This is a genomic window from Bacillus silvicola (genome assembly GCF_050524305.1).
Lineage (GTDB): Bacteria > Bacillota > Bacilli > Bacillales > Bacillaceae_G > Bacillus_A > Bacillus_A cereus_AT.
On sequence record NZ_JBNGVC010000010.1, the window covers coordinates 1 to 57,671 of the forward strand.

The following is a 57,671-nucleotide window of genomic DNA, read 5'->3' on the forward strand; positions in this document are numbered from 1 at the left end:
AGGATTTGAACTCGTACAAGTACGTGAATATGATGTTACTGATTATTACAGTACTCCTGAGGATCTCATTTTCTTATTAAAACATACGCCTATTATTCCTAGATTTGGAGAAAAAGAAGAGGACTTTAATATTTTACAAAAGTTCATTGACACTAATAGTTCTGAAAAAGGTATTCGTACGAATTCAAAAAGGTTTATGATTATTGCTGTTAAATCATAGTATATTTTAACGTAAAAGCTGATTTTCTTTAAAAGAAAATCAGCTTTTTTTGTGGAAAAGAATGCAGAGAAAACTGACAGTATAGTAAAAGTAATTCCTGATACTACACATTTGTTACGCTGGGATAAACCAGAAGTTGTTATAGAGGAAATTAAAAGTAATTGGATTTAGACGATTCATACTAAAGTTGTAGTTTTTATATAAAAAATCAATCCTTCCGTTTGATTTTATCTATTTATAATTGTAATACAATACGAATAGATAATAAGAAACAAGGGGGAATGTAACGTGATTACACATATATCAAATATAAAACTACAAACGGTTTCTATTGAAGGGGTAAAACAAGTTTATAAAGACATATTATCTTTTTCGATAAAAAAAGAAACCGCATCATTTATTCAATTTGAAGTAACACCGTATACAACAATTAGTTTTCAAGAAGTATATGAACCAATTGCCCCTGCGCATTTCGCCTTTGAGATCCCATATTCAAAGTTTCATGAAACGGCAAAATGGCTTAAAAAGTCTGGATTACTCATTGTGAAATGGAAAGATGGTCATACAATTGGTGAGGAGAATGGTCTATTCAATTTATACTTTAAAGATGGTGATGGAAATCTTCTCGAAATTATCGCACATAGTTATATAAAAGAAGACGTATTAGTTCCCCATTCACCGTTAAACATTTTATACGTAAGGGAAATCGGTCTTCCCGTTAAAAGTGTACCTGTATTTACGGAATGGTTGAAATCAAATCTAAATATGAAAACGATGGAAGATGGAGAGATTTTCAACTTTGTTATAGGTGGCACTACATATATCGTTGCAACTTGGTGGCAGCGTCCTTGGATTCCAATTGCGATGAGAGCTTTACCACCAAAAGTACACGTATCTTTCGGAACACCTGATTACGCATTTTTAAAACGAATCCAAAATAATTTTAAGAAAAACAGTGTTCCATTTGAAAATAAACATAATGAAGTATTATTTATTCAACAGGGGTATACATTTTCTATTTTGCATACACCTGAGTTTCATTCCGATATTCCTAGAAAATTAAACTTGCCACTTTCTATATAATTATAGGAAGTGGTGAGTTTTTTGCATTTTCATGAAGAAGGGTTTCAGCATAATTAAATAAAAAAGCCGACTTTCAATCCATAATTCTGGAAGGAATAGTCGGCTTTTCTTAATTTCCACACTGTTTTTCGCTTATCTTAACCCAAAAGTTTTACGATTCTTTTTAAATTAACGGTGAATATGGCCATTGCTCCTTGTAATTCCATACCAATTAGCCCCGAGGATGAAGCCACATCGTACCCGTGTTACCCTCAAAACTCATTATTTTTATTAACTCCTTTGATAGCACTCGCTTCCCCAATAGCAATGAGATTAATGCAATTACAGTTGAAGAGGCTGAATGTTTCTTCAGTAAATTTTTATTTTAGTTTACTGAATTAATTGATTTATTCGCTGGATTTTTTCGCTCTTTATATCGTAATGAAAAATAAGTGAATGTTAATAGTTATTAAAATCTTCGGACCCTTGAATCTCAATATGGGTGAATAGTGGTGAAAAATTAAATTGAAAATTATGAAAATTAATATTGCGTTCGTTTTTCACCTCTGATATATTATATTTAAGTGAAAATTCACTAAATTATTACTTTTATTTACTAAAAATAGAAAAAGAGGTAATCATATTGGTAACATTAAATGAAATTGCCAAAAAGGCACAGATATCAAAAACGACTGTATCAAGAGTGTTAAATGAGGATCAAACTTTATCCGTTACAGAAGAGACTCGGAAAAAAATCCTTAAGGCTGCAGAAGAGTTAGATTACATTCCTAAAAAGCAACGAAATATAGAAAAAAAAATTACCAATCCTAAGCAGTATGGAAAAATTGGGCTTTTGATGTATCTTTCTCAGGAATCGGAATTTGATGATCCATATTTTTTGGCCATTCGTAATGGAATTGAAAAGAGGATGATTGAATTGGGAATTGAACTATCGAAAATGTTGAGACCTCCTTTCAATAAAAAGGATCTAGAAGGATTGGATGGATTAATAGTAGTAGGAGTCATAGGTCAAGAAGAGGTGGAAAATCAAGTAAAGCAAGTACAACATTTAGTGTTTGTCGATGTATCTCCTGACGAACAACTATATGATTCAGTGGTGATAGATTCTGAAAAAGCTACTGAAAAGGTTATTCAATACTTATTGGATTTAGGACACAAAAAAATAGGCTATATTGGTGGTCAATCATATACCATTGGTGGATTATCCGGAAAATTAGAGATTCATGATGTACGAAAAAGAACATATGAAAAAATGCTAACGGAACGGGGATTATATAACCCGGAATATACTTATATTGGAAAATGGACAACGAAAGATGGCTTAACGCTAATGGAGGAAGCGATCCATTCAGGGAATCTCCCTACCGCCTTTTTCATTGGAAGTGACCCTATGGCCATTGGTGCTTTGAAAGCTTTAACGGATTCAGGATTAAAAGTTCCTGATGATATCGCAATCTTTGGATTTGATGGGATTGAATTATGCGAATTTGTTACTCCTCCATTATCCACTGTAAAAGTTCATACCGAGGAGATGGGGAAAGTAGCAGTAAATCTTCTAGTTGAACGCATTGGTGGGAGAACACTGCCATTAAAAGTGGTGGTTCCGACTAGTTTGATTATTAGAAAAAGTTGTGGAGGTGAGGAAATTTAAAAAATTTTTAAGAAGAATGAAAGCGTATTCTTAAAGTTAGGTCTAAAGATTGTTTTACAAAAGACAAAATTGATCTTCAAAAAATGATAGGGGGATTTATGTTGAAAAAAAGAATATCGTTATTATTAATTTTAGCTATTTCTTTTGCAATGCTGCTTTCTGCTTGCGGGAACAGTGAGAAATCTTCTAGTCAAGGTAAAAGTGGGGAGAAGGTATTACGCTTTGCTACATGGGATACTGGAGAGAGTCTCAAATACCAACAAGATATTGCGAAAAAGTTTGAAAAGGCGAATCCAGGAGTGAAAGTGCAAGTTGAAGCATATGCTGACGGGTTTGAGGATAAGCTGGCTGCTTCTTTCGGAGCAAAAAATCCCCCTGATGTCATGTATATGTGGAATTATCCAGATTACTATAAATCTCTGGAGCCACTTGATGATTACGTAAATAAAGACAGTAGTTTTAAAACAACTTTTGATGATTTTTATACGAATATTCTAAACTATCATAAATTTAAAAATACTACCTATGGATTTCCAATTGGTTTTACTACTCGCGTCATTTATTACAATAAAAAACTTTTCCAAGAAACAGGGGTACCTCTTCCGACTTCTGGTTGGACTTGGGAGCAGTTCAGTGATGCAGCGAAAAAGTTATCCAATCCTGAAAAGAAACAATATGGGTTTGTTCTCTCTTCCAAAAAAAATTCATATGCATTCCAAGAATATGTATGGAGTAATGGGAGTAGTTTCATTAGTCCTGATGGCAAAAAGGTAGATGGATATATGAATAGTTCAAAAACACAAGAAATCCTTAATGACTTTCAACATATGATTGATGAAAATAGTGCTATTGTGTCTGATAAAGTCACTGAAAGTTTCAAATCAGGGAAAATTGCTATGATCGAGAACGGCATTTGGCCTTTAGAAGATTTTAAAAAGGCTGGCATGGATTTTGGAACTGCAGAAATTCCATCCTTTCATGGGCAACCTTCAAAGGGTGTTATCCATTCTGCAGGAATTGCAATGGCCAAAGACTCTAAAGAAAAAGATCTAGCCTGGAAATTTATCAAATACTTTGTATCAGCAGAAGCAGCAGAAATGAGAAAGACTGATATGCCAGTACTTAAGAGTGTGGTTTCCGAACAAAGCCATAAAAATGATCAGTTATTAAGTACATTCTATACTATGCTTGAAAGATCATCAGATACTCCAGGCTTTTTACTTACAAACAAATGGACAGAAGTTGACAAAAAACTTGATTATGCAATTAGCAGTGTATTATTAGGGCAAAATTCAGCAGATAAAGCCTTGAATGAAGCGGTTAAATTAACAGAGCCTGCACTAAAAAAATAATTTAAGAGAAAGAAGGGGATCATTCCATGATTATAAAAACTGAAAATAAAATAACTCAAACGGTTCCCGAACGCCCCATATCCATTCTATCAAAGATTAGATGGGGAGACCTTACTCCCTATCTATTCATTTCTCCTTGGATCATTGGTTTCATCTGTTTTACGTTCGGACCCTTGATTTTTTCTCTTATCATAAGCTTTTTTGATTGGCCTACTGTTGGAACCCCAACGTTTATTGGTTTCAAAAATTATGTTGATATGTTTACAAATGATCCAGTGTTTTGGCAATCTTTAGGAGTTACCTTTAAGTTTGCTGCTATTTTAGTACCGTTAAACATCGGTATTGCTCTCTTGCTAGCTATATTATTAAATCAAAAAGTAAAATGGCTTTCAGGCTATAGAACGATATTCTATCTTCCTACGGTTGTTTCGGGAGTAGCCCTTTCAATGATTTGGTCATGGATGTACGACGGAGAATACGGTTTACTAAACTATCTACTATCATTAATTGGCATTAATGGACCAAACTGGCTAAATGATCCAACCTGGTCACTTTTTGCCATCGTGTTTGCAGGTATTTGGGGGCAAGGGACTATGATGCTGATATTCTTAGCCGGTTTAAAAAATATACCGAAAGACCTATATGAAGCTGCAGATATAGATGGTGCAAGTAAATGGCACAAGTTCAGTAAAATAACACTTCCGATGCTGAGTCCAACCATTCTGTTTAATGTCATTACTGCTATCATTTCAGCATTTCAACAGTTAACACTCGCGCTTGTTCTAACAGGTGGAGGGCCTTTAAGAAAGACGTATTTCTATGCGATGTATGTTTATGAAAATGCTTTCAAGTATTTTAAAATGGGTTATGCATCCGCAAATGCTTGGTTTATGTTCTTAATTATTTTGGCTCTGACATTACTGGTTTTCAAATCATCTAATACTTGGGTTTACTATGAAAATGAGATGAAAAAGAAACAAAAATAGGAAAGGAGGAATATGATGATTACGAGAAGTATAACAACGAAGGTTATTGTACATACAATACTGATTATTTTTTGTTTATTTTTTATCGCACCATTTCTTTGGATGTTCATTACAGCTGTAAAAACCCCTGCTGAGACATTTGTTTTTCCTCCGAAACTAATTCCGTCTCAGTTTGAATTTAGTAATTTTTATAAAGCCTGGACTGTTTTACCTTTTACAACATTTCTGGAAAATTCTTTGATTGTTACAGGATTAGGCATCATCGGACAACTATTATCATCTTCTTTAGTAGCTTATGGATTTGCCAGATTCAATTTTAAAGGAAGGGACATTCTTTTTCTAATTTTACTAGCAGGAATGATGATTCCCTGGGATGTAACTGCAATTCCCTTATATATGGAATTTAATCAGTTGGGCTGGATTAATACTTTAAAACCACTGATTGTTCCTAACTTTTTTGGATCACCCTATTTCATTTTTTTACTTCGCCAATTTTTATTAGGAGTTCCGAAAGAAATGGAAGAAGCAGCGCTCATAGACGGGGCGAACCATTTTCAAATTTTTTATCGGATATTCATTCCGTTAATGGCTCCAGTATTGGTGGTTGTCGGTGTGTTTCAAATGTTAGGCTCATGGAATGATTATTTAGGACCATTAATTTTTCTGAACGATCAAAGTAAATACACTTTAACGTTGGGACTCATGCAATTCAAAGGGATGTTTGGAGTTGATATGACTTCTATCATGGCTTCGACTCTATTAATTTGTATTCCTCCCATTATAGTATTTTTTATAGCACAGCGCTTTATCCTGGATGGCGTTCAAAATACAGGTATCAAATAATGTTTATTTCCTACCTGATCAAGGAAGACAGAAAGGAGGAAGTGGGCCGTGATCGCAAGGATTTATCATTTATTAGAATGGATTATGAAATTGTTATGTCTTAATTTATTGTGGATTGGATTTACATTGATTGGTTTTGGGGTGTTTGGATTATTCCCATCGACTGTTGCTATGTTCCAATTAATAATGGATTTGATCAACAAAAAGGATACAAAAATGGTAGCAACTTTTTGGGATTCCTATCAATCTAATTTTAAAAAATCGAACAAAATGGGTTTTGTCATCGTTTTAATAGGATCGATACTTATGACGGATCTTTATTTTTTTCAAATGTATGACACCTTGGTAAGTAGGGTTCTTTCCCTTATGAGTTTGTCAATGCTTTTATTTTATGTAGTGAATTTACTCTATATTATTCAGACATTTAATCATTTTGAAGTAACAACATTTCATTATTTTAAATATGCCACATTAATAGGCATAGCAAATCCGATAAAAACGATCATGATCATCATCACTCTCATTCTGATGTCACTTCTTTTTTTAATATATCCAGGTCTATTATTCATGTTTGGTGGTAGTGGTATTGCACTAGTCATCGTATTGTTTACAAAAAATATTTTTGCTCGCTTAAAAGGTGTAGCTCTATAATTCAATATTCTAAAAAAGAAAAAGAGGAGGAGAGGCTATGATCACACAAAAGGTAAACATTGAGGCCATTCATGAAGAGAGTGTCAAAGTCAAAATTGACCAAAGAGAAGAAAATGGAGTTTTATTTGTTCATATTCATATAGGATCAGAACAACCCATTCAATTCCCAAAAGTTAATTTAGTTTGGCATCACCCAATTGTTGATATTCAATCATATTGGCATCCAGGATCCTCCCGTAGTAAAAGTTTCGGTGTGGATTGGGATGGAGGTTTTTCTTCTAAAGCAACAGTATTAGCCCCGGTTGGCTGTTTCTATAATCAAGAAGGACAAAACAGGCTGGCTGTAGCATATTCCAATGCGATGGATACTGTTAATTTTAATTTGGGCGTCCACGAAGAAACTGGAACGATGAAAGCGCAAATCACATTATTTACAGAGCCATCCAAAGTTCAATCATCCTATGATGGAGTGATTCGAGTCGATATGAGGGATATTCCTTATTATCAAGCAATCCAAGATATTTCCGTGTGGTATGAGGAAATGGATGGATATGGGCCATCCTTTGTTCCAGAAATTGCGAAGCTTCCTATGTATTCGACATGGTATAGCTTCCATCAGGACATATCTGATGATGAAATCGAGAAACAATGTGAGATTGCGAAACAGTTAGGTTGTGGGGCTGTTATCGTTGACGATGGCTGGCAGACAGAAGATGATCATCGTGGTTATGCTTATTGTGGAGATTGGGAAGTGTCTCCTAAAAGAATCGTGGGCATGAGGGAACATGTTGAGAGAGTACATGATTTGGGGATGAAATATTTATTGTGGTATAGTGTACCATTTGTGGGAATCTATTCAAAGACATGGGAGCGATTCCGAAGTAAAATTTTATATTTCAGTGATAATCTCCAGGCAGGAGTTTTGGATCCACGTTACCCAGAAGTCAGGGAATATTTGATATCTACTTACGAAAAAGCTCTGAAAAAGTGGAATCTGGACGGATTTAAATTTGATTTTATTGATTTATTTGATTTAAATCGAGCGAAGGGACAAGCAATTCAATTTGATCCAGAACGGGATTATGAATCCGTACAGGAAGCGGTGGATCGTCTATTTACTGATATTATGGAAAGTTTAAAATTAATTAAGCCATCCATTATGGTTGAATTCAGACAAAGATATATCGGACCTTATATGAGGAAATATGGAAATATTTTCAGGGTAGGAGATTGCCCGAATGATGCAATTACAAACCGTGTTGGTATTATGGATCTACGCTTGCTATCAGGAAACACTGCTGTTCATTCCGATATGATTATGTGGAGTCCAGAAGATACGACCGAAAATGCGGCACTGCAATTAATCAATGTTATTTTTGGTGTACCGCAATTTTCCATGCGTTTTGAAAGATTAAATAAAGATCATTTTGAAATGGCAAAGTTTTGGCTAGGGTTTTCGAAAAAATACCAAGACGTATTATTAAATGGTGATTTAAAGCCTACTGCACCGGAATTACTTTATCCGATAGTAGAAACTGTGAATGACTCAACCAGACTAATCGCCATTTACGCAGATGTTTGTATTAAGACTGGTACCAATATTCCCGAGGAATTTATTATTGTAAATGGCACTTTAAACGAGGAGTTCATCCTAGATTTAGAAACAGATCTTTTCAATATAACAATTGAGACATACAGCTGCACTGGCAAATTAATCCGAAAACATAAAACCGATCTATCCAAAGGGTTACATAGGATGGAGACAGAGAAATCTGGAGTTCTAATTTTTAGAAAAGCCTAAATCGGATTATGGCTTCATGTTAATGAATGCTGGTATTCAACTAGAACAAACTGTTTTTAGGAACACTGCAATGGGAGGATTTTTTTCACGGATTTTTATTCTAAAAAGCCGATCCTAGTTGCTATAAATAATAAATAAAAATGGCTCATGAGGAGGATAAAAATGTCAAAAATTACTTTTATAGGTGCAGGTAGCACGGTGTTTGCGAAAAATGTTCTTGGTGATTGTATGCTTGTACCAGCGTTAGAGGGATTTGAATTCGCACTATATGACATTGATTTGCAAAGGTTAAAAGATTCCGAGAATATGTTGACCAACTTGAAAGAAAGCTTGAATAAAAATATTCAAATTAAAGCCTATTTAGATCGAAAGGAAGCGCTTAAGGACGCAAAATACGTCATTAATGCCATTCAAGTGGGTGGTTATAAGCCAAGCACAGTGATTGATTTTGAAATTCCTAAGAAATATGGTTTACGGCAGACGATTGCTGACACGGTAGGGATAGGCGGTATCTTTCGTAATCTCCGAACCATTCCTGTGCTGCTAGATTTTGCAAAGGACATGGAAGAGGTTTGTCCTAATGCCCTCTTTCTAAATTACACCAATCCTATGGCGGTATTAACAGGCGTGATGAATCGTTTTACATCAATTAAAACAGTGGGCCTATGTCACAGCGTTCAAAGTTGTACAAGCGAACTATTCAAATCATTGGGCATGGATTCTGAAGGTGTTCAGGAAAAGATTGCAGGAATTAACCATATGGCATGGCTATTGGAAGTAACAAGAAATGGTGAGAATCTCTATCCAGAAATTAAAAGAAGGGCAAGAGAAAAGCAAAAAACAAAACATCATGACATGGTGAGATTTGAATTGATGGATAAGTTTGGATATTATGTGACCGAATCATCTGAGCATAACGCCGAGTATCATCCGTATTTTATCAAGTCTAGATATCCGGAGTTAATCGAAAAATACAATATTCCCCTTGATGAATATCCGCGCCGTTGTGAACAGCAAATCAAGAGGTGGGAAACCATGCGGGAGGAATTAGTCAATAATAAGGCATTAGACCATGTACGCTCAAAAGAATATGGTTCAGGTATCATTGAAGCCATTGAAACGAATATCCCATTTAAATTTAATGGAAATATACTAAATACCGGAAGATTGATTAGCAACTTACCTGAAAAAGCCTGTGTGGAAGTTACGTGTATAGCGGATCGAAGTGGCATAACTCCAACGTATGTTGGAGATCTCCCTGAGCAGCTTGCTGCATTAAACCGTACCAATATTAATACGCAGCTGCTAACCATTGAAGCCGCCATTACACGTAAACGAGAATATATTTACCAGGCGGCGATGCTAGATCCCCACACGGCCGCAGAATTGTCATTGGATGATATTGTTTCCCTTTGTGATGATTTAATAGAGGCACATGGAGAGTGGCTTCCAGAATTTAAGAAAAAAGAGGAGATTGCCTTCAACTTGTAGGATTTTATTTTAATCAAGTAAAACAACGTACACAGCTATATCAATCATAAATGATTTTTCCTGCTATCAGCAGTTACGATCTCGAAACTACTAAAAGTAGTTTCTATTTGGGGGAATCATTAAGTCTTATGCATTTATGCCGCGAAAGTCCCTTGACGATGAGGGTGTAGAGGCTCGTGGTCAAGGGAACCGTGGAATAAAAAGCGTAGGACAAAAAGAAAATTAAAATTAGAGATTCTGTAACTCAATTCGATCTAATTCTTTTTGTCTATTTCTTTTAAAACGTTCTCTGTCTGAATTCCATATACTTAAAAGCCCGCATAAACCGGCTATTATCATTAGCCATGTAGAGAAATAATCACCATTAGCTATTAGTTTATTAAAAAAGAAGCTAATAAAGCCTATGTATGCTACAGGAAGAATTCCACTTAAATAAGGGGTTTTTCGAGATGATAAAAAGCTTTGAGTAACTATAATAAGAACAACTATTATTCAAACTACAGGACTCATAATTAAACATTCCTTTCTTTTTTATATTTTTCTATGATGATTTTAGCGACGTCTAGACTAATTCGTTCATCAATAACAAAGCTCTTAATCATATTTACAAACTCTACATCATCTTCCTTACTATGTACTTCAATCTTTTGTATTAACCTATCTAATTTGGTACGTACTGTTGGATAAGAAACATCATACAGGTTAGACATGTTTTTTTAAAGAGCCATAATTCAATATAAACTTTCGAATAAATTTTAAGGATTCCTTAAAGGACTATAAAAAAGAGAAAACTTCCGTATCGTAATTGTTGCCGAGACAAGCCACGAGAGGAGTTTTCGCTTTTTACTCTAAGGTTATCAAAATGATTTTACCATATGATTACGGACTTCGGTTAATTCGTTCTTTCACGGCTTCGTTTCGCTTTGAAATTGTGCGTCATTGTCACGGTCGTGCCTTGTCAGATGTGGTACGGGAATACGACATTCTTTATACCACGTTAGAAACATGTATAGAAAAAATTAGATACTGCTATTAGAACTTACTGAAAATACGATGTTGCGTCTAGAAATAATGATGAACTATTACAAGTGAGCCTGTGAATACTGAGCTGATTTTCTTATTTAAAATGAATGCAAGAGAGAGGTTTATAGTTATGGAAAAGAAACGTGAACTAGCTTTAAAATTTGCTGAGGTATTTGGACCTCAAGAAACAACTCAATATTTTTCTCCAGGACGTATCAACTTAATCGGAGAACATACAGACTATAATGGTGGCTATGTATTCCCCGCTTCGATTACTTATGGAACATACGGAGTAGCTAGACGTCGTGAGGATGATAGAGTATTAGTTTACTCAATGAATTTTAAAGAAATTGGAGTAATTAGCTTCACGTTGAATGAACTGGGTTACGATAAAAATGCGAATTGGGGAAATTATGTAAAAGGAGTTATCTTAACACTGAAAGAATCAGGTCATAAAATAGACTGTGGTTTTGAGTTGTTAGTTGAAGGGACGATTCCAAACGGAGCGGGACTTTCAAGTAGTGCTTCACTTGAATTACTGGTAGGGGTAGTATTAGAAGACTTGTACAACTTAGACGTAACGCGACTTGAATTAGTGAAAATGGGTAAAAAAGTTGAAAATGAATTCATTGGTGTAAATTCTGGTATCATGGATCAATTTTCCATTGGATTTGGCGAGAAAGACAAAGCGATTCTCCTTGATACCAATACGTTAGAGTATGAAATGGTTCCATTGGTTTTGGACGACTATGCTATTGTAATTATGAATACTAATAAACGTCGTGAACTAGCAGATTCAAAATATAATGAGCGACGTGCTGAATGTGAAGAAGCACTCGCACGTCTCCAAACGAAGTTAGAGATTAATGCACTTGGAGAACTAAGCGAAGCAGAATTTGATGCAAATCAAAATCTTATTGGAGATGAAGTCCTAATTAAACGCGCGAAGCATGCAGTTTATGAAAATGAACGCACAAAAAAAGCCAAAGCAGCTCTTACTGCAGGTGATTTAGAAGAATTCGGAAAGCTATTGAATGCTTCTCATACATCTTTAAGAGATGATTATGAAGTAACCGGGATTGAATTAGATACATTGGTGACCACTGCGCAAAAACAAGAGGGTGTGCTTGGAGCACGTATGACTGGAGCAGGATTTGGGGGATGCGCCATCGCATTAGTAAAAGAAAGTGAAACCCACACTTTTAAAAACAATGTTTATGATGAATATATCAAAGTTGTAGGATATGCGCCTGTCTTTTATGTGGCACACATTGGTAGTGGAACTACAGTGATTGGATGATGAATGAGGTGGAAACGATGAACACATGTCAAGCAATTTATGATTTTACTACACTTGCAATTGAGAATGGAGCCATTGAGGAAAATGACCGAATTTATACGCACAATCAACTATTACGTTTAATTGGCGAATCGGAAATGGGAGAGATTACTAGTGTAGTCGAAACGGACCTATATGTGCTGTTAGATACGCTTTTGGATAAAGCGAGGGGAAATCTTACTATTTCTAAAAACCAGGCCAATCGTGATATGTTCGAAGCACTTTTAATGAATGTGATTACACCACTTCCATCCAAGGTCAATGCGAATTTTCAGGAGAGATATCGCAAAAGTCCTGAACAAGCAACGGATTATTTCTTTGAACTAAGTAAACGCAATGATTATATAAAGACCCGTGCGATTGCAAAAAATATTCATTATTTAGCAGAATCAAAATATGGTGAACTTGAGATTACTATTAATTTATCCAAACCAGAGAAAAATCCAAAAGAGATCTTAGCGGCAAGAAATACACCGAAGGGTAATTATCCAAAATGTTTACTTTGTATTGAAAATGAAGGGTATTTCGGTCGCTGGAACCATCCAGGTAGAAGCAGTCACCGAATCATTAACATCGAGCTAGATGGAGAAGAATGGGGTTTTCAATATTCACCATATGCATACTTTAATGAACACTCCATCGTATTATCTAAGAAGCATCGACCAATGAAAATTTCTCGTGAGGCATTCTCTCGTTTATTCAGTTTTGTAGAAATCATGCCACACTATTTTATTGGTTCAAATGCGGATTTACCTATTGTAGGAGGATCTATCTTAAGTCATGATCATTATCAAGCTGGACGCCATAACTTTCCGATGGCTAAGGCTAAAGTTCTTAAAACATTTGAACTATGTGACTATCCAAATATTTCTTGCGGTATTGTCAACTGGCCAATGAGTGTGATTCGCCTCTCTTCTTCAAACAAAGAGGAACTAATTAATGCCAGCACCTACATTCATGAAAGTTGGAAGAACTATTCGGATGAATTTTTACAAATTCGTGCGCAATCAAAATATGGCACACAACATCATACGATTACACCAATTGTGCGGCGTCGCGAAGAAAAGTATGAAATTGATCTTGTACTGCGTGATAATAATGTGAGTGAAGAATACCCTGATGGAATCTTTCATTCACATCCAGATGTACAGCATATTAAGAAAGAAAATATCGGGCTTATTGAAGTCATGGGCCTAGCGATTCTCCCTTCACGTTTGATTGAGGAGCTTCATGAAGTTGAGCTGTACTTGTTAAATCAAGAAGCGAATGTTTCTGAACTCCATCAAAAATGGGCAGATGAATTAAAAGCCCAGGGTGGCTATGCGGAAGAGACCATCCAAAGCTTTCTTCAAACTGAAGTTGCAAAAAAATTCGAATGCATATTAGAAGATGCTGGTGTCTATAAAATGAATGAAGATGGTAGAGCAGGATTTGATCGCTTTATCAAAGAATTACAAAGCGCAAATCGAGAGGTGATGACGAAATGACAGTTTTAGTTTTAGGTGGTGCAGGCTATATCGGTTCACATGCCGTCAATCAATTATAACCCTAAATTTAAGGGGAATTCTGTTATAAGATGCATCAGTACAAGTTATTTAATTTTTTATCGGATTTATGTCAGTTGCAGTCATATATCTAGTAAGTAAATGATCATCTCTATAATAAGTAATCAATTTCTTCTCTTCAGAAAGAAATGAACATAATAACATGTTTTCAATACGCTCTTGTTCGTCTTGGGTTAATGTAGGGCGCTCCACTTTTTTCTGCTGTTTAACAATCTTACGAATACTTTACTGTAAGGAGAGAAATGAATTGAATCTAGAAAATCCGATAGCAAAAGGAAATACGGCTGAAATTTATCTATGTGATAATAAAGTTGTAAAATTGTTTGGAAAATACCTTCCTAATACAGAAGCTCTATATGAAGCACAAAAACAAAAGTATGCATATTCACGTGATTTACACGTTCCTAAAGTATTTGAAGTTACAGAGGTACAAGGAAGACAAGCTATTATTATGGAATATGTAGAAGGAGAAAGTGTTGGTAAGCTTCTACTTAATAATTTGAATAAAGCAGAGCATTACATTGGCCTATGTGTTAATGAGCAAAAAAAAATTCATGCTATACGTGTGAATACGGATGAAATAGAATCAATGAGGGAAAGGTTAGAGTGTCAAATTAAATCTGTACATCAATTGGATGAAAAACAAAAGGGAAATATATTGAATAAGTTACATTCAATCAAATTTGAACCTAGATTATGCCATGGGGATTTCCATCCGTTTAATCTAATTTTGAGTAAAAAGAATGTGAATATTATAGATTGGGTAGATGCTAGTTCAGGTGATATTCGTGCAGATGTGTTTCGTACATATTTATTGTACGCGCAGTCTTATATAGAATTAGCGGAAATGTATTTACAAATATATTGCAGTAATACTGATCTAACAAGAGATGAGATCTTTCAATGGGCTCCTATTATTATTGCAGCTAGATTTTCTGAGAAAATATCTCCGCAAAATGAAGTGTATTTGAAAAGATTATTGAATCAGTTTTTATAAGTAATAAAACAAAGGTTGTCTAGTAGCTAATTAATAAATGCTGTTGTTTAACTAAAGTTTCCTCATAGTTAAACAACAGCATTTTTAAATATTGATATAGGCATACTTATTTTCAATCTTCATCCTATAAAGATTCATTATCCGTACTTGTTCCTCAGTTAATTCTTCTTTATCCCAATACATATGCATTAAACTATATTCAAAAATCTCCTTTAATTTAATAAAAAATGGAAATAGACCTATCATTTCTTTAGGGATCTCATTTTCTTCTTGGTATCCGTCGATTATTGCATTTGTAATAGAATTCTCATAGTCGACTATGTTACCATTCCCAACGAATGAATATTCTATCGCACTATAGATTGGGACTGCTAAATCGAATATGTAAAAATGTTTCTCACAGTCTTGAAAATCAATCATTGTTAAATTCGAATTATTTTCGACTAATATGTTTTCTAACCATAAATCTCCATGTATTAAGCCGTAATTTGAAGGATCCTTTGGCAGTTCCTTTATAGAAGTTAAAACGTCAGATGCAATTTCTCTTATAGTAGTTTCTTCTTTAGGGATATAGTTAATAAAATTATACTCTTCATTTTCATACCAGTCGTTTATATGTATTACTGGTTCAATTCTTTCAAAGTCTTTAGATATACGATGCAATTTTCCAATTTGTTGACCAAGCTTTTTAAATACATTAGAATTCCATTCGTTTCTTGGTAAATGTATACCAGGAGCAGCTTTATATAATACAGTAAAGAGTTCTTTGTCTAATGTTATTTTTTCTACTAAATCCCCTGATATAGAAGGAATTATTGGAGGGACTCCTAACCCTTTTTTATATAAAAAGTCCGTATATTTAACTTCTTCCAACTGTTCTTCATACGTTTTATAGTTAGTTATTCTAACGAAGTAATTACCTTGTTCTGCGAGACATTGATACATTTCGTTTGTTACTGGTATAATTTCAATAAAATTCAATGGATATAGTTTATTAATTTGTTTAAGCATTTCTTTTTCTAAATTTTTCATTATAACTTCCTTTCCAAACATAAATTTTCCACCCACAAAACTATTAGTTCCTTATCTTACAAATTTCGTGTTTTATTTGGTAGAATCCTTTAAAAAGATATATCCTGTAAAAGCCCGATTAGTACGGAATAATAATCGGTGGGGAAGAATAAACTCCACCCTGATTAAAATTTCACTTCATTGGAAAGTTAAGTAAGTGTATGACAAAATAAGATAGCTGAAAAAATATGAAAATAAAAGTTACATATAGTAGTTAAGTTTTTTTGTGGAAGTGTAATGTTATAAATCACAAGAAATATCAAAAGAAGGAAAAGGATACCTCATATAATCTTATTGGGGAGTGAAGTTATTGAATAAACATATACAACTTATGATCGATTGGATTGAGGGGAATTTGAAAAGTGAATTTTCATTAGATGAATTATCTAATTATATGGGGTATACTCCTTATTATTGTTCTTTTAAATTTCACCAAGTAACAGGAATAAGTATTAGACGCTATATTCTTCTCAGAAGATTGTATTTATCTACGGAAGATAATTGATATTGCATTTAATTACGATTACTCTTCGCAAGAGGCTTATAGTAGAGCTTTTAAAACTGTTTTTGGTATAACCCCAAGAGAATTCCAACTTAACAAAAAGCACGTTCAATCATTTATTAAACTCTCAATCAATAATGGCAAGGAGTGGGATAGAATGAATTTTTCTAGAAAAATTGAAGTTGATCAGTTACGAAATGCGAAGAGTGAGCTGTTTGATAAAGATGTACTAAACATATTAAATGGTCAATTTATGTATGAAGAATTTAAAAGTGAAAAACTAATGGGGGAGTCTGATTACGCTCCATTTAATGAAGCTATGTGTGTAAATACGACTACTGCACAGATTTTTGATGATGAGTTTATTAAAACAAGGGCAGAAGGACACCGAGGTACTGTAGAAAATTATACGAAAAAGGTTATTCATCCTTTAGAGGATCTTTTTAAGAAAGAGTATAAATGTATTGTTTTATGGTTCGGTGAAGATATGTTTTGCCAAATGAATCTACTTACAGTACTTTCTTACCTTGAACAGTCTGGTTATAAGGGCAAAGTATACTTAAATAGCTTCAGAGAGGATGAATTTAAAGTAAGTCAAATTGAACTTGAATTAGGAAACTATTTTTCTGTTTACAATGAAGTGCTAGTAAATCATAAAAAGCCATCTCATGAGGTACTACCTGTAATGTATCAGGCGATAGATTTATATTTAGAAATGCTAAAAGAAAATAATGTAGTAGTAAAGTATATTTCCAAAAATAAAGGTTTACCAACACAAGAGTTATTAAAAAGGTTGTTTAATCTCTTTCCAACAATAGGATATGGGGACCTACAATATATAGAACTTATTAATAAAGCGAGATGAAATTGAAACTAATTAGAAGAGAATACAGTAAAAAAGATGCACCTAAAAGTATAGGTGCATCTTTTTTACTTATATTTGTTCAAGTAATTCCAATTCTTCTTCTACAAATGCCATTAATTCTTTTATTGTTTCACTAGAAAAATCAAAGCGAATTCCAGCTGCTGCATATACTTCTGTTAAGGGTTTAGAGCTACCTAGAGATAATGCTTTTTTATAGTTTTGTAGTGCTTGTTTAGGATTCTCTTTATATTGTTTATACATTTGCAATGCACCAAGTTGCGCGATTGCATATTCGATATAATAGAATGGTATTTCGAAAATGTGTAGTACAGGTAACCAGCCAGTTGCTATCCAATTTTCATAGCCTTCAATATTTACCACATTCGATTGGTAAGAGTTATGTAATTCTAAATATTTTTCATTTCTTTCTTTAGCAGTATGATTTGGATTTTCATACATCCAATGTTGGAATTGATCAACGATAAGCATTTGTGGTAAATACTTAACAATATCTTTAAAGAAATCTAATTTTGCTTTTATAACTTCTTCTGTATTCTCATAAAATGTATCCCAATACTCCATCGAAAACAATTCCATTGTCATGCTGGCTAGCTCAGCTGATTCTGAAGGGATTTCTAAATGTTTTTGTAGCTCTAGCTGCTTCATACATTCATTATGAATACTATGGCCCATTTCATGGAGGAAAGTAGTAACATCATAATGTGTATGATTGAGATTCATAAAAATAAAAGATAATTGAGAAGCAGGTAAGTGTTCGCAAAAACCACCAGCTGCTTTTCCTTTACGACTTTCTAAGTCTAAGCAATCATTTTTATGCATTCGGCTCAATAATGCATAAAATTCATGGTCTAGTTTGTGTAAAATATGAGAACTTTTTTTGATTAAATCACTTTCGTTTTCAATAGGTTTTAATACTTTTTGATTTGGTGCGGCTGCTTTTAAATCCCACGGACGAAGTGTATCTACTTGAAGTTCAGCTTTTTTCTCATTAAATATATTATCAATAAGTGGTACAACGTATTTACGAACAGATTCAGCAAGCTCATAGCAATCATCAGCCGTATAATCAAAACGTTCATATTTTTTAAACATATAATCACGATAATTATTTAATTGAATGTTTTTTGCTTTTTGGTGACGGATTGTGATTAATTCATTTAAAATGGTTTGTAGTTTCTTCTCAACAGATAAGTACTGTTCAGAGATAAGTGTTTTTGCTTTTTTTCGTATATCACGATTCGGATCTTGTAAGTAAGATTGTAGTTCAGTAATTGTTTTTTCTTCGCCATTCCATGACGCAGTCAAACTGCCCGTAATTTCGAAATATTCGGTTACTAATTTGTCTTCTTTCACTTCTAAATCAATGTTCTTTTCACAAAATAATGTTTGTGCATTTTTTATTTTTTTATCTAGTATGCTATAAGTTTTTGGATCAAGTAGCATTCGAAATGGTGATTCTAAATATTTATTATCAAATGAATTTTGATAACGTTTCAAAAGAGGCCTTACATATTGTTGATCAAATTCAAACGTATCTTTTATTTCTTTGTTATCTGTATTACATTGAAAAGCAATATAGTGTAATCTTAATTGTTCTTCGATTTTCCATATTAATTTCGACTGTATTTTTAGCCAATTTTCTAAATCTTCATCTGAAGAAATAGGCTTACTTAATAAAGTAGACAATTCGTTTTCTAGCTCATGTATATTACGGATATCGATCGTATTAGAGTTCTGCATTATTTACCCCTCACTTTTTATTTACTCAAGGAGGTATTCTTCTTTTTCGCTATGATTCCTTTTTTGCCTAGAAAATTTGTACCTATTACTCCAAGAACAATCATAAGTGTACCGACAATATGATAGTAGGCAATTTGCTCGTGTAAGAATACAACGCCTGCGATAATGGTAATAAGTGTAGATAAGTTGCTAAAAACACTTATTTTTGCTGCTTCAATATAAGATAATGAATAGTTTAATAACAATGCTGTCAGTAAGGAAGATAGTAATCCTAAATATAAAATGGAGATAAGGAATATTCCATTTGTAAATGGCTTAAAGTATACAGTTATTGTACCTTTGTTCATATGGTCAATGATCGCGATGACATTAAAACTAATAAAACCGATTGCTGTCATTGTGTATGTTAAATCCATTAGCTTGAATTTCTTTGTCATTTTTCGAGCTAATACATTGTAGCAAGCAGATGATAATGCCGATAATAAAATGAGAATAACGCCGATGAAGTTCGTTTCATGAGCTCCTATACCATTCATGATAAATATATATATGACACCGACGACAGAAATAAATACAGATGTTTTTTGCCATGTATTCGTATACTCTTTTAAAAAATAGGAAGCGAGTATCATTGTAAATATAGGAATAGCTGCTTGTATAATTCCAGCTTCAGAAGAACTTGTATATACTAATCCAAATGCTTGGAAAGCAAAGAATAGTGCTGGATAAAATATTGCGAGTGGTAAAAGAGTAAGTATGTTTTTAAATGAAATATTTAACTTTACAAAACCGAAAATAACCGGAATGGTTGCTGCTATGAAGGCAACTGTAAAACGGTGAGCCAGAGTATCAAGAGGACTCGTAATGGTTAGTGCTAGTTTCACAAACATAAATGAAAATCCAATAATAAATGAATAGAGTAATGCTGATATATATGCTTTTGTTGTATTTTTCATAATTTCACCTCATAGTAGTTAATTTCTTACTGGCCAGTATACGTACATAGTAATCCTTCTAATCTAGTGCTACAATGTGAACAAACATAAACTGTACCGGTACAAAAAATATAGGAGGTGTAATGATGTATAAGTATTTACATGTTTTGAACGATCTAGAAAGTATGATTCAAAATGGTGAGATAAAAGAAGGGAAGAAATTACCGTCTATACGTGCGCTTGTTACACAATACGAATGTAATAAGGCGACAATTATACGGGCGCTTCACGAATTAGAAAAACGCCATATTATTTATTCTGTACCTCAAAGTGGATACTACGTTGTTAAAAAATCTGGAAGTTACGTAGAAAGTAACGAGATTATTGATTTCGCTTCTTCAGCACCAGATCCCGATGTTTTTCCATACTTGGATTTTCAGCATTGTATTAATAAAGCGATTGATACATATAAGAATGATTTGTTTATATACGGAACACCGAAAGGATTACCATCCTTAATTTCGGTTGTTCAAAAACAATTAGCAAACTATCAAGTTTTCACGAAGGAAGATAATATATTTATAACGTCAGGTGTGCAACAAGCACTTGCTATATTAACTTCTATACCATTTCCGAATGGACATGGCACAATTCTAATTGAACAACCGAGTTACCATTTATATATAGAATATGTAGAAACAAATAAGATCCCTGTAATCGGAATAAAGCGTACACATGAAGGGATAGATTTAAATGAACTAGAGAAGATATTCCGAACAGAAAAAATTAAATTCTTTTATACAATACCAAGGTTTCATCATCCACTTGGAACGTCGTATTCTAAAAAAGAGAGAGAAAAGATTATTAAACTTGCGAAGAAATATAATGTATTTATAGTGGAAGATGATTATTTAGCAGATTTAGAGACTGATTCAAAAGTAGATCCTTTTTACAGTCAAGATAATTGTAACCATGTTATATATTTGAAAAGTTACTCAAAGATTATTTTTCCAGGTTTACGAGTTGGAGTTGCAGTCATTCCACCATCCATCGCAAATGATTTCCATAAATATAAAAAGATATTAGATATTGATAGTCCGATGATTTCTCAAGCTGCTTTAGAAATTTATATAAAGAGCGGAATGTTTGAACGCCATAAAAGTAAAATTAAATATTCATACTACAATAGATCAATAAAACTAGCAGAAATATTAGAAAAAATGCAAAATGAAAACCCATCTTTGTTTACATATAATAAGCAAAATACATTGGGAATACACACTTGTTTAGAAATGCAAAAAAACATAGTGACGGAAATACTTATAAAAAAATTAAGTGAAAATCAAATAAGTATTGATTCTATTGATAGAAATTATTTAAATGATTTTCATAAAGAAAGGTTGTTGAAGTTAAACGTATCGAATGTAAAGGAAGATAAGATTGAAGAAGGTATTCGCAAAGTAATTGAGGAAGTAACACAATTGGGACGTCTAGATTTTCAATTTAAAAAAGAATAATACGTATAAGGAGGTTTGTTATGAAACGAAAAATAATAGCCTTGTTTGTATGTATTACTATAGTTATTGCAGCACTTGTAATTATTGTAAATAATAAAGAAAGTGACAAATGTATAGCAGTTGCTATGTATTCGAGAGGTGTTATAGTGGATCATAACAATGAACCTATATCTAATGTGAAAATTTATGAAGATTCCATTAAAAGTAAAGAGCGTGCTATTTCAAATCTACAAGGTGAATTTGAAATTATCAATGGCGTGTGTGGTAAAATTACGTTACAATTTGTTACTCCTGATGGAGAAATCTATACGAAAAAATATGATAGTGAGCATATACCAAAAATAATTAAACTTAGTGATAAAAATGAAGGAGAATGATATGAAACCATTACAGGGTAAAGTTGCGGTTGTGGCCGGAGCAACAAGAGGTGCTGGAAGAGGTATTGCGATGATGCTTGGAGAAGCCGGAGCAACTGTATATGTAACAGGAAGAAGTACAAAAGGGAATTTATCCTCGATGGGACGAACAGAAACGATTGATGAAACCGCAGAGCTTGTTACAAAGCAAGGTGGAAGAGGAATCGCAGTTCGTGTTGACCATACGGTAGAAGAAGATATTAAAGCATTATTTGCAAAAATTGAAGATGAACAAAACGGTCAGCTTGATATTTTAGTAAACGATGTTTGGGGTGGTGATCCTTTAACGGAATGGGAGAAACCTTTCTGGGAACACAATCTACATAACGGATTATTAATGCAACAAAGAGCGGTTCATTCTCATATAATGACAAGTCATTACGGCGTACCATTAATGGTGAAAAATAAGAAGGGGCTTGTTATTGAAATTACAGATGGTGTCGACTATCAATACAGAGGAAATTTATACTATAGTTTAGCAAAAATCTCAACAATTCATTTAGCAGAAGCAATGGCGAAAGATTTAGAACAACACAATATTACAGCAATTGCAGTTAGTCCAGGATTCCTTCGTTCAGAAGCGATGTTAGATATATTTGGTGTAACAGAGGAAAATTGGCGAGACGGAGTAAAACAAGATCCTCATTTTATAGCATCAGAAACTCCTTTCTTTGTTGGCAGAGCAATTGCGTCTTTAGCAAGCGATCCAACTGTTCATGAAAAAAATGGACGGGCGCTAAGTTCATGGGAATTAGGAAGGGAGTATGGATTTACAGATATGGATGGAAGAAGACCCGATTGGGGGAAATACTTCGAAGAGAATGTTTTAAATCAAAATTAATATTTTTTAAGAGCACTCATTTGTAGGAGTGCTCTTTTTTATTTAAGAATAAGTATTATAGATTTTCTACAAAAAAAGATGGTAAATAATTCCTGTTCGATGGTATCCTTTAAGTATAGTTTATATATATTATATGGGGGGAAGTATATGGCAGTTCTTGTAGTAGAAAATTTATATCAAATGTCTTTATTACTAATGCTTTTATGCTCATTTTTCTTTTATAGATATTTAAAGAATATAAAACGTGAGAGAAAGCTTACTCTTTTTGAATTTACGATGTATATTATTACTCTATTTACGATTTATACTTGGGCATTCACTTCTATTATTAAATTTTTGTCTAAATCATAATTTACATTGAAACTCTCTATTATAAAGTAGTTACTTTTACCTTCTAGGAATATAAATATAGTCTGTGTCTAAATCAATTACAATATCACTTAAAATATCTTTTAAATAAACTTTTGAAATGAGTTGATAGTTATTTCTAACGCAAAACAAGGCAACAATTTCGTTATAAGATAAATCATCGCGTTTTACGTTTTTATACTTTTTCTTTAAATCAGCAATAGAACAGTTACTTCCAATAACATACTCATTAATTTCATATCCATCAAATTCAATTATCATGTGATCACTGTTGATTGCTAGTCAACGTTATAGCTTTAATTTTGGATGAATCTATTATACATTGTTTGAAGTTTAGTGAGAATATATTTTTGTAAAGTGAGAGGGTAGTAATGGAACAATATAAGTTAGTTTTAGAAGGACCTAAACAATTAAATTGGCAAACTTGTGAAATTAAGTCTATACAGGATGATGAAATTATCATTAAAACAATTGCAGGAGCAATAAGTATTGGGGCAGAGTTACCGCAGTATAAAGAATCGGACATTTCAGATGTTAATCCTGTATATCCGAGAGAAACTGGATATGAAAGTTATGGTGAAGTTATTCAAGTTGGTAATAAAGTAACAAATTTAAACGTAGGCGATAAAGTAGTTTCTTTTTATGGGCATCAAACGATAGGAATAGTTAAGGGACATAAAGTAATTCGAGTACCTAGTTATATAAAGCCTAAAGTTGCCTTATTATCCATTCTGTCATGTGATGCTGCTAAAGGAGTATTAAAATTAAACCTACGACGGGATAAAGTGAAACTTTAATCAGTGGGGGGTTCTTTATTCCCACTGATTATTAGTTGAACCAATCGGGCTTTTACGGGCAGTGGATCCCCCACTTAACTTCTTTGATTTCGCTGGATTTTGAGGTAGGGGTCTTACTGCCCGTTAATGCGGGATAAAAAAGTACTAATAACTGGCATGGGGGTTATGGGTTTACTCACATGTTATTTCTTAAAATATTATGTAGGTGTTGATCATGTGGATGTTGTTGAACCTAATAGAAATAGAAGAGAATTGGCACAGAAATTTGGTGCAAAAAACATATATGATTCAGAAGAGCAAATAATAGAAACATATAGTTACGGTTTTGAATGTTCAGCTACAAATAGCGGATTTCGTACATTGCAAAAAGCCCTTAATAATAATGGTGTAATATGTATACTTTCTGATGGTAATAAAGTTGAACTAACATTAATCGCCGACTTTTATCGGAAAGAATTGCAGATCATTGGGTCAAGTGACGGATATGATTATCAAAAACATGCAGATTGGTTTTTTAGAAAAATAGAACAAACACCGTTTATAGAAGAAATTTTTCAACATGACATAAATTATACCGCACTCGTACAATGTTTTGAGGAATTGGGGCAAGGGATAATTAATCCTTTAAAAGTATACATTTCATATGAATAATGAAAAAACTAACCAAATATTTGTCACATACCTTACATATGTTTCGTCTTAATTATGATATTCAAAATGAGGAGGAACACATATGAAAATTTTTGTAGCAGGTGCAACGGGTGTAATAGGACGTTCTTTATTGCCAATGTTAATAAAAGAGGGGCATACGGTGTGAGCAATGATTCGTAATGAATCGCAAGTAGAAGCAATAAAGAAAGTTGGTGCAATACCAGTAATAGCCGATGTATTTAATCGTCATGCTGTATTTTCTGTATTAGAAGAAACAAATCTCGATGTAGTAATTCATCAATTAACATCATTGTCTACATGGGATTTTGAGGATAATGCATAAATTAGAATCGAAGGTACTCGTAATCTCGTTGACGCAGCTAAAAATGTAGGTGTAAAGAAAATAATTGCTCAAAGTATTTTGTGGGCATATGAACCAGGAGATACGCTTGCATCAGAAACAGATCCTCTAGATTTTTCAGCTTCTATGCCTCGTCAAGTTACGATAAATGGTATTGTTAAATTAGAAGAAATAGTCTCTGAATTAACCGAAGTAGTTATACTTCGGTACGGTACGTTATATGGTCCAGGAACGTGGTATACGGAAAACGGAGTGATTGCGAATCAAGTTCGAAATAACGAAATTGTTGCGACCGATGGGATAAGCTCGTTTATACATGTCGAGGATGCAGCTAAGGCAGCAGTGTTAGCTCTTAATTGGCCCTCAGGTATAGTAAATGTAGTTGATGATTACCCAGCTACTAGTAAAGAGTGGTTACCGATATATGCAACTGCAATTGGGGCACCTAATCCTAAGATTCAAGCGTGGAAGAATAGCTGGGAGAGGGGTGCTTCAAATAATAAAGCACGTAAAGAGTATGGATGGATACCTTTATATCCTTCATGGTCTGAAGGGTTTAAAGATTTGATGAGTATGTGAAACATCATAAAAATCTTTTTATGGGAATACTAGTAACATTCACAATTAAAGGATTGGACCGTAATGAATATACTTTTTGAAAGCTTTATTTTAATCATCACTGGAATTATTTTTTTAAAATTGACAGGTAGTAAATCTGTTAGCCAAATGACGAGAGCTGAAATTATTATTGTTGTTTCTATAGGCCGTATTATTGTAGAACCTATATTAAGTAGGAAAGTAGTCCCATCTATTTTTACTGCGTTTATTTTTGCGAGTGTTTTACTTATCATTCATTTTTTTGAATTGAAATCACGAAAAATAGAAAAGTTTCTAAATGGAACTAGCATTATTGTTATAGAAAACGGGGAGATTTTAAAAAAGAATTTATTACGCGCAAAAATGTCAGAACAACAATTATTTATGCATCTGAGAGAAAAAGGTATACATGAAATCAAGAATTTACAACAAGCAACTGTAGAAACGAACGGACGTATTGGATACAAACTAACTACCACGGCTCAACCGATTACTTTGGAAATGTTAGAAAAGCTATTAGAGCAATACAATCTTAAAAAATAGTTGTAGACTGAAAAACGCTTTCTGTACATAAAGGTATTTTTCGCAAATATGTAAAAGTCCCTTCAGTAATTCTGAAGGGATTTTCGTGCTATCTACTGTATCTATTAATTTAATTTGTGTCTATTAAGATTGGAAGGTATTATTTTTAACGGTCTCATCATATCATGGTCTTCATGCTCTAAGCGATGACAATGCCATACATAATCTCCAGAATAGGGTTCAAACTTCATTATGATTCGAACGGTTTGTTCACCTGCTACTAGCACGGTATCTTTTAAACCAAAATCAGCTGGGAGAGGCTCTAACAAGTTTCCATTCAAATCATGACGATCAAGAACTCGAAAAGTATGTGCTTGTATTTTACCTAGGGTGATAACGATCAATATTATGATTAACAACATTAAAATTCAAAAAATATATAGAATGAATAATTGACAAAAAATGAGAATAGTAGTAACCTAACGTAAAACATACGCTACCGTATTTTATTGGAGAGATGATATGCAATTAACGAGGGAAGACTGGATAAAAGTAGGATTACAACAATTAGCTAATGAAGGAATACATAAAGTTCGCATTGAAGCACTTGCTCGATTGCTAAAAATAAGCAAAGGAAGCTTCTATCACTATTTTCGTGACCATCAAGAACTTTTAGATTCTATGCTTGACTTTTGGGAAGTTCATGCAACAAAGCTGATTGTTCAAAGTATGGAGCAACAGGATTCCTCTTTAGAACAGCTATTACAGATTAGTTTTAATCGAGATAAAAAAATTGAGAATGGTATTTATGCTTGGGCTAAATATGATCCTGTTGTGGCAACACGTTTAGTAGATATAGAAGAACAAAGAATTTCTTGTGTTGCAAAATTGTATCAAAAAATGGGCATAGACGAAACTGAATCAATTGCTCGAGCGAGACTTGCCTATTTAACGTATGTAGGTTGGATGACAAGGTTTGAAGCAAATCCTAATTTTGATATTGATAAAATGGTTGAGCTTTTAACTTCTTTCAGCGGGTGTACAAACATCGACTGAAAGAAGTAAAGCCTCCGAACGCAATTATGCTAAGGCATAATTGATTATTCGATAATTAATGTCCCTAATATGGTTATAAAACCTGAAGGGACAAAATTTTTACTGTAACATACGGTAGTGTATGTTATTTTTGAAGTTACGACATTGGGGGCAAATAAATGAAATTACTATTAACATTAGTAGCTGTAGTGCTTCTGTGTTTTATTAGTTTTTTGCATATTTATTGGGCTTTTGGAGGTCGATGGGGTTCTGCCGCTGTTATCCCAGTAAAAGAGGGAGAACATAAGCCTGCTTTTACTCCGAGAATATGGGGAACATTATTCATAGCCATTCTTATTCTACTAGCTAGTGTCATTATTGTTGTTCAAGCAGATTATTTGCAGGGGTTCCAGGCAAATAGTTTATCTAAAATCGGAAGTATTGTCTGTGCTTTAGTTTTTATTATTAGGGCAATTGGTGATTTTAAGTTTGTTGGATTTTTCAAGAAAATTAAACATTCTCAATTTGCTAAATACGACACTTGGTTCTATAGTCCATTATGTTTATTCTTTGGTTTTGTCTATATCATGTTGTTGTTTTAATAAGTATAATGAATTCTGTATAAAATAAATTTTATACAGGAAGAAAACACCTCTTATTGAACAAGTAGTAATAAAAAGAAGTTTGAGCATAGCAATAGAGCAATACGGGTTCTGTTGACAGCGAAGTCCGCTATGATAAGTCATTTGTGGTTAAAAAGAGGATAGATAGAGCGAATTTATTCAAGCTCTTCTATCCTTTTAATTTCTATACATATAATGTATGACATTATATAAGAATTCACTATTAATAATAGGTCCAGCTAATATCTTGATTTTTAATAAAATTTAAAAGTGTTGGTTTTTTATTGGGTAAATAAGAGGTTAGTTGTTGTTTTGGAGTTTAAATCATTGATTTAAACTTGGTAATTGTATCATATAATCTTTCTAATCCAATCAACATATCTTTTTCATTTAACATTGAATAACTAATTCGCAAATGATTATATTGAGTTTCATGGTTTAACAGACAAGCTGTGCCGGGTAAAAAAGAAACATCTACTTCATTCGCTTTTTGTAATAATGTAAAAGGATCGATTGACTGAGGGAGTGTAACCCATAAGTTAAATCCTCCATTAGGTACTATAAATTCTAATTCTTTTAATGGAGATAATATATCAATTGTTAAATCGCGTCTAATTTGTAAAGCAGTACGTAATTTTTCTAAATGATTTTTCATTCGTTCCGCTCGTAAAAAAGGAAGTAGTGCTTTTTGTGTCAATAAGGGGCTACCTATATCCATCGAAGCTTTCACGGCATATAACCATTCAAAAATAGGACCCTCAGCTGCAAGCGCCGCGATGCGCAGACCTGGTGCTAATGTTTTACTAAATCCTTTTAAATATATAACGTGACCATTTGTATCAAAGCTTTTTATTGGAGGGGGAATTTTAAAATCCTCAAAATATATCTCTCCGAAAGAATCATCCTCTAAAATGAAAAATTGATAAAGCTCTGCTAGTTCTACAAGCTCCATTCTTCTTCCTTTGCTCATTACTGTGCCCGTTGGATTCTGAAAAGTAGGATTCACATATAACAAAACAGGATTCTTTCTTTGACAAATATCATCGATTAAGTCTGAGCGAATGCCGTTGTTATCAAGACTAACAGGGATAATTTGAACTCCTTTATTAATAAATACATCAAGCGCCGCTCCATAACATGGACTTTCTACTAACACTATGTCTCCAGGCTTTAATAACGTTTGGGCGATTAAATCAATTCCTTGCTGGGCACCGCTTGTAATTAATAATTGAGATGGATCTGTAACTACTTTTTGGTGTTCTTTTAAGTAGTTTGTTATTTCCACTCTAAGTTCTTTATCACCTTGAACAGGTCCGTATGTTGCCAGTATCATTTGATCCTTATTAAGTAATTTGTGCATTTCATCTGAAAGAAACGGATTTGGTAGTAAACGTGGATAAAGGACCGCCTGTGAAAAATCGAAATATTTACGGTGTTGGTTCATTACATATTGAGAACGCATAACATTAATGGATTTCGTTTTTTGCCATTGATACGGAATTGGTTTGAAATCTTTATTTACACGTTTATGTATATAGGTACCTTTTCCTTGCTCAATGCGTATATATTCTTTCGTTTCTAACTGCTTATACGCTTTACGAACAGTTAATAAACTAATTTGTAAATCATCGGCCATAGAACGTAAGGAAGGGAGGTAATCGCCATGTGAAAGCATCCCGCTTTGAATTCTCTCAACGATTTGCATATATATTTGTTGGTAATATGGTATGTTGGATTCTTTACGCAGTACTATCTTCATAGAATCACCTGTTTTTCTTTTTAATTTAATTAAAGCGAAAAACATTCTGGCAATCAACTATATTTTTATTCCACTGTTATATGCGTTGATACACTGTTATACACCATATCCTCTATACTCGTTTCAAGAGTAAAAAGGAGGAAGCAAAATGGTCATTTTAAATTATATTTTAGTATGTATTATTTTTGGAACGACATTTTTAACGATAAAAATTGGAATAGAAGCGGGCGCACCACCATTATTTTCAGCTGGAATTCGTTTCTTTTTGGCGGGCCTTATTCTCATTATTATTTTTAAATTAAAGCGAAAGGATATTATGCCTTACTTAATATCGAAACGTATTATATATGCTGGTTTTTGTTTAACATTTATGACATTCGCGACCCTTTACTGGGCTGAACAATATATTTCTTCTGGATTAGCTGCAGTTCTATCTGCTACGGGTCCAATGATGATCTTGCTATTGCAATCAAAGAGAAATAAAACAAAATTGCAAAAAGAACAACTTGTCGCTTTAGTGATAGCACTCCTTGGTGTTTTTTGCATTTCTTTACCTGGAATGCATCAAGAACTTACATTAATATGGAGTATCGCTTGTCTTGTTATATTAGTAGGAGAGTTGTTTTATGGAATAGGTTCTATTCGTTCTAAAGAGATACTTTCAGATTTACCTAACGTATCACCATTTCTCATTAACGGCATTCAAATGTTTTATGGAGGAGTTTTGTTGTTAATTGTATCTATCGTAATGGAACATCCTAATCTAACAATCTTAACATCTTGGAATGTACAATGGCCAATTTTATATCTTATATTTGTAGGATCTATCGGTGGACACGGTTTATATTACTGGCTTTTATCAAAAACAAATCCTGTATTTCCATCAACGTGGTTATATGTATCTCCGTTAATCGCTGTTATTGTAGGTTATTTTGTATTAGGAGAACCATTAAATCCTACAATGGGAATTGGTGCTGGTTTAATCTTGATTGGTGTATTTTTAGCAAATCGTACTACGCTTGGAGTTTATTTTAAGCAGGGTAAGTTATTGAAGAAAGAGATTTAAATAGAAATTATCGGAGCATTTTAAAACAGAGAGCTAAATGAATAGCTCTCTGTTTTTTTATTCTGAAAGAAAAACATGATACGGAATCAATTAAAATCGATTTAGTAGGCACTTTAAAATGTATAATAATTCAACTCGCAAGCCCTCTCGATAAAGTTAAATAACTCCTTATTCAATATAAAAAGCGAGAAGCATCAATGTTTATATTTTTAATTATTCACAAAAACCAAAAAGAATGTTATGGTTTGTAGAAAATGAGGAATGGGTGGAAATATGGCGGATCATAATGTTGACATATTTAATGATAAATACGAATATATTGGGATTTCTAATAAGCGACTTGCCCATCTAGAAGGATTATGGCATAGAGTTTTTACATGTATTGTAATTAACTCAGATGAAAAAACTATGATTCTACAAAGTAAAGTGCCAAATCAGTATTCCTTTGAAAGAGAAGATTATTTAGATATTAGTGTCGGTGGGCATTATAAAGCTGGTGAACGTATCCAAGACGGAATTAGAGAATTAAAAGAAGAGATTGGAATAGATGTAGACTTCGAGGAACTAATTGAAATTGGTATTAGACAAACATCGAAAACTATTTCTGCAGACTACATTAGTAATGAATTTCAACATCTCTTTTTATATGATAGTAATAGACAACTTACACAATATAAGCCTGATAATAAAGAAGTTAAAGAGTTGGTTGAAGTGCCAATATATCAAGGGATAGATTTACTGTTAGGTAAAATAGAATACTTAGAAGTGAAAACCTTTGGGATAAAAGATGGTAATAGAGTTGTTAGTCACAAAGTAATTACATTAAAAGATTTTGTACCAGATTATCTAACTATTGATAAATTCATGATGAGACTCTTTATAACAGCTAAGAGATATATTGAAGGTGAGAAAAAGGAGTTCCTTTTTTGGTAGTAAAGATAAAAATAGAATATTATAGAATAAAAAACACTAGATCTTTAAGATCTAGTGTTTTTTTATTAGTTTACTTTCTTTATAAAGCCTTTATAATGACGCTTCACAAGCTGGCTTTCAAGCGTCTTCATTGTTTCTAATGCTACACCTACAATGATTAGTAAGCTTGTACCACCGATTTGAGCAGAAGGTGGTAATGTAGCAATTTTCGTGAATACAAGCGGTAATATTGAAATTGCGCCTAAGAAAATGGCACCGATAAATGTTAAACGATATAAAATTTTTGTTACATATTGTTCAGTTGATTTACCTGGGCGAATACCAGGAACGTATCCGTTTTGTTTCTTTAAGTTATCGGCCATTTGTTCAGGATTTACTTGAACGAATGCGTAGAAATATGTGAAGGCAACGATAAGACCCACATATAGTGTCATTCCAAATGGATGTGCAAAACCAAGATTCGCAATTATCCATTTAGATACGCTTGAATCAGGGAAGAGCTGCGCAATTGTACGCGGCGTCATTAAAAAGGCTGAAGCAAAGATAACAGGAATTACACCTGCACTATTTACTTTAAGAGGTAAATGAGTATTTTTTGCTCCTTGATATTGATTGTTTCCTGAAACAGCTTTTGCATATTGAATCGGTATTTTTCGAACAGCTTGTTGAATGTAAATAACACCAACAACAATCGCTAAAATAACGAGTCCAATTAAGACCATTTTTATAATGTGCATAAATAACTGATCGCCTGCGTTTTGGAATTGTTGCAAATAAATTTGATTAGCGACATTCGGAATCGCCGCAACAAGTCCTGCGAAGATAATCATTGAGATTCCATTACCAACGCCATTAGCGGTAATTTGTTCACCTAACCAAAGTAAAAATGCAGTACCAGCAGTTAAAACTGTCGCAATAAATAAGTATGTAGTCCAGCTTTGATCTGTAATTAATTGTCCACCTGCTATATTATTAAAACCATAAGACATCCCAATGGATTGTATGAATGCGAGAATGATCGTAAAGTATCGAGTAAATTGAGCTGATTTCTTACGGCCCATTTCTCCTTGCTTTGCCCATTCTGTAAATTTAGGTACAACGTCCATTTGTAGTAATTGTACAATGATAGAAGCTGTAATATATGGTGTGATACCTACAGCAAAGATTGAGAAGTGTTGCAGTGCTCCTCCGCCAAATACGTTTAGCATACCTAAAACGTTGGCTTGATCTTGTACTTTTAATACCTCTGCGTTAGTATGAGGAACTGGAATAAACGTGCCAATTCGAAAAACAATTAGCATCGCTAGTGTAAAAAGAATTTTGTTTCTTATCTCAGCTACTCTCATGAAATTTGAAATCGTACGAAACATTATGTCGCCTCCTATATTTTTATCAGTTCAAAACTGATTATTATATCTCGATGAAGTAACCACAAACCTCCTTCCGCATTAAATTCATTTGACAAATGGAATTTTATACATTTTGTAGTTTTCACGGATATAAAAATATAAGGTGTTATACAAGCGATTTATTGATTTTTCGTAATTATTCAATACCCATAATATAACTAATAAATTAACAAATGTACATACATAAGCATTAAAAATGAATGAATAGGATGATTTTTTACATATATTTAATGCTAGATTGATAATTAGGAACGTTTTATGTAGTTATATTGAAGGGATTCCATGGAAAGTATTATGATGTAGCTGTAGCGCATAATAACCTCAAGGAAATCTTCAAGGATGTTGAGAGAACTCATACGTTTCAGCATGAATTAGAGAACCTACTAAAGAAAGAGAAGATTGGATTGGAATAATAGTGAAGGGAAATCTTTTTTCCATAGAGAATATTTCTAGCGTAGGAATCTAAGTATGTAGGTTCTAATGAAAGGAGAATTCACATGAATCCATTTGTAAATGACAAGTTTTATGAAACTAGAAATCAATTATTTGAGGAAATTACTTTGTTAAGTGATGCTCAATTTAATAGGAAACCAGATAAGGATAAATGGAGTATAGCACAAGTTTGTCATCACTTAGTTTTATTAGATGAGAGAGTTATAACAGTTATTTCATCGGGATTAAAAAAGATGGATAGTATCTTAAATGAGCGTAAAGAAATTCACACTATTTTATTAGATAGATCGATAAAATTTATAGCCCCAGAAATGATTGAACCAAGTATAGAACCATTTGAAGTGCAGCAAATGGTTGATTTGTTAAACGACTCTAGAAAAGAATTGATGCGTTTCCTGAGTACAATAGAAGATGAATCTATATTAGCGAAAAAATCAGTAACGCATCCAGCTCTTGGAGAATTACTTCTTGACCAGTGGATAGAACTGATCTATTTGCATGAACAGCGTCATATAGAACAAATTAAAGAGATAAAATTGCTTTGTGGAGTTGAAAAATAAACATCATTATCTATTTTTTGAGCGATTTGTAATAGCATCAAGGTTTCGAGTGATAAAATAGAAATCCTGATTAAAATTATGATGAATTTAGTTGAAAGCAACCAATAAGCTGAAGAAATTACGAAACTAGCAGATCTTACTCCTGAAGAGGAAACGAACATTCGAAAAAAATCTGAATCCGATTTGCTGTATAAGTGTAACCCCGTCTTAAATGAAGAGCGAGGTTATTATTTTTGGAAGTGATCTCAGCATTTTTATTTAGAAGGAAATAAATTGGCAATGAAATCCGAAAATGTAATAAGCATTACAGATTTCGCGATGCGTGAAATCCCATATCGGACTTTAGTCCGCCTTTAGGCATGGGATGAAAGTATCGCTTTTTCATAGAAAAACATTTGTTTTTTGGATATACTTTAACTATAGACAAGTACAAGTCTTTAAAACGCCTATGTGTTCCTTGAAAACAAGATAGCATATGGAGTTCGATAGACTAATTCACGCTATCGGTAAAATGATATGTGTCGTCAAGAACAAGACGCTAAAACATGTGAACACGCAACTATCTGTACGGTATGGTCATAGTACCGTAGCTCACGAACCTATATGGTCTGTCGTGAGAGTGGTGATGGCACACCGCAATCTTGCACGTCAGCGATACCAGAAATGGACTTCGCCTTTGGTGGCAAGAATCCCACTGACGCTAGTCAGCTTGCCCCTTTAGGGGTGGGAGTGCATGCCCATCAACTTAAAAATGAAAACAAAGTGTACTTTCATTTTGTGGAGGTAAAGCATTCCTAAAATAGAAGCATACTCTTAATAATATGCATACCAAATAAACCCTAACGGGTTTCCTTTTTTAAATTATGCAACTTTCTTTTGTTTTTTCAACCCATTATACTCATAAACAACACCCATAATATCAAAAACAGTCTTTTTCTCATATCGATGAGATTTTCTTCCGTTCTTCTATAGGAGGTGGAACAGGCTGATTAGGATCTTTGTTATTTCTTGGATGTTTTGTTGTATGGCTTGATACAAACTCGATAAGTGGTCTTGAATCATTCCAATTGCTTTATATTCACTTAATTCTTGTTTCTTCTTTTGTAAAATTAATTGTCGCATCTTAAACATAGTAGAAGAACATAGAAAAATGGCAATGAGTTTTCCATAAACATGGCATTCTAATCGCTCTTGTTTAATATGTTGCCAATGATGAATTTGAAATAAGGATTTCCAAGTTTTAAAAATGATTTCAATTTGCCAGCGGAGAGAGTAAAAATTATGGATTTGTTCCATCGGAGCAATATCCCAAGGTGTATTGGTAACATATAGGTTCATGCCAGCTAATCGTTTGCTTTTTTCCGAATATGTAATCCCTTTTTTACTTTCTGTGTACACTTGTTTTTTCATACGCTCACGAAGTTGTTTTTCTGTTAATCGATACATAATCACCCGAGTGAATAGTTTTTTATCCTTTCCAATATAAGCTTCTTTTATTTCATAGGACTGTCCTGGTTTTAAGGTATCCATGATGTGCTCTAAATCAACTTTGATGTACTGAGATTGTTTTTTTATTGTTCCGTTTCGAAAGTATTCAGGAAATTCATTTTTGACATATACCCTATTGTTTAATTTGAGTCGCGATATATAGTACACACCACGTTGATCCATTTGATCTAAATCATCCAGTGAATAAAATCCCGAATACATAGGTCACCAGGGCGTAATGTTGATAAACACTCTGTTCCAAAGATTTTATCATTATTTTTCCCTGGTTCCACTTGGAAATTTAAAAACTGACCACTATGTAAATCATATTCTAACTGGATTTTTATACCCGCTGTTTGTGCACAACCACCTGATCCAGGATATACATTGGCCAAGTGTTTTGGTACGTGAAAAATGGTTGCATCTAAAATACGAATTCGCTGAAAATAGGTAAGTGAAGCACTTGGAATTGCTGACTTTCCACAAACTTTATTTTTTAATAATGTGGAGAAAATATGTTTCAAAAAGAACACTGCCTTTTTATTAAAGCGCTTATTTAGTCCTTCAGGACTCATAAGAGTTCCTGTTGATGCATGTAGCTGACTACACAATCGGACTAATGAATCACTCGCTACTCGTTGACTAATCCAGACACATATAGTAGCTAAATCATACCCTGAAAATTTACGTTTTCGTTTTACAAAACCTAGCTCTCTAGCGAGATTTTCCAAAAATGAAGGGGTAAGATGTTCATATAATTCTTCAGCGAATAATTGTAATTCGTCAGAAATTGATAGATACATACAAAAACGCCATCCTTTCCTATGATTCTACAGAAAGAATAGCGTATTTTTTGGTTCTGGTGCAAAGGTAGTGGAAAAGAAAATATAACATATATATTTCTAGCATAATGGTAGGATAATCCTGGTTCCTCATCATTTCTACTAAATCACGAAAAATTAAGTTGTACCGTACCAACGTACAGTTAACAAAATAATATCTTGCTGATAATGCTTCCATTTGAACAAATTTTCCTTTTCCATACCGATCACACATCTTTTGTAGAGTAATAGTATCAGCATATCCCAGTTTAAGAGGTTACTTACAAAATATTTAGAATTTTTTTGCGAGAATCCTCCGAAATGTAATACGGACTTTAAATACTTTCATTTATAATTCTCTATTTGTCTATACTTTTCATATCGCTGTTGTATAAGCTCTTCCGAGGATAATAGTATCAATTTTTTTAGAGATGATTCGATTACAGATTCAATCATTTTTGCCTGTGATTTTATATCATTTTGTGCTCCACCTTTAATTTCAGGAATGATTTCATCAATAATTCCTAAATGTTTTAAATCTTTTGCTGAAATTTTCATATGTTCAGCAGCTTCTGGAGCATACTTAGCGTCCTTCCATAGGATAGATGCTGCTCCTTCTGGCGAAATTACCGAGTACCATGAATACTCTAACATATGGATATGGTTACCGACACTAATGCCAAGAGCTCCACCACTTGATGCCTCTCCAATTACAATACAAACAATTGGCACTTTAAGTGTAGCCATTTCAAATAGATTTCGAGCTATCGCTTCAGAAATTCCACGTTCTTCAGACCCTTTCCCTGGATAGGCGCCTATTGTATCAATAAATGTAATAATAGGGCGATTAAATTTATCAGCTTGTTTCATAAGTCTTAGCGCTTTTCTATAACCTTCTGGATGTGCCATTCCAAAATTTCTTTCTATACTTTCCTTTGTATTTCTACCTCTTTGATGACCAATAACCGTAACGGGCATCCCTTTAAATTTTGCAATACCACCTATCATTGCTTTATCATCACCATATAATCGATCACCATGAAGTTCGAGAAAGTTTGTAAACAATAAAGGTATATAGTCCAATGTCGTGGGCCGGTTACGTAGCCTTGCAATTTGAACTCGTTGAAAAGATGTAATATTAGAATAAATTTTATCTTGCATTTTATTTAAACGTTTTTCTAATACATGAATTTCTGACGATAAATCTACATTATTTTCTTTCATAATTTTCTTTAATTCATCAAATTTCTCTTTTAATTCAATAATAGGACGTTCAAAATCCAAGCTCATTTTATCCTCCAAATGTTATGATTTACCTCACTCTAATCAAAAGGCTTAGAAATAGAATCAATAAATAATTCAAAACCATCCACAACTATTTTTTGTTCTGATTCTGATAAATTATTGAGAATACTTTGATAAAATGTAATGGATTGCTCTCTTAAGCAATTAACAGTTATGTGACCTTTTTCTGTGAGGTGCAGAAAAAGTTCTCTTCTATTTTTTTCATTTACTTCACGATAAATAAGCCCCTTTTTTACTAACTTATCTACCAATCTACTTACAGTTGAAGTCTCTAATCTAAGTTTATTGGATAGTTGCCAAACAGTTAATTTTTCCACCTCTAGTTCTTCTAACGCCATCATTTGAGAAGTTGGTAAAGGTTTTTCAAATGGTCCATTGGGCAAATTTTGAGATTCAAAAACCCCAGTTATTATAATCATTTTCTTAATATCTGTTCTTAGTTTTAAGGCATCTTCTCTTTTCAAAAAGGTCACCCTCCTACAACTATTGTATCATACATCAATTGTATTATACATGAATATGATTTTTTCACAAGCTTAACGTAAGCCAATATTACAACATGGACGAGATATTTCTTCTTGTTAAAATGGTATAAGTGGATTGTTTTCTACAAATGGCAGAACATCAATTATGTATCAGGGGCCTTTATGGGGTACCGCTCATCGAAATCAAGCTAAGAAAATAAAACTACCCCCAAAACGAAATTTTGTGATAACTTGTAACAAAATTTCGTTTTTGGGGGGAATTCTAAATTCTTAAGTTGATGGGCATGGGGTGGGAGTGTCAATATGTATATTTATAATATGCTTTAAAAGAGCATACCTTAAGCTAATAACATGCAATAGATGTGTCCTTTTCTATATTTAAATGGGGAGACAAATTTATCTTTAAAAGATATTTTTGACAAGATAAAAAAGCCTGAAACTCATATAAGACTTCAGCAGTCTCAAAACGTTACAATCCATGCAGCTATAGACATAAATAACAAAATTATATTGAAAAATCTAACTTGTATATGCGTTGCCTCACTAAAGTATTTATCTACTATTCTTAAAATAGTAAAGAGTGGCGTTTTATGCTGTTAATAAGATATAAGTGTACTTTGATTAGTATGAATATAGATAATTAACAACTAACCAATTGGATGAGCACCTAAAAGGGCTCATTTTTTATTTTATCGACCACATATTTTCTATTATGCAAATACAGATGAGTTAAACATGACTGCTAATTTCAAAGAATTGAAATCAGCATGTATTCGAGTGGCAACTAATAAATATGGAGCGAATACAGCTGAAGTTCAAGCAGTGCAAAAGGCATTTGATGCAGCAAAAATTAAGTAGTTAGAAATATAATTTCTATTCATATATTATTACATTATGAAAAACAGATAATGACATTTTAAGGATAGTAGCTGTTTTTTTACGTAGCAATACACTAGTGAAAATAAACTTACTAAGCAATAATCAGGCTGTCTATCTTCAATAAGTTACGACAAATATATAAAATTTAAAGGATATAAAAACAGAAAATTAATAATATATTGACCTCTTAATAGTAAGTGCTATAGAATGGAAGCGATAACAAACGATTGCTTTAAAATGATTTCCCTGATCTTTTAGTATTTACAAATATATGAAGGTAAAAACAAATCTATTTTTTTAAGTATTAATGCAAACGCTTTCGTATTAAAAGATCATTGAAATACATACGTGAAAATAGTCAATATGGGGGTGAAGTAAAAGAGATTTCTAAATTAATTTAAGCAGTGTAATTTAGTACGAGCATAATAAATCGCTCGTACTATTTAAAGAAAGGGTGTATGTGGTGCAAATGACAAAAAGGTTAATTAACAAATCATTTTTATTACTTACCATAATCGTTATGTTATCATCTGTTTTCTCTTTTCAGAGTGTGAAGGCAGTTTCAAGTTCGAAAGCTACTGAAATTATCATTCATTACAAAGAGAAATCTGGAAATACAAAAGACTGGAATCTTTGGATGTGGGGAGAAAATGCAAATGGTAATTCATATGAATTTACTGGTGAAGATGAATTTGGAAAGTACGCAAAAATTAAAATAGATGGTGACTATAATCGTGTAGGCTTTATCATTCGTACGAATGAGTGGGAAAAAGACGGTGGAGATCGTTGGATTGAAAATATAAAGGACGGTCGTGCTGAAGTATGGATTCTTTCGGGTGATGAAAAAGTATATGACTCTAAGCCTTCTTCGGATCTCTCAATTCAAAAAGCTACTATTGATAGTTTTAATGAAATTACTGTAACGACTAATGTTCCGTTTAATAGTAAGGAACAGAAAATTGAAATTGAGGGAATTAAAATTAAGGAAATTAATCCTTTTGATAAAAATGGTGGAGATATTACTAATAAGGTGAAAATAATTACGGCACAGAAAATTGATTTAAAACAGACATACAAAGTTAAAATAGAAAACTTAGCTAATATGAATACAGAAATTGGTAAAGTCATTCGTAGCGAAGAGTTTGATAAATTATTTTATTATAGTGGTAACGATTTAGGTAATATATATACCCCGCAACATACAAAGTTCCGTGTATGGGCTCCTACTGCGAGTGAAGCAAAGTTAGTTACATATAAAAAGTGGAACGATAAAATAGGTACTGAAATAAACATGCAACAAAGTGAAAAGGGGACCTGGAAAGCAGAACTTAAAGGGAACCAAAAAGGTCTCTTTTATACGTATAAGGTGAAAATTGGGGATAAGTGGACAGAAGCAGTTGATCCATATGTACGTGCTGCTTCTGTAAATGGAGATAAAGGTGTAGTCATTGATTTAAACGAAACAAATCCGAAAAAATGGAAAGCAAACAAAAAACCGGAATTTAAAAATCCGGAAGATGCTATTATTTATGAATTGCATGTACGCGATCTTTCCATCCAACCTGAAAGTGGTATTAAGCAAAAAGGAAAATATTTAGGGGTAACAGAAAAAGGAACAAAAGGTCCTGGAGGTGCAGTTTTTTTATGGCTAAATTTTCTTCAAAAGAAAAAATACAAGCAGTAAAACGATATTTAGAAGGCCCAGAAGGCGGGACAAGCATTGCTAAATCTATAGGCGTGGATCAGCGGGTATTTTATCACTGGATTAGCCGATATGAATATTCCGGTGAAAAAGCTTTTGAAAAACGCTATACATCTTACTCTACGCAATTTAAACTAGACGTACTTAACTATATGATTGAAAATAGGACGTCTATCAGGGAAACAGCGGCAATTTTTAATATTCCATCTTATGAAACGGTTCGTAAATGGAAAGTAGCTTATGAAACAGAAGGATTGGATGCCCTACAACTTAAAGAAAAGAGGCATCCGTCTATGAATAATAAAAATCACAAAATAGTGAAAAAGCAATTACCAGTCGAAGGCTCCATTGAAGAACTCCAAGAGGAGTTAGAAAGGTTACGTATGGAGAATGCGTATTTAAAAAAGTTGAATGCCTTAGTTCAAAACAAACAGAAGTCACAAAAAAAGACAAAGCGCAAGTAGTTTATGAATTAAGGCATCAATTTCCGGTACAATCACTTTTAGTGCTTGCCAATATTCCACGTAGCACATATTATTATTGGTTAAAAAATGCCAAACGTCCGGATCCAGATGCAGATTTGAAAGTATTAATTCAAGCTGTTTATCATGAACATGAAGGCCGTTATGGTTATCGCCGTATTCGTGATGAACTTACTAATCGTGGACATAAAATAAATCACAAAAAGATACAACGCATTATGAAAGAATTAGGATTAAAGTGTTTGGTCCGTATGAAGAAATATCGCTCTTATAAAGGAACTGTTGGAAAGATTGCCCCTAATATTTTAGAACGTAATTTCAAAGCAGAAAGGCCAAACGAAAAATGGGTCACGGATATTACGGAGTTTAAATTATTTGGAGAGAAATTATATGTATCGCCAATGTTGGACTTGTTTAATGGTGAAATTATCACGTATACAATTGGTTCAAGGCCAACCTACGCCCTTGTTTCTAATATGTTAGACCAATCCTTTGAACGCTTAACAGATGAGGATGCCCTCCTTATTCATTCCGATCAAGGTTGGCACTATCAAATGAAAAAATACCGTGATTCTCTTCATAAACGTGGTATTACACAAAGTATGTCTCGGAAAGGGAACTGTTACGATAACGCAGTTATCGAAAATTTCTTTGGTATTATGAAATCTGAATTTTTATATCGAAAAGACTTTAAGAATATGGAACATTTTGAACAAGAACTAGCAAAATATATATCTTACTATAATCATAAGAGAATTAAGGCAAAATTAAAGGGTATGAGTCCGATACAATACCGGACCCACGCCCAAAACGCTGCCTAATGAAATAACCATGTCTAACTTTTAGGGGTCACTTCATGTTAAAACAGGACTTGATCATATGAAAGATCTTGGTGTTACTCACGTTCAGTTTTTACCGATATTTGATTATGCCTCGGTAAATGAAGAAACTTTAAATGAACCACAATATAACTGGGGATATGACCCGAAAAATTTCAACGTCCCAGAGGGCTCCTATTCTACAAATCCTTATGAACCGACTGTTCGAATAACTGAATTAAAGCAAATGATTCAAACACTGCATGATAATAATCTTCGTGTTGTGATGGACGTAGTATATAACCATATGTATAATGCCGCTGAATCTAATTTTCATAAGTTAGTTCCAGGTTATTATTATCGATACAATGAAGATGGAACATTTGCAAATGGAACTGGAGTAGGAAATGATACGGCTTCGGAACGAAAAATGATGAGGAAATTTATGGTTGATTCCGTCACATATTGGGCAAAAGAATACAATTTAGATGGATTCCGTTTTGATTTAATGGGTATTCATGATTATGAAACGATGAATGAAATACGTAAAGGTGTTAATCAAATTGACCCTTCTATTATTCTGCATGGAGAAGGCTGGGATTTAAATACACCTCTTGCAGCTGAATTGAAAGCAAATCAAAAAAATGCGGAGAAAATGAAAGGGATTGCTCATTTTAACGATAATATACGTGATGGATTGAAAGGTAGTGTATTTGAGGAGAAAGAAAATGGTTTTGTAAATGGAAAGCAAAACATGGAAGACCGTATTAAAAAAGGCATTACAGCCGGTATTGACTATGATACAAATTCGTCTACTTATCAAGATCCGGGGCAGGTGCTAACTTATGTGGAAGCACATGACAATCATACTTTATGGGATAAACTTGAGTTGACTAATTCAGGTGACAGTGAAGAAATGCGAAAACAAATGCATAAATTATCTTCTTCTATTTTATTAACATCACAAGGTATTCCATTCTTACATGCAGGACAAGAGTTTATGCGCACAAAATATGGTGATCATAATAGTTACAAATCTCCTGATTCAATTAACCAGATGGATTGGTTACGCCGTGCAGCATTTAATAATGAAGTAGATTATATGAAGGGCTTAATAGATTTACGGAAAAAGTACCCAGCTTTTCGAATGACATCTGCAGAGCAAATTAAAACACATGTATCTTTTATTGATGCTCCCAAAAATGTTGTAGCTTATACAATAGATGGAAAGGGCAATGGGAATAAAAGCGAATACTTTATGGTGGCTCACAATGCAAACAGAGAAACCGTGGACATAACTCTTCCATCGAAAGGTCCTTGGAAAGTGCTAGTAGATGGTAAGCAAGCTGGAAGTAAAACACTTTATGTTGTCCATGATAATAAAATTAAAGTTCCTGCATTAAGTTCATTTGTTTTAAAAACAGAGAAACCGATTAAATAAAAGCAAATAATGTGGAAGTATATACTGAATTGAGTAAATGTAATAAGGATTGTAAATGCAAAAAGCGAAGTGACGGTTATTTTCACTTCGCTTTTAAAGTTAAATTAGTATAATTTCACATACTGTAATTATATTACAATTTAATGAAAAAAATAAACAAAAAGAGAAGAACTCACCAATGTTCTTCTCTTTTTTATGTGTAATTAGGGTTTCCATAACTGTAGATATGGATGGTGTAAATTAATGGATGAATAATTTACTCTTAAAATTATAACAGAACAAATAAAGCATTTTATATGTAATATTGCATAAGAAGGATAAACAACAATAATTTCTGGTGAATAAGTAGCGCTTTTTCCACATGGCGAGTTTATTTCAGAGTTACTTCCTAAATTCTATATCATTTTCCAATCATGTAAGGTTAAGGGAGAAAACAGAAAAAAGGAAGATTTAAAAGTGAGCTTAGTATAAAATGAAACATTGCAAGTATAAGATTCCGTACTTAGTAATTTCTCACTTTAAGGCATCACATTGGGAAAATGTGGGGAGTTCAATCGATTCTGAATAAAATTGATAGTATCAGTTGCAATTTTTTTACGTTTAAGAACAATCCCAGCATGTCCACATGTATAAATATATCGCGTAGGTCTTTCCCAGGATTCCCACAAATAGTCCGTATCCTCAGGATGCACATATAGATCGTGCCTACCTGAAATTAATAAAATATTTTCTTTTTTCACTTTTGGTAATGCTTGACTCGGTTCAGTGATTTTCCAATAATCTATTAAATCATCATACGTTACACCATGATGTTCCAAGTCTTCTCTAATAAATTTACCTGGATTTGTCTTCCAAATCGAATAAGAAAGTCGATTCGCGTAGAAAATGGATGCTAATACATCAATCTCTGATTCAACAAGAGCTGTTAAGTTAGTAATAACCCCACCTAAACTGACTCCTATTAAAATCAAGGGGCCATTATTATTTGCTTTAATCCATTTAATCAAAGTTCGTAAATCAGCTACCGCTTGTCTAGTGGCTTGTACAGTTCGTTCAATATTAGCACTTACCATGTACTCTCCACTGAATAGGGATTGGTTGGGTTTTCTTTCAAAATGATAGGGTAGAGTGAAATAATACATATTCCACTTCAAGTTAGTCATATGGTCGTGAAATATTTTTTTTACACGTTCGTTAGAATCCATTCTCCAACCGTGAACAAAGATGACATGAGGTGCATCTTCATTTTCATGTAAAAATAATTCCCCAGTTACAGAGTCGTTGCGTGAATCACCAGATTGAACCGAGCTTTTATATTTGAACTGTCCAACCATGTATTCCTTTTCCTGCTTTGAATGCTTAATGTTAAAATGAATATTAGATGGTTGTACTTTATAAAAAAAATCTATGTCCTTTATATCTAGTGAGGTGTTAGAAAGAGAAGTATACTGAAACTCGACACTTCTTTTTTTGTGCAAATCATACAAGGCATATCGATCAATGAGTTTTGAAAAAATCAAATTAACCTCCTCCAAAATACATATTGTTTTAAAACATGGATAAAATTTATGTTTTATTTATACTGTTAATTAATTATAAAAACAGGTGATAAATTTGTATATTATAAAGCTAGCAATAAAATAAAACTATAAATAATTTATACAAAAATCTAAAAAACAAGTTAATATTCTCATTCATATTAGAGAACATTAACTTGTTTATTTTCGTATCAAAAGATACACCGTTTGAAGTGACGTGATTTATATGAAAGACAATGTGTCAATTTATATATCTTATGCAGTGATTGTTACTATAATTTCCGAAGCCAATAGTCAATTAACCATACAATCTATGTCTTTTTGGTATATAAATAGCTATATTCATTAAAGAAAGAGCTTTAATCCTTCATGAGAATCTTTAAACCCTAATTTTTTATAAAATTGCAAAGCTTCTTGTCGTTCTTTATCCGTTGTTAACTGTACTAAATGACACCCTCTTAATTTAGCACGTTGAATAGCCCATTTAATAAGTTTACTTCCTATACCTTTACCACGTTTCGATGATGCTGTCCGTACACCCTCAATTGTAGCTCTCCAACTCCCTTGACGTACAATGTAAGGCGTAAATGTAATTTGTTGAAGACCAATAATCTCTGTCCCATCACATGCGACAATTAACTCGTTATTTGGATCACAATCAATAGCATGAAATGCTCTTATATAACTATCAGGGAGTGGTGTTTCATAGCGCTCTCTTTTATTTCCTAAAACATCATCAGCAAGCATTTTTACAATTTCATCTAAATCATCTGCCGTTGCAATCCTAAATGTTATAGTTTGTGTCACTATTAAAAAACCTCCTTAATGTATGCACTTGTTACTTTTATTTTACTTGTTTAAATACAATAGGTTAAATTATAAAATATTATGAGTCTCTATAACTTTTTCTTATAAATAGCATAAAAGCCTATCTTATAAAAATTATAAGTTAGGATTTTTAACACAATATTATTATTAGAAAATCCGACCAACTTCAATAAAACTCCATATTCTTTAATGGATTTTCATATTTTAACAAACACACATATAACCATTCAAATAAGGTGCTTTTTAGTTGTTGTATAGAAATTACATAATAAGCATGGATTTGTACTTTCATTCAATGAATCTTAACTTTAACCTCTAAGGACTGCCTCTTTATCAATATTCAAAAACGATTACGCTTTTGGATTGGTGTTCCGGTTTTTCTTGACCAGCATATTGAATAACTACACATAAACTCCTTATATCTCTAGATAAACTACTGATTAGCTCCATATAGACTCTAGATAACCTATATAGAATACAAGTTATCAAGGAGGTAAGAAAAAATGAACTTTATGAAACGAGCAATTCTCAGTATGAAAAAAAGAGTAGGAACATCATTAATTTTGATGGCAGTTTTCCTAATTGTTACAAATTTAGTGTTGGCAGGATTCACAATCCAAAATGCATCAAAAAAAGCTGCTGATGCAGCAAGAAAAAAACTCGGTGCAGATGTTACTTTAAGTCTTGATTTTGACAAATTAGGTCAACAAGCTCGGGAAACTGGAGAGATGCCTAATCCGCCAAAGCTTAATACAAAAGAAGCAGATCAATTAGCGAAGTCAAAGTATGTAAAAGACTATAATTACATAACTAACACTTTCGGACTTTCTGATGGACTTAAACTAGTAGGGGCTTCAGAAGGAGAAGAAGATGGAAAAGGTAAAGCGGGAATGGCGACTGTACGAGGCGGTTCAAGCTCCGGTACCGAAATAGATATGAATGCTTCTTTTATGATTGAGGGAGTTCGCAAAACTGCATTACAAGAAAGCTTTAAGAATGGAAAAAGTAAAATCATTGATGGAAAACCAATTACAGAACAGATGAAAGATCAGAATGTAGCTTTAATGGAAAAACGATTAGCGGAATTAAACAATTTGAAAGTAGGAGACAAAGTTAAAGTGCAATCAGGAGATAAGGAGGAAACCCTCGAGGTTGAAATTATCGGTATTTACGAAACGAATGAGCAAGCAATGGGTCAACAGGCTCCTCCTATAATGGATCCAGCTAATAAACTATATATGCCGCATTCAACTATGAAAAAATTAGAAGTAGATCAAGGTATAAGTAGCATTCAAGTCGTGTATTTCTTGAAAGATCCACAAAACATTGAAGCATTTAAAAAAGAAGCAAAAAAATCTGATATTGATTTTAATTATTATAAATTAGATGCACATGATTCGTTGTACAAACAAATGATTGGGCCTATCGAAAATATCTCATCTACTTCTCAAATGATTATTTATATTGTATCAATTGCAGGTGCGATTATATTAGGGTTAATCATTATGTTATCGATTAAAGCACGTCGTAAGGAAATGGGGATTCTATTGTCCATTGGAGAAAAAAAGTGGAAACTGATGGCGCAGTTCATAGTAGAAGTAGTATGTATCGCTATTTTAGCATTTGGATTATCCATAACAACAGGAGCGAAAATATCTCAATTCATAGGGGATAATTTACTTTCGAGTGAAATTGCTACAGCAAGCGAAGAAACAGACACCCCGCAAAATGGGACTGTAATGGTAGCTGGACCTGGTGGAACTGTACAAAATCAAAAAGAGGATCCAATTGATAAAATTAATGTAAGTGTAACAGGAGAAGATGTAGGGAAAATGGGAGGGATTGGACTAGCTATTGCTATATTAGCAACGCTTCTTCCAGCATTATCTATTCTACGCTTGAATCCAAAACAAATTCTTTTAAAAGATGAATAAGGAGGATCTATATGGAGACGATTTTACAATTTAAAAACTTAGATTATTATTATGAAAGTAACGGAAAAAAAGTAGCGATACTAGACAATGTTAACTTTTCTTTTCAAAAAGGGCATTTCTACACTATTCTAGGACCATCCGGATCTGGTAAAACCACTACTCTTAGCTTAGGTTGTGGGCTAGATATACCTAAAAATGGTTATGTACTGTTTAATGGAAAGGATATTCGAAAAATTGGTTTGGATCGGTACCGTAATCAAAATGTATCGGTAATTTTCCAATCTTATAATTTGATTACCTATATGACTGCTCTTCAAAATGTCTTAACAGCAATGGAAATTACAGGTGTTAAAGTGCAAAATAAAACGGCAAGGGCGTTAGAATTATTAGAGAAAGTAGGACTTACAGAAGTAGAAGCGAAACGAAATGTTCTGCAACTAAGTGGCGGGCAACAACAGCGTGTAGCAATAGCTCGAGCGTTATCTTGTAATGTTGATTTACTGATTGCGGATGAGCCGACAGGAAATCTTGATGAAGAAACGGCAAATGAAATTATTGAGTTGTTCCAGGAGCTCGCGCATCAAGAAAATAAATGCGTAATTGTTGTGACGCATTCACAAGAAGTTGCAAAAAAATCGGATCGAGCAGTGTATTTAAGTAAGAAGAAGTTAGTGGTAAACGAAATTAATAATACCTAATATAAAAACTATGGTTATTGAATTCACATAATTTTCAAAAATCCACTTCTTCAAATATTTATATTTGATATATAATAAAACCAAGCCATAATCAAAATGGTCTCCCTGTATTGAATGTTAAGATAGTTTGTTGCCCCCTTTTTAACAATATTTGAAAAAAGAACTTGTAGGATATCCTACAAGTTCTTTTTGTTATGATCGATTGACTATAACATTGAAGAATTACATATAAAAAACGGGACATTACCTAGATGTATGATCTAAATACTGTCCCGTTTAACTGTTCATCTGTATAGTTATTGAAGAATTAAACCAACAATCATAATTAAGCTAAATACTATCATCCAACCAAACGCACAATAGCCGAAAATTCTAATCCATTTAGGTAATTGATTCATGTTAACTTTATTTGTGGGAACTCCTTGCATAGAAAACATCATTTTCTGATCTCTATCCCTATTATTTTGTTGTTCATACATAATATCATCACCTTTCTAAAACTATTGTATTTATAGTATATCAGCCTGAAGATAATTATCCACAGAATATTCGACGAAATAAAAAATCATTCGACAATAATAGTGGATATAAGAAATTCAGGTAATGTACCTCTCAAAAAAAGTTGGTAAGAACTTCTTCCTACTTATAAATTATGAAGGTGGATGGAGGGCTCTATTTTTAATGTGTAATCTGTTTTTCAGTAAAACATACTTATATTTCAAAAAACTAAAATTCGATTACTTAAAAGCTATGTATTCTAAAGTAGATGCTCATTTAAAACATAGTAAACCTTTACCAAAGATGCTTTTAATTAGGGATTGAACAATTGTAGATAAATATACCAGGGGAAGGGCTAACTTCATCTTATGTGATAGATATTATAAGTAAAGGTGTTTGATTTTCCATGGCTCTAAGCACTAACCATTTGGAATAAAGATGTAATGTATCAGTTATACTATGTAATATTTCTTCATTACAAAATATGGTGGTAAGTATGACTAAGCAAACAATTACTTTATTTCAAGTTTCTATGATACTCATTGGTAGTATAGGGATAATTAATCATGTCATTATGATTCCTATGTTATTAGATACCTCGGGTAGAGATTCGTGGATCTCTATCATATTAGTAAGCATTATATACTTGATTTGGATTTCATTAATATTCATCATATATAAAAACATAAAAAATGAACATTTGTTTTTGTGGTTAAAAAATAATTTTGGGAAATTCAGTGTATATCCAATCATATTCATAGTTGTACTTTATTTAATAACAATTGGTGTCGTTGCACTAAAAGAAACATTAACCTTTTTCTCTTTTTATTTATCAGAAACACCTCACTTTGTATTAGGAATACTTTTTTCAATGATTTGTCTCTATAATGCTACAAGAGGAATTCAATCTATTGCACTTACAACAGGTGTTTTGTTACCTATTGTATTTCTACTTGGTTTTTTTGTAATGTTTGCAAATGTTCCACATAAAGATTATTCTTTACTTCAGCCAATGATGGAAAATGGAATGAATCCAGTATTTAAGGGGATGGTTTATCCTGCAGCAGGATTTCTAGAGTTAATCTTCATTCTTTTTTTACAACATCACATTTGTTCAAAAGTTAAATTATATCAACTGATTGCTTTGGGTATTGTTATTATTGGTATCACAATAGGACCAGTTATGGCAGCAATTATAGAATTTGGTCCTTTCGTAGCAGCAAACCAACGATATCCAGCATTTGAAGAATGGAGACTTGTGTCAATAGGAAGGTACATTGAAAATTTAGACTTTCTCTCCGTGTATCAGTGGCTTGTAGGGATCTTTATTCGTCTATCACTTGTTGTTTTTCTTATTCCAGATTTGTTATCAATTACAAGTCGGAAAACGAGAAATGGGGTTATGTTTGTAATCCTTTCATGTATTGTATTAATAAGCACACTACCTATCAGTGACTCTAGTTTCTATTGGTTTGTATCTCAAATTGTTTTACCAGTTTCAGCATTAGGGCTATTTTTATTTTCTATCTTACTGATAGTGTTTGTGTGGGTCGCTAAATATAAGAAAAGTTCTTGAAAAAGTATGAGAATGTATTTTATATAAGGTTGCTGAGTTTGAAGGAGACAACGTAGATGAACAAACGAGTAGAATTAAACGAGAAGATAATATTAGAGTGGTTTGAGGGATGCAACGATGTAAAAGTAATAAAGCGTGAATTCGATGAGAAAGAAAAAACGAGGTCAGTATTGTTTATGTATTGTCAAAGCTTAATTGACAATACAAAATTAAAACAAGCCACATCGTCTCAAGTTTGCAAAGAGCTTTTAAGTAATTCGATAGAAGAACTTAACCTTTCAACATTAATTCCCCAGTTATCAGTAAAGAAATTAGATATAGTAAATTCGAATGAAACTATCTCTCAGATTATATTTGAAGGTAACCTCCTCATTATTTTTGAAGAATCTAAACAAGGATATATAGTTGATATTGCCCAAATACCTACAAGATCAGTTGAACAAACAAATACAGAGATGACCATTCGGGGTGCACGTGATGGATTTGTTGAAGAGTTAAACACAAATATAGGATTAATTAGGAAAAGACTAAAAACGAGTTCTCTTAGTTATGAAGAATTTATTATTGGAGAAAGAACACAAACTAAAGTAGCACTCTTGTATTTAAAAGATATCGCATCCCAAGAAATCATTAATCAAGTTCGATTAAAATTAAGACAAATTAAAATAGACGGGATTGTTTCAAGTGCACAAATTGAAGAATTAATCACAAACAATCAATTTAGTGTATTTCCTTTAGTTGAATATACAGGACGCCCTGATTATGCTGTGAATTGTTTGTTGTATGGGCGTTTTATTTTACTAGTTGAAGGGTCACCAACAGCCACTATTGCACCAGTTACATTTCCTTTTTTTGTGAATACATCTGAAGACCAAGATTTATTCTATATATTCGGCAGCTTTGTACGACTTGTAAGTCTTTTTGGGATAGCAATTTCTATATTTCTTCCAGGAATTTGGATAGCATTAATTACATATCATCCAGATCAGATTCCCTATACGTTGTTAGCAACATTAAGCTTATCAAGAGAAGGAATTCCTTTTCCTGCTCCTTTAGAAGGGCTAATTATGATGACCTTATTTGAAGTTTTGAGGCAAGCAGGATTACGTGTTCCTGCCGTATTTGGCCAAACGTTATCTGTTGTAGGGGGATTGATTATTGGACAAGCTGCTATTAGTGCAGGAATTGTTTCAGCATCTATGGTCATTATAATAGCAATTTCGGTTGTTTCGACATTTGCTTTAACTAATCAGTCAGTAACAGGAATAATAAGTATATTGCGATATATAGTATTCCTAGTATCTTCTTTATTAGGCATAGTAGGATTTATCTTTTGTGTCCTTGTGATGGTAATACATGTAGTAAATTTACGCTCTTTTGGAGTTCCATTTTTTACACCATATTCACCCCCTGTATTTAAAAGTATGCTAGCAGCCACATTTAGAATTCCTTTCACGTATATGAAAAAAAGACCTAAAGAATTGCATACTCAAGATAATACAAGGAAAAGAGAGAGTACCGATGAAGAAAAATAAAAGAATAGTTATATTTCTTTTTATGATGTGTACGTTTCTAACAGGGTGTTGGGATCAAAGAGAGTTGCATCACGTTTTGTATATAAATAGTCTAGGTATCGATTTTAAAGATAATAATTATATCATCCGTCCGCAATTTATTAATTTTTCTAACATAGCGAAACAAGAAGGGAGCACTACCCGTAATTATAGCCAGGCCTATATTGGAAAGGGAAAGGGTCCCATTTTAGATGAGGCAGCATTTGATTTTTATAAGGGTGCTCAACAAGAAATCTCATGGGAGCATCTCAAAACAATTGTTGTAACAGAGAGATTTCTAAAACATGGTGACTTAAATCAATTTAATGATTTTTTCTCTCGTTTTTTTCAATTTCGAGATACTATGTGGATATTTGGAACTAAGGAACCTTTAGAAAATATATTAGCGAACAATAATATTTTAAATATTTCTCAATTATATACAATCATTAATTTACCAAAAGAGATAACTAAGCAATATACAATAATAGATCCTTTACCTTTATATAAATTCCAAAGAAATTATTATGAACCCGGGATGACAACTCGCATTCCTTTCTTAGCTACGACTAAAACATATTGGAAAAAAGGGCATACATCATTTCCAATGTTAAAATTTAGTGGTTATGGTTTTATAAGTGATAAATTTTATATAAATCATTTAAACGACCATGATATTGCTGGGGTTCGATGGACGGATGAAAATACCAAACGAGCTCCATTACTATTAAAATCTAACGAGAAAATCATTGGACATATAGTATTGAAAAATCCAAAGATAGATACAAAGCATTTTATTAAAAATGGAAAGTTACGCATGCTTATGAACATCCATTTCGATGCTGATATTTTCCAATTAATAAATTCTATGCCTGTAAATGATATTAAAAAAATTGCAGAGGACCAAGTTGAAAAAGAAATTAAAAAAACGTACCGAAAAGGAATCGAAAAAGGGATTGACACGTATCAGTTATCACATTCCTTATATCGTCAGAATTCTAAATTATGGAAACGATATGAAAAAGAGGGGAGAATATCCCTTCAAAATAAAGAATCAGATTTTAACGTCTCGATTAATATAGCTACAAATGGAAAATCTAAAAATATGCGTAATATGATTGAGCATTAGAATAGTTGAAGATGAAAGGAAACGTAAAATATTAACTCTAAATAGGAGATTCGAACATGAAAGACCACTACGATGCGGCGGCGCCTTCTTTAGGGCTGGGATGAGGGTTCGGTCAGATCAGAGGAGGCTTTTGCCTCCTTAGTTGCCTGAAAACGCGCTTATACTTCTTAGCGTTTAGATAAGTACAAGTCTTTAAAACTATATGCGCTGTAAAGTAGGAGCAGTTCAATGATTTATTATTATTTATTCGTTATTTTTAAAGCATCTAACACAATTTTGGTTGCATCTGCAATAAGTTTATCATCGTAATTCACATCCTCTTTAGAATGATTAGAAAGTATCGCAAGAATAATTGGGTTTTTATTTGGTGGCCAAATGATTGCGATATCATTCCTTGTTCCATAAGAGCCAGAGCCAGTCTTATCGGCTACTTCCCATTCTCCTGGAACTCCAGCACGAATTAAGTTGTCCCCCGTTGTATTTCTTTTCATCAAATCTATTAAAAAGTTCCGTTTCTCAATTGAAAGTATATCGCCTAGCGCGTATGCTTGAAGACTAGTAGCTAATGCCTTTGGGGTACTAGTATCACGAGTGTCTCCTGGTTGCACTTCGTTTAATTCTGGTTCAAAACGTTCAGGATTTGTGACAGTATCTCCTATTTCTCTCAGTGATTTTTTGAATTCACTTGGCCCACCTAATTGTTTAAGAATAAGATTTTGTGCAGTATTATCACTATATCGAATGGAAGCATCCGCAAGCTCTTTCAGAGTCATACCTGTATCTACATATTTTTCAGTAATTGGATTGTAATTCACAAGATCTTTGCTAGTATACTTAATTCTTTGATCTAAATCTTCTATTGATTTCTTTTGTAACAGTGCTCCCACAGCAAGGGATTTGTGGGTAGATGCGTATGCAAACCGTTCATCTGAACGATAAGTAACGGTTTGATTCGTATCTGTGTCCAATGCATAAATACCAAGTTTAGCATCATATTCTTTTTCAAGTTTAACAAAAGAATGATTATCTGTATTTTCTTGTTTGGTTTGTTTCGGTGGTTCAGATTGAATATTACTATTGGAACAGCCTATAAGCGTTACAGATGAAAGTAATAATACAGATACCATCTTTTTATAATGTGAAATGTGAAAAAATTTGTTTGAAACTATCATAAATTTTCAACCTCTTTCAAGAATATATAGATTTTGTTTAGGTATTTTACATACCTATGCAATTAACAAATGTACAGGATAGCACTCTTCTTGCATTTCTTGCATTACAAAATGAGAGGATTATCAAGAACACCTTTTTTATACGTAATAGACAATTTAAGTAACACATTTGTTCCATTTATGATTAATGTTTTGAATATATCCATTAATTTTATTTATAAGAATCACAAAATCCACCTTTTTTTGCACGCCACTTAATTTAATGTGGATTTAAATTGAGTTTACCTCGTAATGGGAATTCCAATTGGATTGCGCATATATAACAACCTCATTTCGGACAGAATAAGTAATAACAACTACTGATTTCATTTTAAGTGAGGTGTTATACGATACATACGACAAAACAAAAAAGACTTGTGGTGCAAAGTATAACTACATTTAGTTTACTAATAACGACTATCTTTACACCCATGCTTATTTACATTGTTTATGGATTACAGATTTCGAAAGGCTTTGAGGGATACTGGCCATCAATCTTGTTTTATACAACTTATATGACGGGTGTGTTTATCTGGATACCTATTGTGAATAAGGCTGGGATTCACCGCTCCTTATATTGGACTGTTTCTATTCTGATAGTATCATTACTTAGTGTTACTTTCTTTGGATGGATTTCAAGATGGCTAGAAATAAGTGCGTTAGTTTCTGGTTTTGCAGTTAGTACAATTTCTACCATGACGAGTACTTTATTGTTTCTACATGTGGAAGGCGGGGGAATGGTTTATAATAAAAATCAACAAGCGATTATTATTGGTATCGTTTTTCTCTTACTAATAATCGTATTGTTAGCGATTAGTTTTCTATCGCCGCCGCTGATAACATGCATATATGGGATTTGTTTAATCAGTATCCTTTTTGCTATAAAAAAAATGCCGAGAACAGAGTTAGCCAAAGGGCTTTTACCTATCTCCATCGTATCGGTTGTAGGAAAGTTTCTTTTTGTCTCAATGCTTATTCTTTTGATACGAACAAGTCGTAACATAAATAATGAACAATATATTTTCTATTTTTTTCTACTCTCTATAGCGCTTATTTGTTTCATGTTTTTGAGTTTGTTGAAAGGAAAGTTCTTTCATAAACTTTCATCTTCTTTACCAATTCGCTTAAAGGCAGAATCATTTTTACTTGGATTAGGAAATGGATATTTATTTTTGATGGGTATTTTTTATAGTTTTACTTTCTATAACATGTTAACCTGTATTTTCATTGTAGTTGGACCATACCTATTAGGGATTTTGATGTCCATATTTTTAGATATCAAAGCTGCTAAGAAAGTTAATCCAATCCATTTGTTTTTAGTAAGTACTTTAATCATGATATTTGGGTTTTATTCTCCAATATTTATAGTCCTTAGCGTTACATTTGGGAGCTATGCCATTAATAGTATTTCTTCTCAAAATAATATGAAAGTATATATGGTGAATGCTACACATAGAGAGCTTTCTTTACTCATTTACACAACATGGAGAAATATGGGGAATATATTTTTACAATTTTTTATATTGATTGTGATTGTGGGAGTAGGGGTCTTTTACGATGTCGAATGGTCGCAACTTTTCCAAACAATTGTTGGGAAGGGTCAAATGCAGATTGAAGGGTTATCCGTACAACGATTGATGTTTATGTTAGCAATTTGCTGTTGGCTTGGCATGGTGGGCTTAGGTATGTGGATTGGTAAAAAAGCTAATCCCAATATTGCTTAAAAAGTAACTCGAAAAATATCAATACTAAAACTACAAAAAACAAACAAACTCGTCCTACTAAGAGGGGAGTTTGTTTGTTTTTTGTTTAGATAATGGAATGTTCATGCAAAATTGTACACTATGTTCCATATTTTTTATAGAATATTTTATATCTAGCGTTTCGAAAATTTGTTTAACAATATATAAACCTAAACCACTTCCTCCAGTATTTCGATTCCTTGATTTTTCAATTCGATAAAATGGTTTGAAAATTTGTTGTATATCTTCTTCTTTAATATTGACACCTGTATTCATAATTTGCATTTTGATTTGACCTTGTTCAGAATCCTCACTTAACTTTATATAGACTTTTTCATTATGTGGTGAATACATAACCGCATTATGGATAACATTTTTACATGCTTTTTCAAAAAGAACACAATCTGTATAAACAGAAAGGCCAGAATCAATTTCTTTTATTATTTGGATGCTTTTTTGAGAAGCAAAAAATTCGAGATCTTTTGTGATTGTATCTATTAACTTCGAAAGATTAACTTTTTCTACCTTTAGTTTAAAGGTGTGTTGTTCTAATTTCGACATGCTTAAAATTTCACGAACTAATTGTTCCATACTTTCAATAATTTGATGATTTTTCTTTAAATATTGATCACGATTTTGATAAGGGCCAATATTGTATATCATCCCTTCTAAGTATCCTTTCATTACAGTAAGAGGGGTCTTTAATTCATGTGCTACAATCGCAAAAAACTCTCTGCGTTTTGTTTCTATTTCTCTTTCTTTTTCAATATCATTTTTTAATTGTTGATTTGCTTTTTTTAAATCAAACATAGCTTGTTGTAAGTTAATAGACATGTCATTCAAACTATTAGATAATTCTCCTAACTCATCTGTAGAGCGAACCTCAATTTTTTCGGAGAAATCTAAATTTGCCATCTTTTGTGCACCCTCATTAATATAAATAAGTGGTTTTGTAATAAACCTGGAATAGAAATAAGCACTCCCTACACCAATTACGAGTACAATGATACTAATATAGGGGAGAAAGCGTACTAAAACCTGTGAAGCTTCATCAATCGGTTGAAATGTAGCAAAGACTATAAGCGTTAAACTACCATCTTGGAATTGAATTGGTTGCGTAACGTTATATGAATTGCTAAGGGTACCTGCATTCTCGAACCGTGTCGCTCTAGTAACTACTGTTGTTTGCGAACCACTTTGAGTAAAAGAAAATGAAGGAGAGTATTTAATTATTCCCTCATTATTTTGAAGATAAAGCATCGCATTATTTTTTTTGGCATATTCATCAAAAAGTGGTATCGCATCTTGAAACGTAAGATCTTTAGACTTATCAATGATTTCTTTTATCCCTGTTTGAAGTTGATCTGTTTTGTATTGCTCATAAAACGTAGGGAGAAAGAAGTATAAAGTTAAATAAATCAATACTGCAAAGGATAACAAAATGAGAGAGGTAGTCATAAAGAGTTTATAAGTAATTTGCTTCATCTTCATGATTTTC

Annotated in this window: 42 protein-coding genes and 14 pseudogenes (1 of these 56 running past the window's edge); 37 read left to right on the forward strand and 19 right to left on the reverse strand. The window is 33.0% G+C overall.

The window, feature by feature from the left end:
• The 10 genes and pseudogenes from ACP6L7_RS11350 to ACP6L7_RS11395 form a co-directional block, all read left to right on the forward strand.
• Positions 1-220: pseudogene (locus ACP6L7_RS11350) on the forward strand (SAM-dependent methyltransferase); the annotation flags it as partial.
• A gap of 69 nt (positions 221-289) precedes the next feature.
• Positions 290-391: pseudogene (locus ACP6L7_RS11355) on the forward strand (alpha/beta hydrolase); the annotation flags it as partial.
• A 117-nt stretch (positions 392-508) separates the two neighbouring features.
• On the forward strand, positions 509-1,303 hold the full coding sequence (locus tag ACP6L7_RS11360) for a VOC family protein (RefSeq protein WP_097829216.1): 795 nt from the start codon (positions 509-511) through the stop codon (positions 1,301-1,303).
• A 622-nt stretch (positions 1,304-1,925) separates the two neighbouring features.
• Positions 1,926-2,954 carry a LacI family DNA-binding transcriptional regulator gene (locus ACP6L7_RS11365; protein ID WP_098361969.1) on the forward strand — a complete coding sequence of 343 codons (1,029 nt, stop codon included), beginning with the start codon at positions 1,926-1,928 and terminating at the stop codon, positions 2,952-2,954.
• Positions 2,955-3,055: 101 nt separating this feature from the next.
• Positions 3,056-4,306 (forward strand): ABC transporter substrate-binding protein, encoded by a 1,251-nt coding sequence (locus tag ACP6L7_RS11370; RefSeq protein WP_097829488.1) that lies wholly within the window; start codon positions 3,056-3,058, stop codon positions 4,304-4,306.
• Between the two features lie 26 nt (positions 4,307-4,332).
• Positions 4,333-5,292: a carbohydrate ABC transporter permease gene (locus ACP6L7_RS11375; RefSeq protein ID WP_002201080.1), complete on the forward strand. Its 960-nt coding sequence runs from the start codon at positions 4,333-4,335 to the stop codon at positions 5,290-5,292.
• Between the two features lie 15 nt (positions 5,293-5,307).
• Positions 5,308-6,135 carry a carbohydrate ABC transporter permease gene (locus tag ACP6L7_RS11380; protein WP_097829218.1) on the forward strand — a complete coding sequence of 276 codons (828 nt, stop codon included), beginning with the start codon at positions 5,308-5,310 and terminating at the stop codon, positions 6,133-6,135.
• Positions 6,136-6,183: 48 nt separating this feature from the next.
• A complete protein-coding gene (locus tag ACP6L7_RS11385) occupies positions 6,184-6,786 on the forward strand; it encodes a YesL family protein (protein WP_097829219.1) in 603 nt (200 codons plus the stop codon).
• Between the two features lie 37 nt (positions 6,787-6,823).
• Complete coding sequence (locus ACP6L7_RS11390) at positions 6,824-8,587, forward strand: glycoside hydrolase family 36 protein (RefSeq protein WP_097829220.1); 1,764 nt, start codon at positions 6,824-6,826, stop codon at positions 8,585-8,587.
• A 162-nt stretch (positions 8,588-8,749) separates the two neighbouring features.
• Positions 8,750-10,078, forward strand: a complete 1,329-nt coding sequence (locus ACP6L7_RS11395) for an alpha-glucosidase/alpha-galactosidase (RefSeq protein WP_097829221.1) — start codon at positions 8,750-8,752, stop codon at positions 10,076-10,078.
• A 228-nt stretch (positions 10,079-10,306) separates the two neighbouring features.
• On the opposite strand, the gene ACP6L7_RS11400 is transcribed toward ACP6L7_RS11395, so the two are convergent.
• Positions 10,307-10,570: a hypothetical protein gene (locus ACP6L7_RS11400; RefSeq protein WP_240523241.1), complete on the reverse strand. Its 264-nt coding sequence runs from the start codon at positions 10,568-10,570 to the stop codon at positions 10,307-10,309.
• A 20-nt stretch (positions 10,571-10,590) separates the two neighbouring features.
• Positions 10,591-10,828, reverse strand: a pseudogene (locus ACP6L7_RS11405) (DUF2089 family protein).
• A gap of 403 nt (positions 10,829-11,231) precedes the next feature.
• On the opposite strand from ACP6L7_RS11405, the gene ACP6L7_RS11410 reads away from it, so the two are divergent.
• Positions 11,232-12,401 carry a galactokinase gene (locus ACP6L7_RS11410; protein WP_097829223.1) on the forward strand — a complete coding sequence of 390 codons (1,170 nt, stop codon included), beginning with the start codon at positions 11,232-11,234 and terminating at the stop codon, positions 12,399-12,401.
• Positions 12,398-13,927: a UDP-glucose--hexose-1-phosphate uridylyltransferase gene (gene galT / locus ACP6L7_RS11415; protein WP_097829224.1), complete on the forward strand. Its 1,530-nt coding sequence runs from the start codon at positions 12,398-12,400 to the stop codon at positions 13,925-13,927. Before ACP6L7_RS11410 ends, galT begins: the two co-directional genes overlap by 4 nt.
• A gap of 45 nt (positions 13,928-13,972) precedes the next feature.
• Here the strand turns inward: galT and ACP6L7_RS11420 are convergent.
• Positions 13,973-14,227: pseudogene (locus ACP6L7_RS11420) on the reverse strand (YolD-like family protein).
• Between the two features lie 25 nt (positions 14,228-14,252).
• Here ACP6L7_RS11420 and ACP6L7_RS11425 point away from each other — a divergent pair.
• The gene (locus ACP6L7_RS11425; protein WP_097829226.1) at positions 14,253-15,002 is read left to right on the forward strand and encodes an aminoglycoside phosphotransferase family protein; all 750 of its coding nucleotides are present in this window, start codon (positions 14,253-14,255) and stop codon (positions 15,000-15,002) included.
• Between the two features lie 84 nt (positions 15,003-15,086).
• Here the strand turns inward: ACP6L7_RS11425 and ACP6L7_RS11430 are convergent, their stop codons facing one another.
• Positions 15,087-16,055, reverse strand: a complete 969-nt coding sequence (locus ACP6L7_RS11430) for a phosphotransferase enzyme family protein (RefSeq protein WP_141536800.1) — start codon at positions 16,053-16,055, stop codon at positions 15,087-15,089.
• 328 nt (positions 16,056-16,383) lie between these two features.
• On the opposite strand from ACP6L7_RS11430, the pseudogene ACP6L7_RS11435 reads away from it, so the two are divergent.
• Positions 16,384-17,440: pseudogene (locus ACP6L7_RS11435) on the forward strand (helix-turn-helix transcriptional regulator).
• Between the two features lie 69 nt (positions 17,441-17,509).
• Here the strand turns inward: ACP6L7_RS11435 and ACP6L7_RS11440 are convergent.
• Together ACP6L7_RS11440 and ACP6L7_RS11445 are read right to left on the reverse strand one after the other, a co-directional pair.
• Positions 17,510-19,201: a M3 family oligoendopeptidase gene (locus ACP6L7_RS11440; RefSeq protein WP_430529234.1), complete on the reverse strand. Its 1,692-nt coding sequence runs from the start codon at positions 19,199-19,201 to the stop codon at positions 17,510-17,512.
• A gap of 17 nt (positions 19,202-19,218) precedes the next feature.
• Positions 19,219-20,157, reverse strand: a complete 939-nt coding sequence (locus ACP6L7_RS11445; protein ID WP_097829229.1) for a DMT family transporter — start codon at positions 20,155-20,157, stop codon at positions 19,219-19,221.
• 125 nt (positions 20,158-20,282) lie between these two features.
• Between ACP6L7_RS11445 and ACP6L7_RS11450 the strand changes: the two genes are divergently transcribed.
• The 4 genes from ACP6L7_RS11450 to ACP6L7_RS11465 all read left to right on the forward strand — a co-directional run bounded on the left by ACP6L7_RS11450 (position 20,283) and on the right by ACP6L7_RS11465 (position 23,261).
• The gene (locus tag ACP6L7_RS11450) at positions 20,283-21,653 is read left to right on the forward strand and encodes an aminotransferase-like domain-containing protein (RefSeq protein ID WP_097829230.1); all 1,371 of its coding nucleotides are present in this window, start codon (positions 20,283-20,285) and stop codon (positions 21,651-21,653) included.
• A 20-nt stretch (positions 21,654-21,673) separates the two neighbouring features.
• Positions 21,674-22,030: a serine/threonine protein kinase gene (locus ACP6L7_RS11455; protein WP_097829231.1), complete on the forward strand. Its 357-nt coding sequence runs from the start codon at positions 21,674-21,676 to the stop codon at positions 22,028-22,030.
• Position 22,031: 1 nt separating this feature from the next.
• Positions 22,032-22,910, forward strand: coding sequence for an SDR family oxidoreductase (locus ACP6L7_RS11460; RefSeq protein WP_097829232.1), 879 nt, complete (start codon positions 22,032-22,034; stop codon positions 22,908-22,910).
• A gap of 147 nt (positions 22,911-23,057) precedes the next feature.
• Positions 23,058-23,261: a hypothetical protein gene (locus ACP6L7_RS11465; RefSeq protein ID WP_071772571.1), complete on the forward strand. Its 204-nt coding sequence runs from the start codon at positions 23,058-23,060 to the stop codon at positions 23,259-23,261.
• Positions 23,262-23,297: 36 nt separating this feature from the next.
• On the opposite strand, the gene ACP6L7_RS11470 is transcribed toward ACP6L7_RS11465, so the two are convergent.
• Complete coding sequence (locus ACP6L7_RS11470; RefSeq protein WP_097829233.1) at positions 23,298-23,540, reverse strand: hypothetical protein; 243 nt, start codon at positions 23,538-23,540, stop codon at positions 23,298-23,300.
• 110 nt (positions 23,541-23,650) lie between these two features.
• Here ACP6L7_RS11470 and ACP6L7_RS11475 point away from each other — a divergent pair.
• The 4 genes and pseudogenes from ACP6L7_RS11475 to ACP6L7_RS11490 form a co-directional block, all read left to right on the forward strand.
• Positions 23,651-24,061, forward strand: a pseudogene (locus ACP6L7_RS11475) (alcohol dehydrogenase catalytic domain-containing protein); the annotation flags it as partial.
• Positions 24,062-24,211: 150 nt separating this feature from the next.
• Positions 24,212-24,727 (forward strand): annotated as a pseudogene (locus ACP6L7_RS11480) (zinc-binding dehydrogenase); the annotation flags it as partial.
• Between the two features lie 82 nt (positions 24,728-24,809).
• Positions 24,810-25,667, forward strand: a pseudogene (locus ACP6L7_RS11485) (NAD-dependent epimerase/dehydratase family protein).
• A 63-nt stretch (positions 25,668-25,730) separates the two neighbouring features.
• Positions 25,731-26,228: a DUF421 domain-containing protein gene (locus ACP6L7_RS11490; RefSeq protein WP_097829234.1), complete on the forward strand. Its 498-nt coding sequence runs from the start codon at positions 25,731-25,733 to the stop codon at positions 26,226-26,228.
• Positions 26,229-26,332: 104 nt separating this feature from the next.
• Here ACP6L7_RS11490 and ACP6L7_RS11495 read toward each other — a convergent pair.
• Positions 26,333-26,575, reverse strand: a pseudogene (locus tag ACP6L7_RS11495) (multicopper oxidase domain-containing protein); the annotation flags it as partial.
• 154 nt (positions 26,576-26,729) lie between these two features.
• Between ACP6L7_RS11495 and ACP6L7_RS11500 the strand changes: the two are divergent.
• Positions 26,730-27,263 (forward strand): TetR/AcrR family transcriptional regulator, encoded by a 534-nt coding sequence (locus ACP6L7_RS11500; protein WP_097829235.1) that lies wholly within the window; start codon positions 26,730-26,732, stop codon positions 27,261-27,263.
• A gap of 158 nt (positions 27,264-27,421) precedes the next feature.
• Complete coding sequence (locus tag ACP6L7_RS11505; protein WP_097829236.1) at positions 27,422-27,844, forward strand: DUF3995 domain-containing protein; 423 nt, start codon at positions 27,422-27,424, stop codon at positions 27,842-27,844.
• Positions 27,845-28,184: 340 nt separating this feature from the next.
• Here ACP6L7_RS11505 and pdxR read toward each other — a convergent pair whose 3' ends face one another.
• Positions 28,185-29,624, reverse strand: a complete 1,440-nt coding sequence (pdxR, locus tag ACP6L7_RS11510; protein ID WP_097829490.1) for a MocR-like pyridoxine biosynthesis transcription factor PdxR — start codon at positions 29,622-29,624, stop codon at positions 28,185-28,187.
• 148 nt (positions 29,625-29,772) lie between these two features.
• Here pdxR and ACP6L7_RS11515 point away from each other — a divergent pair, with 148 nt between their 5' ends.
• Together ACP6L7_RS11515 and ACP6L7_RS11520 are read left to right on the forward strand one after the other, a co-directional pair.
• Entirely contained in the window at positions 29,773-30,690 is a 918-nt protein-coding gene (locus ACP6L7_RS11515) for a DMT family transporter (RefSeq protein WP_097829237.1), read from the forward strand.
• Positions 30,691-30,963: 273 nt separating this feature from the next.
• Positions 30,964-31,623 carry an NUDIX hydrolase gene (locus ACP6L7_RS11520; protein ID WP_097829238.1) on the forward strand — a complete coding sequence of 220 codons (660 nt, stop codon included), beginning with the start codon at positions 30,964-30,966 and terminating at the stop codon, positions 31,621-31,623.
• A gap of 65 nt (positions 31,624-31,688) precedes the next feature.
• On the opposite strand, the gene secY is transcribed toward ACP6L7_RS11520, so the two are convergent.
• Entirely contained in the window at positions 31,689-32,993 is a 1,305-nt protein-coding gene (secY, locus tag ACP6L7_RS11525; protein WP_430529235.1) for a preprotein translocase subunit SecY, read from the reverse strand.
• Positions 32,994-33,529: 536 nt separating this feature from the next.
• On the opposite strand from secY, the gene ACP6L7_RS11530 reads away from it, so the two are divergent.
• Positions 33,530-34,045: a DinB family protein gene (locus tag ACP6L7_RS11530; protein ID WP_097829239.1), complete on the forward strand. Its 516-nt coding sequence runs from the start codon at positions 33,530-33,532 to the stop codon at positions 34,043-34,045.
• A gap of 861 nt (positions 34,046-34,906) precedes the next feature.
• Here ACP6L7_RS11530 and ACP6L7_RS11535 read toward each other — a convergent pair.
• From ACP6L7_RS11535 to ACP6L7_RS11550, 4 genes and pseudogenes are all read right to left on the reverse strand, one after another.
• Positions 34,907-36,336, reverse strand: a pseudogene (locus ACP6L7_RS11535) (IS4 family transposase).
• Between the two features lie 121 nt (positions 36,337-36,457).
• A pseudogene (locus tag ACP6L7_RS11540) lies at positions 36,458-36,576 on the reverse strand (IS6 family transposase); the annotation flags it as partial.
• A 123-nt stretch (positions 36,577-36,699) separates the two neighbouring features.
• Positions 36,700-37,644, reverse strand: coding sequence for an acetyl-CoA carboxylase carboxyltransferase subunit alpha (locus ACP6L7_RS11545; RefSeq protein ID WP_064470405.1), 945 nt, complete (start codon positions 37,642-37,644; stop codon positions 36,700-36,702).
• Positions 37,645-37,676: 32 nt separating this feature from the next.
• Complete coding sequence (locus ACP6L7_RS11550; RefSeq protein WP_000817662.1) at positions 37,677-38,123, reverse strand: MarR family winged helix-turn-helix transcriptional regulator; 447 nt, start codon at positions 38,121-38,123, stop codon at positions 37,677-37,679.
• A 723-nt stretch (positions 38,124-38,846) separates the two neighbouring features.
• On the opposite strand from ACP6L7_RS11550, the pseudogene ACP6L7_RS11555 reads away from it, so the two are divergent.
• The 4 genes and pseudogenes from ACP6L7_RS11555 to pulA form a co-directional block, all read left to right on the forward strand.
• Positions 38,847-39,002: pseudogene (locus ACP6L7_RS11555) on the forward strand (M4 family metallopeptidase); the annotation flags it as partial.
• Positions 39,003-39,486: 484 nt separating this feature from the next.
• A pseudogene (locus ACP6L7_RS11560) lies at positions 39,487-40,656 on the forward strand (pullulanase-associated domain-containing protein); the annotation flags it as partial.
• A gap of 11 nt (positions 40,657-40,667) precedes the next feature.
• Positions 40,668-42,028, forward strand: a protein-coding gene (locus ACP6L7_RS11565) for an IS3 family transposase (protein WP_430528870.1) whose coding sequence is annotated in 2 segments (ribosomal slippage) — positions 40,668-41,124 and positions 41,124-42,028 — 1,362 coding nt in all. Because the reading frame shifts where the segments join, the coding sequence is not laid out codon by codon here.
• A 37-nt stretch (positions 42,029-42,065) separates the two neighbouring features.
• A pseudogene (gene pulA, locus ACP6L7_RS11570) lies at positions 42,066-43,466 on the forward strand (type I pullulanase); the annotation flags it as partial.
• Between the two features lie 518 nt (positions 43,467-43,984).
• On the opposite strand, the gene ACP6L7_RS11575 reads toward pulA, so the two are convergent.
• Positions 43,985-44,986 carry an alpha/beta hydrolase gene (locus tag ACP6L7_RS11575; protein ID WP_097829241.1) on the reverse strand — a complete coding sequence of 334 codons (1,002 nt, stop codon included), beginning with the start codon at positions 44,984-44,986 and terminating at the stop codon, positions 43,985-43,987.
• A gap of 363 nt (positions 44,987-45,349) precedes the next feature.
• Complete coding sequence (locus tag ACP6L7_RS11580; protein WP_097829242.1) at positions 45,350-45,811, reverse strand: GNAT family N-acetyltransferase; 462 nt, start codon at positions 45,809-45,811, stop codon at positions 45,350-45,352.
• A gap of 524 nt (positions 45,812-46,335) precedes the next feature.
• Here ACP6L7_RS11580 and ACP6L7_RS11585 point away from each other — a divergent pair.
• Together ACP6L7_RS11585 and ACP6L7_RS11590 are read left to right on the forward strand one after the other, a co-directional pair.
• Positions 46,336-47,766, forward strand: coding sequence for an ABC transporter permease (locus ACP6L7_RS11585; RefSeq protein ID WP_097829243.1), 1,431 nt, complete (start codon positions 46,336-46,338; stop codon positions 47,764-47,766).
• An 11-nt stretch (positions 47,767-47,777) separates the two neighbouring features.
• The gene (locus ACP6L7_RS11590; RefSeq protein ID WP_097829244.1) at positions 47,778-48,464 is read left to right on the forward strand and encodes an ABC transporter ATP-binding protein; all 687 of its coding nucleotides are present in this window, start codon (positions 47,778-47,780) and stop codon (positions 48,462-48,464) included.
• A 296-nt stretch (positions 48,465-48,760) separates the two neighbouring features.
• Here the strand turns inward: ACP6L7_RS11590 and ACP6L7_RS11595 are convergent, their stop codons facing one another.
• Positions 48,761-48,943 (reverse strand): hypothetical protein, encoded by a 183-nt coding sequence (locus ACP6L7_RS11595; protein WP_002172101.1) that lies wholly within the window; start codon positions 48,941-48,943, stop codon positions 48,761-48,763.
• A 515-nt stretch (positions 48,944-49,458) separates the two neighbouring features.
• Here ACP6L7_RS11595 and gerXB point away from each other — a divergent pair.
• Genes gerXB through gerXC form a run of 3 tightly spaced genes read left to right on the forward strand, consistent with a single transcriptional unit; the run spans position 49,459 to position 53,220 of the window.
• Entirely contained in the window at positions 49,459-50,538 is a 1,080-nt protein-coding gene (gerXB, locus tag ACP6L7_RS11600) for a spore germination protein GerXB (protein WP_430529236.1), read from the forward strand.
• Positions 50,539-50,594: 56 nt separating this feature from the next.
• Complete coding sequence (gene gerXA / locus ACP6L7_RS11605; protein WP_097829247.1) at positions 50,595-52,073, forward strand: spore germination protein GerXA; 1,479 nt, start codon at positions 50,595-50,597, stop codon at positions 52,071-52,073.
• Positions 52,060-53,220, forward strand: a complete 1,161-nt coding sequence (gene gerXC / locus ACP6L7_RS11610; RefSeq protein WP_097829248.1) for a spore germination protein GerXC — start codon at positions 52,060-52,062, stop codon at positions 53,218-53,220. Before gerXA ends, gerXC begins: the two co-directional genes overlap by 14 nt.
• 239 nt (positions 53,221-53,459) lie before the next feature.
• Here gerXC and bla read toward each other — a convergent pair whose 3' ends face one another.
• The gene (gene bla / locus ACP6L7_RS11615) at positions 53,460-54,392 is read right to left on the reverse strand and encodes a class A beta-lactamase (RefSeq protein ID WP_097829249.1); all 933 of its coding nucleotides are present in this window, start codon (positions 54,390-54,392) and stop codon (positions 53,460-53,462) included.
• A 470-nt stretch (positions 54,393-54,862) separates the two neighbouring features.
• On the opposite strand from bla, the gene ACP6L7_RS11620 reads away from it, so the two are divergent.
• Positions 54,863-56,155 carry a hypothetical protein gene (locus ACP6L7_RS11620; RefSeq protein WP_097829491.1) on the forward strand — a complete coding sequence of 431 codons (1,293 nt, stop codon included), beginning with the start codon at positions 54,863-54,865 and terminating at the stop codon, positions 56,153-56,155.
• Positions 56,156-56,212: 57 nt separating this feature from the next.
• On the opposite strand, the gene ACP6L7_RS11625 is transcribed toward ACP6L7_RS11620, so the two are convergent.
• A protein-coding gene (locus ACP6L7_RS11625) for a sensor histidine kinase (protein ID WP_097829250.1) crosses the window boundary here: on the reverse strand, positions 56,213-57,671 show its 3' portion. It continues 14 nt past the right edge of the window; 1,459 of the gene's 1,473 nt are visible here — the last part of the coding sequence; its start codon lies off the right edge, out of view — the gene reads right to left on this strand; it ends in the stop codon at positions 56,213-56,215.

Bases quoted from the DNA above. Each gene is read 5' to 3' on its own strand.
- ACP6L7_RS11460 (WP_097829232.1), top strand. From the start codon at position 22,032: ATGAAACCATTACAGGGTAAAGTTGCGGTTGTGGCCGGAGCAACAAGA.
- ACP6L7_RS11505 (WP_097829236.1), top strand. From the start codon at position 27,422: ATGAAATTACTATTAACATTAGTAGCTGTAGTGCTTCTGTGTTTTATT.
- ACP6L7_RS11380 (WP_097829218.1), top strand. From the start codon at position 5,308: ATGATTACGAGAAGTATAACAACGAAGGTTATTGTACATACAATACTG.
- ACP6L7_RS11520 (WP_097829238.1), top strand. From the start codon at position 30,964: ATGGCGGATCATAATGTTGACATATTTAATGATAAATACGAATATATT.
- ACP6L7_RS11470 (WP_097829233.1), bottom strand. From the start codon at position 23,540: ATGATAATTGAATTTGATGGATATGAAATTAATGAGTATGTTATTGGA.
- ACP6L7_RS11585 (WP_097829243.1), top strand. From the start codon at position 46,336: ATGAACTTTATGAAACGAGCAATTCTCAGTATGAAAAAAAGAGTAGGA.
- ACP6L7_RS11395 (WP_097829221.1), top strand. From the start codon at position 8,750: ATGTCAAAAATTACTTTTATAGGTGCAGGTAGCACGGTGTTTGCGAAA.
- ACP6L7_RS11450 (WP_097829230.1), top strand. From the start codon at position 20,283: ATGTATAAGTATTTACATGTTTTGAACGATCTAGAAAGTATGATTCAA.
- ACP6L7_RS11465 (WP_071772571.1), top strand. From the start codon at position 23,058: ATGGCAGTTCTTGTAGTAGAAAATTTATATCAAATGTCTTTATTACTA.
- ACP6L7_RS11545 (WP_064470405.1), bottom strand. From the start codon at position 37,644: ATGAGCTTGGATTTTGAACGTCCTATTATTGAATTAAAAGAGAAATTT.
- ACP6L7_RS11590 (WP_097829244.1), top strand. From the start codon at position 47,778: ATGGAGACGATTTTACAATTTAAAAACTTAGATTATTATTATGAAAGT.
- ACP6L7_RS11440 (WP_430529234.1), bottom strand. From the start codon at position 19,201: ATGCAGAACTCTAATACGATCGATATCCGTAATATACATGAGCTAGAA.
- ACP6L7_RS11430 (WP_141536800.1), bottom strand. From the start codon at position 16,055: ATGTTTGGAAAGGAAGTTATAATGAAAAATTTAGAAAAAGAAATGCTT.
- ACP6L7_RS11390 (WP_097829220.1), top strand. From the start codon at position 6,824: ATGATCACACAAAAGGTAAACATTGAGGCCATTCATGAAGAGAGTGTC.
- ACP6L7_RS11375 (WP_002201080.1), top strand. From the start codon at position 4,333: ATGATTATAAAAACTGAAAATAAAATAACTCAAACGGTTCCCGAACGC.
- secY (WP_430529235.1), bottom strand. From the start codon at position 32,993: ATGTTTCGTACGATTTCAAATTTCATGAGAGTAGCTGAGATAAGAAAC.
- ACP6L7_RS11455 (WP_097829231.1), top strand. From the start codon at position 21,674: ATGAAACGAAAAATAATAGCCTTGTTTGTATGTATTACTATAGTTATT.
- ACP6L7_RS11515 (WP_097829237.1), top strand. From the start codon at position 29,773: ATGGTCATTTTAAATTATATTTTAGTATGTATTATTTTTGGAACGACA.
- ACP6L7_RS11410 (WP_097829223.1), top strand. From the start codon at position 11,232: ATGGAAAAGAAACGTGAACTAGCTTTAAAATTTGCTGAGGTATTTGGA.
- bla (WP_097829249.1), bottom strand. From the start codon at position 54,392: ATGATAGTTTCAAACAAATTTTTTCACATTTCACATTATAAAAAGATG.
- ACP6L7_RS11445 (WP_097829229.1), bottom strand. From the start codon at position 20,157: ATGAAAAATACAACAAAAGCATATATATCAGCATTACTCTATTCATTT.
- ACP6L7_RS11530 (WP_097829239.1), top strand. From the start codon at position 33,530: ATGAATCCATTTGTAAATGACAAGTTTTATGAAACTAGAAATCAATTA.
- gerXA (WP_097829247.1), top strand. From the start codon at position 50,595: ATGAACAAACGAGTAGAATTAAACGAGAAGATAATATTAGAGTGGTTT.
- gerXB (WP_430529236.1), top strand. From the start codon at position 49,459: ATGACTAAGCAAACAATTACTTTATTTCAAGTTTCTATGATACTCATT.
- galT (WP_097829224.1), top strand. From the start codon at position 12,398: ATGATGAATGAGGTGGAAACGATGAACACATGTCAAGCAATTTATGAT.
- pdxR (WP_097829490.1), bottom strand. From the start codon at position 29,624: ATGAAGATAGTACTGCGTAAAGAATCCAACATACCATATTACCAACAA.
- ACP6L7_RS11595 (WP_002172101.1), bottom strand. From the start codon at position 48,943: ATGTATGAACAACAAAATAATAGGGATAGAGATCAGAAAATGATGTTT.
- ACP6L7_RS11490 (WP_097829234.1), top strand. From the start codon at position 25,731: ATGAATATACTTTTTGAAAGCTTTATTTTAATCATCACTGGAATTATT.
- ACP6L7_RS11620 (WP_097829491.1), top strand. From the start codon at position 54,863: ATGCTTATTTACATTGTTTATGGATTACAGATTTCGAAAGGCTTTGAG.
- gerXC (WP_097829248.1), top strand. From the start codon at position 52,060: ATGAAGAAAAATAAAAGAATAGTTATATTTCTTTTTATGATGTGTACG.
- ACP6L7_RS11500 (WP_097829235.1), top strand. From the start codon at position 26,730: ATGCAATTAACGAGGGAAGACTGGATAAAAGTAGGATTACAACAATTA.